At 43.3% G+C, this 57,671-nt stretch carries 51 protein-coding genes (1 of these 51 running past the window's edge); 23 read left to right on the forward strand and 28 right to left on the reverse strand.

Annotated elements, in window-relative coordinates:
- Positions 1 to 305 precede the first annotated feature (305 nt).
- From JMX50_RS11130 to JMX50_RS11140, 3 genes are all read left to right on the forward strand, one after another.
- On the forward strand, positions 306 to 524 hold the full coding sequence (locus JMX50_RS11130; protein WP_105246437.1) for a dodecin family protein: 219 nt from the start codon (positions 306 to 308) through the stop codon (positions 522 to 524).
- Positions 525 to 741: 217 nt separating this feature from the next.
- Positions 742 to 1,794 carry a 5'-nucleotidase gene (locus JMX50_RS11135; RefSeq protein ID WP_201629567.1) on the forward strand — a complete coding sequence of 351 codons (1,053 nt, stop codon included), beginning with the start codon at positions 742 to 744 and terminating at the stop codon, positions 1,792 to 1,794.
- A gap of 63 nt (positions 1,795 to 1,857) precedes the next feature.
- On the forward strand, positions 1,858 to 2,463 hold the full coding sequence (locus JMX50_RS11140; protein ID WP_201629568.1) for a rhomboid family intramembrane serine protease: 606 nt from the start codon (positions 1,858 to 1,860) through the stop codon (positions 2,461 to 2,463).
- An 87-nt stretch (positions 2,464 to 2,550) separates the two neighbouring features.
- Here JMX50_RS11140 and JMX50_RS11145 read toward each other — a convergent pair whose 3' ends face one another.
- From JMX50_RS11145 to JMX50_RS11155, 3 genes are all read right to left on the reverse strand, one after another.
- On the reverse strand, positions 2,551 to 3,096 hold the full coding sequence (locus tag JMX50_RS11145; protein ID WP_201629569.1) for a hypothetical protein: 546 nt from the start codon (positions 3,094 to 3,096) through the stop codon (positions 2,551 to 2,553).
- 235 nt (positions 3,097 to 3,331) lie between these two features.
- On the reverse strand, positions 3,332 to 5,200 hold the full coding sequence (locus tag JMX50_RS11150) for a sodium:solute symporter family protein (RefSeq protein ID WP_201565169.1): 1,869 nt from the start codon (positions 5,198 to 5,200) through the stop codon (positions 3,332 to 3,334).
- A 4-nt stretch (positions 5,201 to 5,204) separates the two neighbouring features.
- Positions 5,205 to 5,465, reverse strand: coding sequence for a DUF4212 domain-containing protein (locus JMX50_RS11155; protein ID WP_201565170.1), 261 nt, complete (start codon positions 5,463 to 5,465; stop codon positions 5,205 to 5,207).
- A gap of 1,122 nt (positions 5,466 to 6,587) precedes the next feature.
- Between JMX50_RS11155 and JMX50_RS11160 the strand changes: the two genes are divergently transcribed.
- Positions 6,588 to 8,084, forward strand: a complete 1,497-nt coding sequence (locus JMX50_RS11160) for an alanine/glycine:cation symporter family protein (RefSeq protein WP_201565171.1) — start codon at positions 6,588 to 6,590, stop codon at positions 8,082 to 8,084.
- A 147-nt stretch (positions 8,085 to 8,231) separates the two neighbouring features.
- On the opposite strand, the gene JMX50_RS11165 is transcribed toward JMX50_RS11160, so the two are convergent.
- Entirely contained in the window at positions 8,232 to 9,869 is a 1,638-nt protein-coding gene (locus tag JMX50_RS11165; RefSeq protein WP_201565185.1) for an electron transfer flavoprotein-ubiquinone oxidoreductase, read from the reverse strand.
- A gap of 658 nt (positions 9,870 to 10,527) precedes the next feature.
- Between JMX50_RS11165 and JMX50_RS11170 the strand changes: the two genes are divergently transcribed.
- From JMX50_RS11170 to JMX50_RS11185, 4 genes are all read left to right on the forward strand, one after another.
- On the forward strand, positions 10,528 to 11,265 hold the full coding sequence (locus tag JMX50_RS11170; RefSeq protein ID WP_201629570.1) for a DUF1285 domain-containing protein: 738 nt from the start codon (positions 10,528 to 10,530) through the stop codon (positions 11,263 to 11,265).
- 166 nt (positions 11,266 to 11,431) lie between these two features.
- A complete protein-coding gene (murI, locus tag JMX50_RS11175; protein ID WP_201629610.1) occupies positions 11,432 to 12,331 on the forward strand; it encodes a glutamate racemase in 900 nt (299 codons plus the stop codon).
- Positions 12,332 to 12,563: 232 nt separating this feature from the next.
- Positions 12,564 to 13,595, forward strand: coding sequence for a DUF4062 domain-containing protein (locus tag JMX50_RS11180; RefSeq protein WP_227671036.1), 1,032 nt, complete (start codon positions 12,564 to 12,566; stop codon positions 13,593 to 13,595).
- A 256-nt stretch (positions 13,596 to 13,851) separates the two neighbouring features.
- Positions 13,852 to 14,151, forward strand: coding sequence for a hypothetical protein (locus JMX50_RS11185; RefSeq protein WP_201620091.1), 300 nt, complete (start codon positions 13,852 to 13,854; stop codon positions 14,149 to 14,151).
- Positions 14,152 to 14,312: 161 nt separating this feature from the next.
- Here JMX50_RS11185 and JMX50_RS11190 read toward each other — a convergent pair whose 3' ends face one another.
- From JMX50_RS11190 to msrA, 4 genes are all read right to left on the reverse strand, one after another.
- Entirely contained in the window at positions 14,313 to 15,791 is a 1,479-nt protein-coding gene (locus tag JMX50_RS11190) for a lytic murein transglycosylase (RefSeq protein WP_201629572.1), read from the reverse strand.
- A 239-nt stretch (positions 15,792 to 16,030) separates the two neighbouring features.
- Complete coding sequence (locus tag JMX50_RS11195) at positions 16,031 to 16,744, reverse strand: DUF1499 domain-containing protein (protein WP_201629573.1); 714 nt, start codon at positions 16,742 to 16,744, stop codon at positions 16,031 to 16,033.
- A 65-nt stretch (positions 16,745 to 16,809) separates the two neighbouring features.
- Positions 16,810 to 17,484: a thiopurine S-methyltransferase gene (gene tmpT, locus JMX50_RS11200; RefSeq protein ID WP_201629574.1), complete on the reverse strand. Its 675-nt coding sequence runs from the start codon at positions 17,482 to 17,484 to the stop codon at positions 16,810 to 16,812.
- A 121-nt stretch (positions 17,485 to 17,605) separates the two neighbouring features.
- Complete coding sequence (gene msrA, locus JMX50_RS11205; RefSeq protein WP_201629575.1) at positions 17,606 to 18,127, reverse strand: peptide-methionine (S)-S-oxide reductase MsrA; 522 nt, start codon at positions 18,125 to 18,127, stop codon at positions 17,606 to 17,608.
- 288 nt (positions 18,128 to 18,415) lie between these two features.
- Here msrA and cmoA point away from each other — a divergent pair, with 288 nt between their 5' ends.
- Positions 18,416 to 19,237 carry a carboxy-S-adenosyl-L-methionine synthase CmoA gene (gene cmoA / locus JMX50_RS11210; protein WP_372829812.1) on the forward strand — a complete coding sequence of 274 codons (822 nt, stop codon included), beginning with the start codon at positions 18,416 to 18,418 and terminating at the stop codon, positions 19,235 to 19,237.
- A gap of 73 nt (positions 19,238 to 19,310) precedes the next feature.
- Positions 19,311 to 20,342, forward strand: a complete 1,032-nt coding sequence (gene cmoB, locus JMX50_RS11215) for a tRNA 5-methoxyuridine(34)/uridine 5-oxyacetic acid(34) synthase CmoB (protein WP_201629576.1) — start codon at positions 19,311 to 19,313, stop codon at positions 20,340 to 20,342.
- 132 nt (positions 20,343 to 20,474) lie between these two features.
- Here the strand turns inward: cmoB and JMX50_RS11220 are convergent, their stop codons facing one another.
- Complete coding sequence (locus JMX50_RS11220; RefSeq protein ID WP_201565181.1) at positions 20,475 to 20,693, reverse strand: DUF2788 domain-containing protein; 219 nt, start codon at positions 20,691 to 20,693, stop codon at positions 20,475 to 20,477.
- Between the two features lie 387 nt (positions 20,694 to 21,080).
- Here JMX50_RS11220 and argS point away from each other — a divergent pair, with 387 nt between their 5' ends.
- The 3 genes from argS (at position 21,081) to JMX50_RS11235 (ending at position 25,064) form a co-directional block, all read left to right on the forward strand.
- Positions 21,081 to 22,910, forward strand: a complete 1,830-nt coding sequence (gene argS / locus JMX50_RS11225) for an arginine--tRNA ligase (RefSeq protein ID WP_201629577.1) — start codon at positions 21,081 to 21,083, stop codon at positions 22,908 to 22,910.
- A gap of 125 nt (positions 22,911 to 23,035) precedes the next feature.
- Entirely contained in the window at positions 23,036 to 23,863 is an 828-nt protein-coding gene (locus JMX50_RS11230; RefSeq protein ID WP_201629578.1) for an SPOR domain-containing protein, read from the forward strand.
- 103 nt (positions 23,864 to 23,966) lie between these two features.
- Positions 23,967 to 25,064: a PTS sugar transporter subunit IIC gene (locus JMX50_RS11235; RefSeq protein ID WP_265088597.1), complete on the forward strand. Its 1,098-nt coding sequence runs from the start codon at positions 23,967 to 23,969 to the stop codon at positions 25,062 to 25,064.
- A gap of 95 nt (positions 25,065 to 25,159) precedes the next feature.
- On the opposite strand, the gene JMX50_RS11240 is transcribed toward JMX50_RS11235, so the two are convergent.
- The 7 genes from JMX50_RS11240 to rdgB all read right to left on the reverse strand — a co-directional run bounded on the left by JMX50_RS11240 (position 25,160) and on the right by rdgB (position 33,307).
- The gene (locus JMX50_RS11240) at positions 25,160 to 26,155 is read right to left on the reverse strand and encodes a c-type cytochrome (protein ID WP_201629579.1); all 996 of its coding nucleotides are present in this window, start codon (positions 26,153 to 26,155) and stop codon (positions 25,160 to 25,162) included.
- A gap of 608 nt (positions 26,156 to 26,763) precedes the next feature.
- The gene (locus tag JMX50_RS11245) at positions 26,764 to 27,801 is read right to left on the reverse strand and encodes an SDR family NAD(P)-dependent oxidoreductase (protein ID WP_201629580.1); all 1,038 of its coding nucleotides are present in this window, start codon (positions 27,799 to 27,801) and stop codon (positions 26,764 to 26,766) included.
- A 222-nt stretch (positions 27,802 to 28,023) separates the two neighbouring features.
- Positions 28,024 to 29,337, reverse strand: a complete 1,314-nt coding sequence (gene clpX, locus JMX50_RS11250) for an ATP-dependent protease ATP-binding subunit ClpX (RefSeq protein ID WP_201629581.1) — start codon at positions 29,335 to 29,337, stop codon at positions 28,024 to 28,026.
- 150 nt (positions 29,338 to 29,487) lie between these two features.
- The gene (gene clpP / locus JMX50_RS11255) at positions 29,488 to 30,183 is read right to left on the reverse strand and encodes an ATP-dependent Clp endopeptidase proteolytic subunit ClpP (protein ID WP_372829816.1); all 696 of its coding nucleotides are present in this window, start codon (positions 30,181 to 30,183) and stop codon (positions 29,488 to 29,490) included.
- Positions 30,184 to 30,739: 556 nt separating this feature from the next.
- Complete coding sequence (gene tig, locus JMX50_RS11260) at positions 30,740 to 32,083, reverse strand: trigger factor (protein WP_201565851.1); 1,344 nt, start codon at positions 32,081 to 32,083, stop codon at positions 30,740 to 30,742.
- A 53-nt stretch (positions 32,084 to 32,136) separates the two neighbouring features.
- Positions 32,137 to 32,262 (reverse strand): hypothetical protein, encoded by a 126-nt coding sequence (locus JMX50_RS13285; RefSeq protein WP_265088598.1) that lies wholly within the window; start codon positions 32,260 to 32,262, stop codon positions 32,137 to 32,139.
- 355 nt (positions 32,263 to 32,617) lie between these two features.
- Positions 32,618 to 33,307 carry an RdgB/HAM1 family non-canonical purine NTP pyrophosphatase gene (gene rdgB, locus JMX50_RS11265; protein WP_227671039.1) on the reverse strand — a complete coding sequence of 230 codons (690 nt, stop codon included), beginning with the start codon at positions 33,305 to 33,307 and terminating at the stop codon, positions 32,618 to 32,620.
- 520 nt (positions 33,308 to 33,827) lie between these two features.
- Between rdgB and JMX50_RS11270 the strand changes: the two genes are divergently transcribed.
- Positions 33,828 to 34,457 carry a superoxide dismutase gene (locus tag JMX50_RS11270; RefSeq protein WP_201546523.1) on the forward strand — a complete coding sequence of 210 codons (630 nt, stop codon included), beginning with the start codon at positions 33,828 to 33,830 and terminating at the stop codon, positions 34,455 to 34,457.
- Positions 34,458 to 34,558: 101 nt separating this feature from the next.
- Here the strand turns inward: JMX50_RS11270 and JMX50_RS11275 are convergent, their stop codons facing one another.
- The 3 genes from JMX50_RS11275 to JMX50_RS11285 all read right to left on the reverse strand — a co-directional run bounded on the left by JMX50_RS11275 (position 34,559) and on the right by JMX50_RS11285 (position 37,473).
- Complete coding sequence (locus JMX50_RS11275; RefSeq protein WP_201629582.1) at positions 34,559 to 35,332, reverse strand: hypothetical protein; 774 nt, start codon at positions 35,330 to 35,332, stop codon at positions 34,559 to 34,561.
- Positions 35,333 to 35,512: 180 nt separating this feature from the next.
- A complete protein-coding gene (locus JMX50_RS11280; protein WP_201629583.1) occupies positions 35,513 to 36,331 on the reverse strand; it encodes a DUF72 domain-containing protein in 819 nt (272 codons plus the stop codon).
- Positions 36,332 to 36,372: 41 nt separating this feature from the next.
- Positions 36,373 to 37,473: a polyprenyl synthetase family protein gene (locus JMX50_RS11285; RefSeq protein ID WP_201629584.1), complete on the reverse strand. Its 1,101-nt coding sequence runs from the start codon at positions 37,471 to 37,473 to the stop codon at positions 36,373 to 36,375.
- 773 nt (positions 37,474 to 38,246) lie between these two features.
- Here JMX50_RS11285 and fadB point away from each other — a divergent pair.
- The 3 genes from fadB (at position 38,247) to JMX50_RS11300 (ending at position 42,657) form a co-directional block, all read left to right on the forward strand.
- Positions 38,247 to 40,406 carry a fatty acid oxidation complex subunit alpha FadB gene (gene fadB / locus JMX50_RS11290; protein WP_201629585.1) on the forward strand — a complete coding sequence of 720 codons (2,160 nt, stop codon included), beginning with the start codon at positions 38,247 to 38,249 and terminating at the stop codon, positions 40,404 to 40,406.
- A gap of 246 nt (positions 40,407 to 40,652) precedes the next feature.
- Complete coding sequence (gene fadA, locus JMX50_RS11295) at positions 40,653 to 41,825, forward strand: acetyl-CoA C-acyltransferase FadA (protein ID WP_201629586.1); 1,173 nt, start codon at positions 40,653 to 40,655, stop codon at positions 41,823 to 41,825.
- 256 nt (positions 41,826 to 42,081) lie between these two features.
- On the forward strand, positions 42,082 to 42,657 hold the full coding sequence (locus JMX50_RS11300; RefSeq protein WP_201620106.1) for an isochorismatase family protein: 576 nt from the start codon (positions 42,082 to 42,084) through the stop codon (positions 42,655 to 42,657).
- 308 nt (positions 42,658 to 42,965) lie between these two features.
- On the opposite strand, the gene JMX50_RS11305 is transcribed toward JMX50_RS11300, so the two are convergent.
- Positions 42,966 to 44,234, reverse strand: coding sequence for a CynX/NimT family MFS transporter (locus tag JMX50_RS11305; protein WP_201629587.1), 1,269 nt, complete (start codon positions 44,232 to 44,234; stop codon positions 42,966 to 42,968).
- Between the two features lie 263 nt (positions 44,235 to 44,497).
- Here JMX50_RS11305 and JMX50_RS11310 point away from each other — a divergent pair, with 263 nt between their 5' ends.
- Positions 44,498 to 45,157 carry an HD domain-containing protein gene (locus tag JMX50_RS11310; RefSeq protein ID WP_201629588.1) on the forward strand — a complete coding sequence of 220 codons (660 nt, stop codon included), beginning with the start codon at positions 44,498 to 44,500 and terminating at the stop codon, positions 45,155 to 45,157.
- Between the two features lie 125 nt (positions 45,158 to 45,282).
- On the opposite strand, the gene asd is transcribed toward JMX50_RS11310, so the two are convergent.
- Positions 45,283 to 46,119 carry an archaetidylserine decarboxylase gene (gene asd, locus JMX50_RS11315; protein WP_201629589.1) on the reverse strand — a complete coding sequence of 279 codons (837 nt, stop codon included), beginning with the start codon at positions 46,117 to 46,119 and terminating at the stop codon, positions 45,283 to 45,285.
- Between the two features lie 129 nt (positions 46,120 to 46,248).
- On the opposite strand from asd, the gene dtd reads away from it, so the two are divergent.
- Positions 46,249 to 46,701, forward strand: coding sequence for a D-aminoacyl-tRNA deacylase (gene dtd, locus JMX50_RS11320; protein WP_201629590.1), 453 nt, complete (start codon positions 46,249 to 46,251; stop codon positions 46,699 to 46,701).
- A 63-nt stretch (positions 46,702 to 46,764) separates the two neighbouring features.
- Here dtd and JMX50_RS11325 read toward each other — a convergent pair whose 3' ends face one another.
- The gene (locus JMX50_RS11325; protein WP_201629591.1) at positions 46,765 to 47,373 is read right to left on the reverse strand and encodes a M23 family metallopeptidase; all 609 of its coding nucleotides are present in this window, start codon (positions 47,371 to 47,373) and stop codon (positions 46,765 to 46,767) included.
- A 243-nt stretch (positions 47,374 to 47,616) separates the two neighbouring features.
- Between JMX50_RS11325 and JMX50_RS11330 the strand changes: the two genes are divergently transcribed.
- The gene (locus JMX50_RS11330) at positions 47,617 to 48,306 is read left to right on the forward strand and encodes a putative quorum-sensing-regulated virulence factor (RefSeq protein WP_201629592.1); all 690 of its coding nucleotides are present in this window, start codon (positions 47,617 to 47,619) and stop codon (positions 48,304 to 48,306) included.
- Between the two features lie 36 nt (positions 48,307 to 48,342).
- On the opposite strand, the gene JMX50_RS11335 is transcribed toward JMX50_RS11330, so the two are convergent.
- A complete protein-coding gene (locus JMX50_RS11335) occupies positions 48,343 to 49,233 on the reverse strand; it encodes an alpha/beta fold hydrolase (protein ID WP_201629593.1) in 891 nt (296 codons plus the stop codon).
- A gap of 448 nt (positions 49,234 to 49,681) precedes the next feature.
- Here JMX50_RS11335 and JMX50_RS11340 point away from each other — a divergent pair, with 448 nt between their 5' ends.
- On the forward strand, positions 49,682 to 50,359 hold the full coding sequence (locus tag JMX50_RS11340; RefSeq protein ID WP_201629594.1) for a TIGR00730 family Rossman fold protein: 678 nt from the start codon (positions 49,682 to 49,684) through the stop codon (positions 50,357 to 50,359).
- A 108-nt stretch (positions 50,360 to 50,467) separates the two neighbouring features.
- Here the strand turns inward: JMX50_RS11340 and JMX50_RS11345 are convergent, their stop codons facing one another.
- Complete coding sequence (locus JMX50_RS11345) at positions 50,468 to 52,027, reverse strand: FAD-dependent oxidoreductase (protein WP_201629595.1); 1,560 nt, start codon at positions 52,025 to 52,027, stop codon at positions 50,468 to 50,470.
- Between the two features lie 657 nt (positions 52,028 to 52,684).
- Between JMX50_RS11345 and JMX50_RS11350 the strand changes: the two genes are divergently transcribed.
- Together JMX50_RS11350 and JMX50_RS11355 are read left to right on the forward strand one after the other, a co-directional pair.
- The gene (locus JMX50_RS11350; protein ID WP_201565752.1) at positions 52,685 to 53,119 is read left to right on the forward strand and encodes a hypothetical protein; all 435 of its coding nucleotides are present in this window, start codon (positions 52,685 to 52,687) and stop codon (positions 53,117 to 53,119) included.
- 366 nt (positions 53,120 to 53,485) lie between these two features.
- Entirely contained in the window at positions 53,486 to 53,767 is a 282-nt protein-coding gene (locus JMX50_RS11355) for a type B 50S ribosomal protein L31 (RefSeq protein WP_149491046.1), read from the forward strand.
- 151 nt (positions 53,768 to 53,918) lie between these two features.
- On the opposite strand, the gene JMX50_RS11360 is transcribed toward JMX50_RS11355, so the two are convergent.
- The 4 genes from JMX50_RS11360 to JMX50_RS11375 all read right to left on the reverse strand — a co-directional run.
- Complete coding sequence (locus tag JMX50_RS11360) at positions 53,919 to 54,794, reverse strand: SGNH/GDSL hydrolase family protein (protein WP_201629596.1); 876 nt, start codon at positions 54,792 to 54,794, stop codon at positions 53,919 to 53,921.
- Positions 54,788 to 56,185: a nicotinate phosphoribosyltransferase gene (locus tag JMX50_RS11365; protein ID WP_201629597.1), complete on the reverse strand. Its 1,398-nt coding sequence runs from the start codon at positions 56,183 to 56,185 to the stop codon at positions 54,788 to 54,790. The genes JMX50_RS11360 and JMX50_RS11365 overlap by 7 nt, the downstream gene beginning before the upstream one ends.
- Positions 56,186 to 56,315: 130 nt before the next feature.
- On the reverse strand, positions 56,316 to 57,362 hold the full coding sequence (locus tag JMX50_RS11370) for a bifunctional nicotinamide-nucleotide adenylyltransferase/Nudix hydroxylase (protein WP_201565746.1): 1,047 nt from the start codon (positions 57,360 to 57,362) through the stop codon (positions 56,316 to 56,318).
- Positions 57,363 to 57,528: 166 nt separating this feature from the next.
- Positions 57,529 to 57,671, reverse strand: partial view of an alpha/beta fold hydrolase gene (locus tag JMX50_RS11375; RefSeq protein ID WP_201629598.1) — the final stretch only. The gene runs 871 nt beyond the window's last position; the window shows 143 of its 1,014 coding nt (coding positions 872-1,014); its start codon lies beyond the right edge, outside the window — the gene reads right to left on this strand; the stop codon is at positions 57,529 to 57,531.

Genomic DNA, 57,671 nt, shown 5'->3' on the forward strand with positions numbered 1-57,671 from the left:
AAACATCATCGCGCCAATGGTAGTGTGGCTCCGGCCATGTGAGAGTAGGTCATCGTCAGCTCTCTATTCCTGAATCGCCCCTCAACTTAATTGTTGAGGGGCTTTTCTTTGTCCAAAGGTTGCGGTTAGAAAACTATTTTACATATCCTTAATACATAACTTAACAGCTATGTATTGTTGAGATGACTTATTAAAGCTATGATTATTACAGTTCATGTTATCGATGCAGGATTGCTAGAGAAACATGGGCTTTTATAAATGAACTTAATATCATAAAAATTAATAATCACAAGGATGAGATGATTATGACTATTGCAAAGAATATTGAAGTAAGCAGCACCTCAGAAACAAGTTTTGAAGACGCTATTCAAAAAGGCGTGGCGCGTATCGCCAAAACCGTTAACAATGTTCAAGGTGCTTGGGTAAAAGAGCAGAAAGTTGGTATTACCGATGGTAAGATTAATAAGTATCATGTCATTATGATTGTGAGCTTTGTCATTAATGAAGATACTGACCTTAGTTAATTATTATTAACAATGCCAAATTACTTATAAACCTGATTTATTAAAAAATAAAAAGCCTGTGTATGCAGGCTTTTTTTTATGTCTTTTAACCAGCCATAAAACAAAGATTTACTCATAGAAATTTCTTAACATTATAGATTGAGGTAGATGTAGTAAACTGGTTGTTCGATATTTTTAACATGATTTTTTAACAAAGTTTTTATAAATAGAGAAAGCTATGGCAGTTGATTTTACCAATACCTTGATCGTTGCGATATCAGCAACCGCTTTATTTGATTTATCAGAGTCTGAAAATCACTTGATAGCATTATTGCAGCAGCGACCTAGCGATGCGATTAAAGAGTTCCGCGACTATATGGCTGAGCGCGAGAATGATTCGCTCAGCATTGGAGCCGGCTATCCGCTTATTAAAGCATTGTTAAATTTGAATAATTATTGCCATGATTGCGAGACGCAGGACGCAGGTATCGAGACGCCATTGGTAGAAGTGGTTATCGTCTCAAAAAGTAGCCCTGATACAGGTATTCAGGTGCTTAATGCAATTCGTGAACATGGTTTAACCATTTCTCGCTCGGCGTTTATATCCGGAAGCCCTATAGCGCCTTATATTAAAGATTTTAATGTGGATTTGTTTTTGACCACCAATCGTGATGACGCTCAGCAAGTTGCCGATGCCAATATTTGTGCCTGTGCGATATTAGATGCCACACCAGTAAATACTTATGAGCTCGATACTAAGCAGCTGCGTATCGCATTTGATGGTGATGCGGTGTTGTTTGATGATTCAGGTGAGCTGCTTTATAAACAAAAAGGGTTGCGGGCTTTTCATGAGCGTGAAGCCGAAATGCGGGATTTACCGATAGAAAAAGGACCTTATGCAGAGCTGTTGATTAAGCTGTCAAAAATGCAAGAGCGATTGCCTGCAAGCTTGCATACTTCTCCCATGAAGATAGCGTTAGTCACTGCCCGTAATGCCCCTGCGGACTTACGGGCGATTAAAACGCTACGTGATTGGGGTGTTGATCTCGATATGGCGTTTTTCTTAGGTGGGCTTGAGAAAACAGCGGTGCTAAAAACCTTTGCGCCGCATATTTTCTTCGATGATTCAGTTAAACATATTGATGCTGCTCGTAGTTTTGTGCCGACCGCTTTGGTACCTTATCATTCGACCTCGTTACTTCATGCCAATAGTATTCTGACGGCTGATAAAGACGCGTCGTTATTGTCATTTAAACCTGTAGAAAACCCACTTTTTTCTGTCAGTCGTTGATAGTGTTTTTATAAAATGTAGCGCTTATATAAAATTAAGAGGCTTAAAAAGGTAATACCTAATATGAATTGGCAGCAATTACTAACCTTGGTGATGGAGCGGATTAAGCAAGTCATCGGCTTATATGCGTTTGTGCTCATACCCATGTGGAGCATGTATGTGCTGAATGAAGCGGTGTTTTTTGGTCTATGGAATATTTTTGGTATTGTGCCACGAGCATTAGACGTTGGCAGTATGATTGGAGTTTTTGCATCATGGACAATGCACGGCAATTTTTCCCATTTACTTGGCAATACGTTAACGCTATTACAAATTCTGTTTTTGTTTGGGCTGTTTGAAAATAATGCTTATCGTACGGTACTCAAATTAATCGTGGCGTCAGGATTGGTGACTTGGGTGCTTGGCTCGCCTTCTTCTATTCATATTGGCGCGTCGGGGCTGTGTTTTGCGATGCTTGGTTATATGATAGGCGGCGCAGTATTTGCAAGGCGCTGGGGCTACTTATTGGCTTGTATCGTGATGGGGACGGGCTATTGGTTGACTATTAAACAAGGTTTGATGCCGCAGCAAGGTATCTCATTTGCGGCGCATTTTGGTGGGTTATGCGCCGGTTTGTTGTTGGGTGCCAATTCTAAGCACGCCTATATCAGAGTAAATAATCGTCGTTAATTTTATTTTAGGCACATATATTAAGACAGCCTATTCAATCAAGTACGGAGATATTTATAAATAAGTTTGTAAAACCCAATAAGTGGGTTATTTCTTATTGATACAAACATTGATATATAGCGGGTCGCTCTTTTCTAAAGCTCGCCACTTGGTGGTTTGCTTTACATGCTCATCGATACTCAGGTTACTGTCTTTTTCTTGCAACACATAGTCTGCACGGGCAGGGGCGGCACAGTCAATCACTTGTGGTACTTGCTGCACACTTCTACGTCTTTCAAACAAATATAAATTCACCAAGTAAATATTTGGCGCATCGGCGTTGGCGCGAGCGTGTCCGCTATCAGCGGCGATAAAGCGTAATGTCTGTGGTTTAACATATGACCAAGGACGAAACCACGTGCCTTCTTCAACTTTTTTGACCACATGGACACCTTCAGGAAGCTGTGCGACCTGCTGACCAAACCAGCTATACTCTTGGCTTATTTGAAAGCCAAAGATACCGATGGCACCAAATAATGGAATAAGCCATCTTGGCGCTTTTTTACCGGCAAGTTTACTCAGGTGAGTGATAACCAATGCTATCCCAGCCAAACCAAACCCAGCGGCTATGGTCGCGATAAACTCAAAAAGCATAAGACTTTTCCTTAACGCCATTAGCGCATTTAATACCAATTATTAAAAACAAACCTACGATTACAAGTATGTTAAGCGCATTTATTATGTCACTTATGATCATGTTTCTCATTATTTTTACTTTTAAGAGCGATGGATAAAAAAATCACTCACAAGCAGCTGCTGCCTGTGAGTGATATATTATCGTAAAAAAGAACTTATCATTTGCACATCATTTTTTAGCTTATATCTAAGCTTAGTGATCGATTGCGCCGCCAGCGCCGCGTGGCGAACGTACGCTTTCAACCAACTCTTGGATATGGGCTGGTGGTGGCGCAGTTGCATAAGAAACGGCAAATGCGACGATGAAGTTAAGTAATGCACCAATCGCACCAAACGATAATGGTGAGATACCAAGTAACCAATACTCTTCCGTATCAGGAAAGTTTGCCGTACCAGTGATAAAGAACCAGCCTTTGAAGACGAAGATATAAACCAAGATACTAATCAAACCTGTGAGCATACCAGCGATGGCGCCCAAGTTATTAATACGCTTCGAGAAAATACCCATCATCAATGCAGGGAACAGTGATGCACCTGCAATACCAAAGGCTAATGCAACGACCTGTGCGGCAAATCCTGGGGGATTAATACCGAGCCATGTCGCAACCACAATCGCGATAGCCATCGTGATACGCGCGACTTTTAGCTCGCCTGCATCAGTGATATTTGGATTCAGGTTACGCTTGATTAAGTCATGACTGATCGCAGATGAGATTGCGAGTAGTAGACCAGCTGCCGTTGAAAGCGCTGCTGCCAAACCACCGGCGGCGATAAGACCGATAACCCAACCTGGTAGCTGTGCGATTTCTGGGTTAGCCAATACCAAGATATCAGCGTTGACGTCAAGCTCGTTACCTGCCCAACCTCTATCAACAAACACACCATCACGCTCTAAAGCATGCTCAGCTTTTGCTTCTTCAACCGTCGTAGTAGCGGCAGCAACATCACCACCGTCAGCGGTAGCCGCAGCCAATGCAAGCTCTGCTGCACCAAGTCCACTATCGCTATATAACTGAATACGACCATCGTTATTTAGATCGTTATATTTAATAAGACCGGTATCTTCCCATGTTTTCATCCAGTCTGGACGTTGATCATACTCGATCGCAGGGGCATCAACACCTTGTGGATAAATGGTATCGATTAGGTTTAAACGTGCCATCGCACCTACTGCCGGAGCAGTAAAATAGAGTAGCGAGATAAATACCAATGTCCAACCAGCTGTCCAACGGGCGTCAGCAACTTTAGGAACCGTGAAGAAGCGAATGATAACGTGCGGTAAACCGGCGGTACCAATCATCAATGATAAAGTAAACAGCACCATATTTAGCTTGTTCGGCACGTCAGCGGTATAAGCGGTAAAGCCTAAGTCGACGACGATTTGGTCAAGCTTGGTCAGAATAGGAATGCCTGCTTCAACATGGTTTGAGAATAAACCAAGACCTGGAATCGGGTTACCCGTCAGTTCAAGTGAGATAAAGACGGCAGGGATGGTATACGCAATCATTAGAACCACATACTGCGCAACCTGCGTGTAGGTAATCCCTTTCATACCACCAAGTACGGCGTAGAAGAAAACCACAACCGCCGCAATAATCAGACCGGTGGTGTTATCAACTTCTAAGAAGCGTGAGAATGCCACACCAGCACCGGTCATCTGACCGATAACATAAGTGGTTGAAGCAATAATCAAACAAACAACGGCAATCATGGCCGCAGTCTTAGAATAAAAACGGTCCCCAATAAAGTCAGGAACCGTGAACTTACCAAATTTACGTAAGTAAGGCGCTAGGAGCATAGCCAGTAGAACATAACCGCCTGTCCAGCCCATTAAATACGTTGATGCCGCATAGCCGCCGGTTGCAATAATACCTGCCATTGAGATAAATGACGCCGCACTCATCCAGTCAGCAGCCGTTGCCATACCATTCATTACTGGATGTACACCGCCGCCAGCAACATAAAACTCACTGGTCGAACCTGCACGTGCCCACCAAGCAATACCGAAGTATAAAGCGAAGGATAGACCTACAAAAATAATATTAATCGTAAATTGACTCATAGGACTATTCCTCGTCTACACCATATTGTTTATCGAGTTTATTCATGCGCCATGCATAGAAGAAGATTAAAGCGATAAATACGATAAGAGCCCCTTGTTGTGCAAACCAGAAGCTTATATCGGTACCGCCTACTCTAATACCTGACAATAATGGACGTAGTAAGATGCCAAAACCATAAGAGACTAAGGCCCAAATGACAAGGCTAACTTTAATGAGACGGAGATTGGCACGCCAATAACCTGATGAATCGTTGTGGTTTTCCATAGGACAACTCCTTTTGTCTAGCTTAAAAACAAGGTCACTGATTTGAGTCTGACAAGTCATTTTGCTTTAGTGTTTGTGCTACTACAAAAAGCAGTGTGACACTCAGTCCATCTTATAACCATAAAAACGGTAGACGAACGGCTAAAGCAGAATGATCAATCAGGATAAGTAACCCAAAATTATCAACATATGAGCAAATTTTTTTCAATGCTAGCGATACATACACTGATGTTAAGTTGCTGGGTACGACGACAGCATAAAATTTGCAGGATAAAATCAATATAAACCGGTTAAAAATTCATTCTTTCTTTATCTATTAACAGAGATGAAGAAGTTTTTATTAAATTAAGCGGATATAAATAGTGATATTTAAATAGGAAGGTCGGTATTGGCTGACAATCCTCTGTCTTATCATTCATATCATCTTCCCGATAATATGGCTTCAATACTTCAAAATTATTCATTCCAGTAAGTATTGCAAGCATTTTTTATAAACTTATTAGGAATATATACAATATTGACTTAATTAACAATAAATAAATTTTATTTACTTTATGTAACTAAATATTTGTTCCATAGAAACTATAGTATAACTTATGTTAGTAAAAGTTAATAAATCTCCTGTCTCTAATAGAATAGCCTACTAACACCTTATTAACGTTAAGGATTTATTCTTATGGCTATATTAATAGCTATAAGTTAAAAATAGCATTTATTTCAAAAATAAGAATCAAGAACTCATAAGCAAACGTTATATTGCCAAATTTTTTTATAATAAATAAGCGTTATATAAAGATAGTCATACTTTCATCACTATGAATCAGTCTTAAAAGTTTTTCATTATTATTTATTTATAACAATAGATTTTTTATTTAAAGTCTTTTACTCGTCAAAAGTTTACAGATATTAAAGGTTCTAAATAAAGGATTGAAATAGTTAAATAATCGCCAGTCAGTTAAAATACGCCAACATGATATGGGTGATTTCATTGCCACTTTATTGCTTAGCTTTCCAGTACTGTTAGAGAGGTCAGGAGAGAACAAAGCGTCATAAGAGGGTAGACAGTCACATTAATTAATAACATATGTTAAAAATATAGAAAGTCAGTCAGGGAAATATAGTATGAATGAAGGCATAGCAGGTTGGTTTAATAGCATCGTTAATTACGGTGTTAGTATTATTTGGGGTAATAATGATTGGTTAATCGCCAGCAATCCATGGTATGGCTTGTTGATGTTTGTCTTGATTGGTGCCGGTCTTTATTTTACCGTTGCTACGCGTTTTATTCAATTTCGTCACTTCGGTCATATGTGGCAATTATTACGGGTGTCAAATCAAGGCCGTAAAGATGGTGGTATCAGCTCGTTTGAGGCGCTGATGACCTCACTGGCGGCGCGCGTTGGTACGGGTAACTTGGCAGGGGTAGCCATTGCTATCTATCTTGGTGGACCAGGTGCCGTATTTTGGATGTGGATGACAGCGATCGTGGGGATGTCGACCAGTTTTATCGAGTCAACTTTAGCGCAAGCCTATAAAGTGCCGCATAATGACAATGTCTATCGCGGTGGACCGGCTTACTATATCGAAAAAGGTTTGGGTAAACGTTGGCTTGCGATATTTTTCTCGCTTTGTTTGTTGGTTGCTTTTGGTTTGGCATTCAACGGCGTGCAGTCAAATACGATTGCACAAGCGACCAATGAAGCCTTTGGTATCCCAACATGGATGACAGGTTTGGTATTGGTGCTACTGGTTGCGCCAGTAGTATTTGGTGGTTTGCGTTCGGTTGCGCGTATCGCGGGTAAAATCGTGCCCGTCATGGCGATTCTTTATATCTTATTGGCGCTTTATATTATTGTTACCAATTTTAGCGAATTCCCAGCGGCGATTGCCTTGATTGTAAAATCGGCCTTTGGCTTTGAGCAGGCAGCGGGCGGTGTGATTGGTTATGGTATTGCGCAGGCAATGATTAATGGTATCAAGCGCGGTCTATTTTCTAACGAAGCCGGTATGGGCTCAGCGCCTAATGCGGCAGCAACGGCAAAAAGCCATCCTGATCATCCAGCGGTGCAAGGTTTTATGCAAATGCTGGGTGTATTTATGGATACGCTGGTTATCTGTACCGCAACCGCTGCCATTATTATCCTCTCTGGCGTCGTCGACCCGAGTGTCGAGCAAGAGGGTATTCAGTTAACCCAGTTAGCATTGTCGCAGTATGTGGGCGATATGGGCGTGATTTTCGTCGCGATTGCTATTTTCTTCTTCTCATTTACCTCTATCATCGCCAATTACAGTTATGGTGAGTCGAATCTTGAATTTATCTCTGGCGAGAAAAATGCCAAGGTAATGATCATGATTTTCCGCTTTATGGTTTTGGGCATGGTGTTTGTCGGCGCAATTGCGAGCTTACCTGCGATTTGGAACTTCGCTGACTTATCGATGGGTCTAATGGCACTCGTTAACTTAATAGCGATTTTAATCTTGTCACCCGTAGCGCTGCGCATATTGCGCGATTACGAAAGACAAATCAAAGAAGGTAAAACGGGCGATCAAATCAAGTTTAATCCCGATGACTTTGTGAAATTAAAAGATGAAGCCAATCGTGATGCGTGGACTGATTAGCCTTTATCAGTCAATCAAGAAATTGAGCCATTAAAGTTATAAACAATAAAAAACCGCCCTTATCATTAAGAGCGGTTTTTTTTATTAAGCTATGTTTATCTCAAACATGGTTTACATGGTTTACATGGTTTACATGGTTTACATGGTTTACATGTTTGGATAGTTAGGACCGCCGCCGCCTTCTGGCGTCACCCAAGTAATGTTCTGTGACGGATCTTTAATGTCACAGGTCTTACAATGGACGCAGTTTTGCGCATTAATCACAAATTTAGCGCCTTCGGCATCTTTTACCACTTCATAAACGCCCGCTGGACAATACAGACGCGCAGGCTCAGCATATAGTGGTAAGTTAATAGAGATAGGCACTGTTGAATCAGTCAATTTTAAATGCGTTGGTTGGTCTTCAGCGTGGTTGGTATTAGAGACAAATACTGACGATAATTTATCAAATATCAATTTACCATCTGGCTTAGGATAGGTTGGCTGGTAGGCATGAGCCGCACGTTCTAGCTGATCGTAGTCAGGAAGATTGTCGTGTAGGGTAAATGGCATTTTACCTTTCAACAAGTTGTGCTCGATAAAAGTAAACGCGCCGCCCATAAACAGACCCATGCGATGTATCGCAGGCGAGAAGTTACGCGACTCGTAGTTGTCTTGGTACAGCCATGACTCTTTATACATAGTGGTATAAGCCACTACTTCGTCATGCTCACGACCAGCTTGTAATGCTTCAAAAATTGCTTCTGCAGCTAGCATGCCTGACTTCATAGAAGTATGCGTGCCTTTAATCTTCGCAGGGTTTAAGAATCCAGCATCATCACCGACCAACACGCCACCTGGGAAGGTGAATTTTGGTAATGAGTTTAAGCCGCCTTTGGTCAACGCACGTGCGCCGTAAGAGATGCGCTTACCGCCTTCTAGTACGTTTTTGATGACAGGGTGGGTTTTTAAGCGCTGCATCTCATCGAATGGCGACATATATGGGTTGTGGTAAGACAAATCAGCGACAAGACCAAAGCTGACTTGGTTATTCTCATCAAAGTATAACCACCAACCACCAGTAGAACCTGTCTCGGTCAATGGCCAACCAAGACCATGCATGACCACACCTTGCTCGTGTTTCTCAGGTGCAACTTCCCACAGCTCTTTTAGACCAATACCGTAATGCTGAGGGTCAGAGTCTTTATCAAGACCGAAACGACTGATTAAGCGTTTGCCCAAATGACCGCGGCTACCTTCAGCGAAGATAGTGTACTTGGCAAGCAGCTCGTAACCAGGCTCAAAGCTAGCCTTGGCTTCGCCACTGGCAGCCACACCCATATCGCCAGTCAAGATACCACGTACAGAACCGTCATCGTTGTATAGAATGTCAGCAGCAGGGAAACCTGGAAACATCATGACTTCAAGCTCTTCAGCCTGTACGGCTAACCAACGAACCACATTGCCTAATGAAACAATATAGTTGCCATTGTTGTGCATTGGGGCTGGAATAAGAGGGTCAGGAACCTTGGTTGAACGAGTGGCTGAATTCAAATAGTAGAAGCGATCTTCAGTGGCTGGCACGTTTAATGGTGCGCCTTTCTCTTTCCAGTCTGGTATCAGCTCGTTTAAAGCACGTGGCTCGATGACAGCGCCAGATAAGGTATGCGCACCGAACTCAGAGCCTTTTTCGACCACACAAACCATAAACTCATCGTTACCAGCTTCGATAGCGAGCTGACGTAGACGAATGGCGGCAGACAAACCGGCAGGACCACCACCGACGACAATGACGTCAAATTCCATCGACTCACGTTCGATTTCAGGCTCTGCGGCGACCGGTTCTACGACAGGCTCAGGTGTTTCTTTTAACACAGGAGCGTCTACCACAGAAGCAGCAGCTTCTGTCGCTTCAACTTCAGCGGCTTCTTCAGTCGTGGCGACTTCTTTAGCTTCTACAGTTACCGTTTCTGCTACTGGTGTATCAGTATTTACGGTATCGCTATTTACGATGTCACTATCAACGACTGGCGTTTGATTGTCTTGCTCTTGCATACCTACTCCTAAACTTGTAGTGGCTTATCTCAGGGCATCATTAGCTTAACAATTGAATAATAAGGCTTGCGGCGCTAACGTTACTCAGACATATGGCTGCCCGATAAAAACTGTCTTTGCGGCATCAATTGACGACGTTAAGATTAAAAATATCCGATATAAAAAATATCAACCTACAACGTAAAATGTGTCATTAATACAACACCCACTGAACCATTTGAAATAAAAAATCGTTACTCATTATAAAAGAAAAGTCCTACAAACACGATACGCATTTCTGGGTATCAATGTTAAGGTAAGAATGGCTGAGTAGGGGTACAATGACGATAGGCTTTCATCATACCCGAAACTAAAATTTATAGTAATAACAGATTTGCCAAACTTTGATTACTAAATAAAGGATTGTATGATGAATGATAACAATAAAAGTGTCGATACCGCTGCTGAAAATAACGCTCAAGCCCCACATGATATAGCGTTCGAGCTTAAAAATATGGATGCGCTTAGCCAGTATTTTAAGTCGGCAGCCGGCATACGTGAAGGACGCGCCATACCGCCTCTTGAGAAATGGCATCCTGAGCAAGTAGAGGATATGGATTTGACTATCAAAGCCAATGGCGAGTGGTGGCACGAAGGCGTGCACATGACCCGGCAGTCATTAGTTAATTTATTTGCCACTATCTTATGGAAAGAGGAAAATGCTGGCAAGGTTGAGTATTTTTTAAAGACACCGGTACAAAAGCTGCGTATTCAAGTAGAAGATGCACCATTATTGATTAACGATGTCGGTATCGTTGATGAAGACGATAAGCGCTGGCTGGAATTTACCACCACCACGGGCGATGTGGTGCGTTTAGATGATGAGCATACTATTAGTCTGCGTGCTTATATACCTGAAGACGATACCAGTAATATTAATGCTAGCAGCATTTATGATAATGATAAAAACAAAGAAAATAAACCCTTAGAAAGCGATACCCAAGTTCGTCCTTATATGATGGTACGAAATAACTTGCGCGCGCTGATTGGGCGTAACGCCTTTTATCATTTAACGGAAATTGGGGAATTGACAGAGCGTGATGGTGAGACGATACTAACGCTGCAAAGTGGCGGTAAGTCTTATGCATTATCGATGCCATTCAGCTAAGAATAAAACATATTTAGCATCCGATAATATTTAACATCTATATAAAAACGGCGGTAAGATAGCAATGAAAATTGCCGTAAAAGCAGCTCCAAACAATACAAGCTATGAGAGCCTTGATACAGCCTCAATGATATTTACCAATCATAATACGAATATTAAAAAGGTTATGTCGAATAATAGCGTGATAAATAATGCGGTTAAAAATGATCGCAGCGCGCCAATAGGCGTGTTTGATTCGGGCGTTGGAGGGTTGTCGGTTTATCTACACTTGGCTCAGCAATTACCGCATGAACGTTATGTTTATTATGCTGATACCTTGCATGTACCGTATGGCAATCGTGATAGTGAGGATATTAAAGCCTTGACGCTGATAGCGGTAGAATGGCTATACCAACAAGGCTGCAAGCTTATCGTTATCGCCTGTAATAGCGCCTCAGCTTATGCATTAGAGACCGCCAGACGCTGTTATCCGCAGCTGCCCATTGTCGGTTTGGTACCTGCTTTAAAACCTGCGGTCTTAGCCAGTAAAACCGGTCATGTCGCGGTATTGGCAACGAAAGCGACTTTAAATGGGACGTTACTTAACGATGTCATCACTAACGTTGCCAGCCCCCATGCCACCAAAGTAACCAAGTATTTTGACCCAAAATTGGTCCCTTGGGTTGAGTCGGGTATGCCAAAAGACAGTAAAACCGCGCAGGATTTACGCCAGCAATTACGCCTATTCACCCAAGAGGGTATCGACCAGTTGGTATTAGGCTGTACCCATTATCCCTTTTTTAAAGCGTTTTTACGCCAAGAGATTGCAGAGCAGCAATTAGCGATACAAATTGTCGACTCAGGGCAAGCAATCGCTGAGCGCGTCAAGCAACTGTTGTTAACAAACCAGTTATTGGCGTTGCCCGCCGAGGTTGCAGCTGATGAGGCGTTAAAAGATAAGGCAACAAGGGTGAATCTATCGCCGCCATTGACCTTTTATGCGACCAAATATGATGAGCAGTTAGGTGTGGTGATACAGCATTTGTTAGGCCAGCAGACTGATATACACTATTACCTTTCGCCTTAAGCGGCTTTGTTTTATCCTAAGAAGCGTTTTTTATCTGCTCAATAATCAGCTAGCTGTTATAATCCCGCAATATATTAATGGAATTAGTAATAAACTAAACGCATCTCAGTAATATTGTGCTAGGCTAGTATTTGCTAAACAGAATATTTGAGATGCTCCTGATTTCGTTAGCAATTTATTTAGCAATTGATATGACTATTATTTATATCACTACCTAAGCTTAGAGGTGATTGTGCCAAACCGTCGCTATCATATTCACGTCATATGCGCTGACAACGACCAGCTGTTGGTTTTAGACAGTGTGGCGATGTTTTTTCAAGCCCGCGCATTTTTAACTTATGACGTTTCTAGCAAATTACCGAAAGCGTCGTTATATGGGCGCCAGTGTATCGATGCCTGTGATTATGCGCTGATGATTATTGGTGATAGCTATGGTACGGCGCAAAATACCGGTGTTAGTCAAATGCATTTGAGCTACCTCAATGCCAAAGCCAAGCTCAAACCCTTGCTAATATTGGTTAAGAGCCACCATAATGAGGTCAATATCAGTCGGCAGCTGCAAGAATTCACCAATATGGTGACCAAAAAAGCCGATAAGATTTATTATTATGAGAACGAAAACGATATCGAGCAGTTGCTTATTCAAGCCTACTATAAAATGGTCGCCAATCATGGGGTAGAGGATGGCTGGGTAAGAGTCAGTGACGAGCTGATGAAAGCGAATAAATCGGCACTTACTGAAGAGATGTCTGCTAGCTTTTCGACCAATAGAGGGTCTAAACAAGCTCAAGAACATCCAGTTATTATTAATCATCTTACCGCTGATAGTGTAAGTAAACCCATCATACTGACCGAAACTTTTGAGGTTCAATATAAAGCGCAAGCTTATGAGGGTGGTAATTTAACCGATGTGACCAGACCCATGATTTTGTCGTGGCAAGAGGTATTAGTCACCTTGATGAAAATACCTGCGACCTTTTCAAGCTATGGTTTGCAGAGCGCTATCAATCGCTTAATCGCTACGAGAGCTGAGGCAGATATTAAAAAAGACATGCCAAACGTTCATGCTGTGGCGCGCTGTCAGATTTCTCAGGATGATTTAAATCAATTGCAGCGTCAGTTAGTAGCGGCGAACTGGATACAATTAACCACTTATGGCACGCGGGTCACCCAAGAGCTATGGAAACTCACCTACCATGCAAAAAGTCTATTGGCCGATAAAAAGCCAAAAATAGACAGTCAGCCGTCGCTGCCTCTGAATTAACGCCACGTATCACTCTTATTATTAATAAATATCTTATTCAATTTATAATCAGCTAGGTTTATCTATAAAAGCCTGATTGATGGCTGCCTCTAACGATTTAACTGTTACATTTTGCGCTCTAAATAAATTTTAAGACGCCCATGGCTACGTTTTGTAATACAAAGCATACGTCTCAATGGTTGTGAAGCTAGGCAATACCCGTAATAATGAAGCTGATAAGTACATAACAATATTGAACAACTAGGGAGAATAAATAATGAGCAACTCTAAAAAAGATACATTAAACACTGAATTAACCAGCTTGGAAGAGAAAATGCACGAAGCAAACCAGTTTCATACCTTGGAAGAGCAAGTAGCCGATATGAAGCGTCGCGGTATTGATCCGACTCAAGCCTATAAAGATTTGGATAGAAAAGAAGAAGATGCCGATTGGGGCGATGCTACGTGGAAAGAAAATGGTAAATGGGAGCCAAAAACGCCTGCTGATTTAGATGAGAAAGCGCGTGAAAACTGGGATGGCGACAACGGTAAACCAACCCCGCCACCGATTGTTTAGTAGCAGTTGTTTATAGAGATTATTTAATAACGACCATTTATTCTTAAAGCCTTAAATGTATTTTATAAAAAAAAGCCACGCTAATTTGCGTGGCTTTTTTGTTAGCTGGCTAACGCTAGTAATTAAATATCATAGCTTTAACCGTTCATTTTAATATCTAACTACGAACCTTCATCCACACGCACGAGTTTCACTGTGCCATCAGGACTGGTCACACGGCGATAGCGCGTATTGCTTGATGGTGATGGTGATGGTTGTACGGAGTAAGTGTTAGAAGTGGATTTAGGGCTAGTTTGCTGCTGAATCAATTGTCCCATACGGTCGGCAGGGGCAGGATTTAAAGGACGACTGTTTGCTGGCTGCCCATATTGGTTGCCATACTGAGAGCTGCCAGTAGCAGCGGTATTACCAATGATTGCACGATAAAACTTCTGTCCTGCGCGTCCATCGGCTGGGAAGATACCATGGCTTGATTGATATTGTTGAATCGCAGTACGCGTATTATCACCGATGATACCGTCGACTTCTCCAATATCGTAGCCGGCATTTAATAATGCTTGCTGAATTGCTCTGGATTCTTGGCGACCAATACCAGGGTCGTCAGTTGGCCAAGCGGTAATAAAGTCGGTTTTACTGCTATCTTCGCGTGTAATTAAATCCGATAAATGGGCAATCGCCAGTGCATAGCTTTCTGAGGCATTATACGAATAGAAGGTATCGAAGTTTTTACCGACTAAGAAAGCGGGACCGTCAGGACCTGCAGGTAATAATAGACCGGCACTATTCAAATCAGACGGCAGCGGGCTACCGTTCGCCAATGTCAGTCCTTGATTGCGCCAATGACTGATAGATTTTTTGTCTTTACGGTTCGATGCACCCCAAAATCCGCTCGGCAGTTTGACTTCATAACCCCATGGCTCACCTGAGCGGTAGCCACGTTTATCGAGGAAATTGGCAGTAGAGGCAAGCGCGTCAGGGACACTATTAACCAAGTCGCGACGACCATCACCATCGAAATCGACGGCCAATTCTAAAAAGGTACTTGGCATAAATTGTGTTTGCCCAAATGCACCAGCCCAAGAACCGGTCATATCGCTGGGTGCGATATCGCCATTTTGTACAATTTTTAGCGCATTGGCGTATTCGCCTTGGAAATAGCTCTGACGACGATCAAAACAAGACAGCGTCGCTAAAGATTCAAACAAAGGCTTTTTCCCCAATGTCTGACCAAAGTTAGACTCTACGCCCCAAACCCCTAATACGTGCTCGGCTTTGACACCATAGCGCGATTCGATGCGGCGCAGTGTGTCTGCCCATTGACGCTTGGCGCGGATACCATCTTCTACTCGTTCCGTATCGACAAGTGACGACAGATAATCCCAGACGTCCTTTTGAAATTCGGGTTGATAGTTTAACGACTGAATGACGCTAGGGTCAGACTGGCTTGGACGATAGTTATTAAAGGTAAAGCTATCGACGCCGCGGAATTTGCTAGAGTTCTTTAGACCATCTAAGCACTGTTGGAACTCGCTATTAGATAAGTCTGGCGCTGGTGGTCTGGCGGCTTGAGCAGTACTGGCAAGGCTAAGGCCAACCGCGATGCTAAGCAGCGATAAAGTGGAGAATGGAGTCAAACGCATGAGAATATCCTATAAACGTCAAAATTATCATTTAGAAATGGAGCAAGGCTAATAAAGCTAGTATTGACTTAGAGTAACCAATCTCAATAGTAAAGAAAAGGTATCGAAGCACTCAGTTACTATAAATTGACGTGAGCGTGAGGTTAGAAGAGGGATTGGGGCAAATATGGCACTGCACAACTTTAGAGAAGTCTCTGATTTTAATGCGGGTAAGCGGTTTTGACAGCCATTTAATAAATCTACTTTGTCAAAATACTATCCAACTCCTCAATAAAATCATGAATACGCTCGGCATTTTTACCCAAATCGCTACCCCCAACCCGTGATTTACTGCGGATATCGACCAGGCGCTCGCTACCGTTATCAGTGATACGTACGATGACATCATCTTTAAAACCAAACCACATCGTCCTATCTGTCGCTTCGACAATTCCTTGGTCAGCATCAATATTTACCAGCTGCCAACCTAAATTATCGATGGCTTGTTTGGTTGCCTCGACCAGCTCGGATTTTGATTGGAGATAATTCAATGTTTGTAGTTCAGGGTAGGCGGCGCGCTGTTGGGTTGCTGCTTCTACACCTGCATACTCAACTGGGTTTGGTGCATCAGCACGTAGTGGGGCAATGGCTACAAATTCAGGCGGGTTTACCAAATCGGTCGAAATATCATGAATGGGCGGCACACTTTTGCCCTTATTCAGCATGCTAAGCGGTATTGCAATAGCAATAGTAGACAGTAGCAGCGCCATTATCGTACTGCCAAGCGTCACTGTTTTGCGTTTAAATAGGATTTGCAACACCAGCAAGATAAGAGCAGCGATACCCGCAAACACCCCAAACTTAAAACCCATAAATGCGGTACCTAAGTCGACGACACCATACTTATAAAGCGGACCGGGTAAAGCGACCAGTAAAAAAGCGCTTAAACTGACAAGGCTCACTAAGACTTTCATCGGCTCTCTCCATTATTATTTAGTCGCTGCTTACTTTATTACTTTATCCTTACTTGCTGTGCTAATTAATCTTGGTTTTTACTTAATAGCCAAACATGCTCAGTTACCGATAGTTCGGCTGCAGAATTAAGGGTTGATGACTGGCTTTCAAGCTCAATAATTTCATAATTAGCGTCATAATACTGCTTTAATTGTTCCCGACTGATTGAAAAAGGCGGGCCGTCTTTTTTACTTTGATCATAGTTCAGGGTAATTAATAGCTGTGGCGCGTTATTACTAAGCTTATATATTTGCTTACTATAATCAGGGCGCACGTCTGCTGGCAAGGCTATCAATGCCGCTCTATCATAAACGGCATCAATGTCGCCAATAGCTGTAGGACTCAGGGCAAAAATATCTGCTACCCATAAGGTAATGGTTTGACCAGCAAGCTGACCTTGATAGCGCTTTAAAGTTGAGCCATCAGCAGCGCTAGTAAACTCAGTAATGGTAGGGGTTATATTTTGCTCAATAAAGAACGCTTGTACGGCTGATTCGACCAGCTCAATGCCAACGACATCATAGCCTGCGTGAGCCAGCCATACCATATCAACTGATTTACCGCACAAAGGCACCAATACTTGGCTACCTGCGGGCAACGCCGGATTAGAAAAATGTTTGATGAGCTCAGGGTTGACGTCAGACTTATGAAAGCCAATACGTCCTTCCTGCCAGCGTTGTTGCCAAAATTTAGAATTCATACCATTATTCCTAGCCTATCAATGCTTTAAAGGTTTAACATTATCATACCGCCAAACGCAATAAAAAAGCCAAGCGTATCAACCCTTGGCTTTTATAGCGTCTAAAAATTACGGTAATCGTTTAGCTCACCATATACTGACTAAATTCTTTGCGCAGCTTAGCAAGTTTTGGCGGTATGGCAAAGTTGCAGTAAGCCTGCCCCGGATTGCGATTAAAAAAGTCTTGATGGGTTTCTTCGGCTTTATAAAACTCAACAGCAGGATGTACTTCTGTGACCACATTGAGCCCCATATCACGCAGTTTATTAATCGTACGGTCGACGGTTGGTTTTTGCGCTTCATCGGTATAGAAAACCACGCTGCGATATTGGCTGCCGACATCGTTACCTTGGCGGTCCATGGTGGTGGGATCGTGAGTAGCAAAGAACACATCGAGTACCACTTCTAAGGGTACGATAGATTCATCAAATGCAACTTTAATCACTTCAACGTGGCCTGTATCACCGCCGCAGACTGCTTCGTAATTGGCAGAAACGGCATCACCGCCCATATAACCTGAAACGACAGATTGCACGCCTTTTACCGATAAAAATACCGATTCGGTGCACCAAAAGCAGCCACCGCCTAATATAATGGTTTGCATAATTGTTCCTATTATTCTAACGATAAAATATGCGCTAAATAGTGTGTTTAACAAATAGCCCTTATCTTAAAGGTATTTGATTAAAAAATTCTCTATTCAGCAATATACATTTAGCTTAGCAGGGCAGTTGCCCGCGATAAGTAACAAACAGTAATGTTATAATGGGCTTTTGCTATCTAAAAATGTCTTAAAAACCATTAATGCCATACTCTTTCATTATAGTTCTGTTATCAAAAATCAAAGTTACATTATCAAAAAACGAACCACCATCAAAAAACGAGCCACCCCATGAGCCATACCAAGCCAACTACTGTTGTTAATAACACCGTTAAAAACGATACCGTTAAAAACGACATCATTAAACATGACACCTTATTTACCACGCCACTCGATAAAGCGGCGCGTTTTTCTTTTGATGAACAAGTGGTGGCATGTTTTCCCGATATGATTCGCCGTAGTGTACCCGGTTATGGTCAGGTGCTAGCGATGTTGCCGATATTTGCCCGTCGCCATTGTAAGTACCGCCAACAGGACAATAATGGGCAACGCGTCAGCCGTGTGTATGATTTGGGCTGCTCATTGGGTGCGGCAAGTATGGCGTTGGCAGGCGAGTTTGAGCCGCAAGATTTACAGATTAAAGCGATTGATATCTCACCAGCGATGACCACAGAAGCGAGTGCTTTATTAACGGAAAATTATCCAGCGCATAATATTGAAGTGATCACCGCTGATATTCGTGATGTTGAGTTTGAGCCATGCGATATGGTCATTCTTAATTTGACGCTGCAGTTTTTGCCCGCTGCCGATAGAGTGGCGGTATTAGAGAAAATTTATGCAGCATTAAGTGAAGGTGGAATTTTAGTATTAACCGAAAAAACCCATGCTTTTGACGAGCAGTATGATGCGTGGTTGGTTGAGCGTTATTACGACTTTAAACGTGCCAATGGCTATACCGAGATGGAAATCAGCGGCAAACGTAATGCGTTAGAAAACGTTTTGATTACTGATACCTTGGATGAGCATCATGCGCGTCTAGCGCAAGTTGGCTTTGAGCGTCATCTGACGTGGTTTCAGTTTTTAAACTTTGTCTCTATTGTGGCGTTTAAATAACACTTAATCAGCGCAAATTTTTCGCCAAATCGAAGTTTTTATCAGTGCTTTATCAATACGGTAGCCGCCCTTTATGCTTAACGACACCATCACCCACGCTGAACGTGAATTATATTTGACCTTGCTAGCACTGGCACAGCAGCAGCCGAGCGCTTATGAGTGGCTAACGCGGTTACCGACATGGCTCAATGACATAAAAGATAAAGCCAATTACGCTCACGCACCCGCTTATCAAGCATCGGTAGCACGATTGCCAGAAATAACAGTCAATGATGTCGACTTAGACAACGATGTCTTGACGGTTGCCGCTAATCTCAGCGACTCTGAGCGTAAACAAACAATGGCACTGTTAAAGCAGCTAATGCCGTGGCGGAAAGGGCCTTTTCAGATTGGTGGTCGGATTGGTAGTGACGAGTCCGCTATAAAAATCGATACCGAATGGCATAGCGATTGGAAATGGCAGCGAGTGTTGCCGCATTTAGGCAATTTAAAAGGTCGGCGCGTATTGGATGTGGGCGGTGGCTCAGGTTATCACGGTTGGCGGATGGCAGGCGCAGGAGCGGAGACAGTTATTATCATTGACCCATCATGCCTGTTTTATCATCAGTTTATGGCAATTCGCCATTTTGTTGGTAATGCTGACAATCACCGTACCCATTATATTCCGGTACCGCTTGAAGCTTTGCCGGAGCACAGTCAGCTATTCGATACGGTATTTAGTATGGGCGTGCTCTATCATCGTCAATCGCCGTTTGAGCATTTGCAACAGCTAAAAGGTCAGTTGGTTAAAGGTGGCGAGCTGGTGCTTGAAACCTTGGTTATCGATGGCGATGCCAATACCGTACTCGTGCCGCACGACCGTTATGCCCAGATGAATAATGTCTATTTTCTGCCATCGGTCGATGCACTCATTGGTTGGTTAGAAAAAGCAGGATTTACCGAAGTACGCTGCGTCGATGTTGCCGTTACTTCTACCGCTGAGCAGCGCAAAACCGAATGGATGACTTATCATTCGTTGGCGGATTTTTTAGACCCTAATGATGCCAGCAAAACCATCGAAGGCTATCCAGCACCGAAACGTGCGACCCTCATTGCAAAAAAATAACTATTGCAAAGAAGGGGTTAGACTGCAAACAGAGGATTAGAGCTACGAATTTCGCACAAGGCTGTCATTACTTTTAAATGCGATGTTTCTAAAATGAGCAGTGTTTTGAGAAATAGCTATGGCAAATACCGATTAAATAAACCAGCGTTTAAATGCCATTTCTATTAAAACCTTGAGGATAAAACCAATAAAGCCTGCACCAAGAGCTAAAAACATCCAAAAAGTACCCGCACGACCCGCTTCAGATTGTTTTGATAGGTCCCAAATGATAAAGAATAAAAAGGCAATAAAAATGGGCAATAAAATATACATACCCCAACTGGTGACGGTACTGGCTGCAATAGCAAACATGGTTTTATCCTATAGATGAAAGTGTAAAGTGGCGCACGCTCTGAGGCTTTTTTTATGATTTTTTATAAATGAGACGATAATGTATAGAAAAAGCAGGCGATAACTGTTTTTCATTATAACGCGGAATAGAGCCGCTATAAATATTTCGCTAACGTCAGGCAACAGTAACGCTACAATCAGCCTAAACAACCCTGTATTTGCAGCCTATAATAGCCATCATCTCCTAAGCTATGCCTATCCAGTATAAAAGTGGTAATTTTAACGCTATTTTTGGTTCAAATAGTGCAATAGCGCCTAAAGGTTGTTATATTTATAGGTTACTTATTTTTTTTGTATTATCTTATATTTCACCAATTTTTTTGTTCATTTATCTGAGTTTATAGTCCTATGTCACAAGCCCAAATTGATACGCTCGCCTCACTATTTGATAGTGCCATCCAAGCCCTAAAAAATGACGGCGAACTACCGGCTGATTGGCAAAACAACAGCCAAATTACACGGACAAAAGACACCAGTCATGGTGATTTTGCGAGCAATATCGCGCTAACGGCCGCCAAAGCTGCGAAAGCCAATCCGCGCCAGCTCGCTGAAAAAATCGTCAACGCCTTGCCTGAAAACCAAAATATTCGCCAAGTAGAAATCGCAGGTCCTGGCTTTATCAACGTATTTTTAAATACTGAAGCCAAATTTGCCGTGTTAGACGATATCTTTAAGCTGCAAGAACGCTTTGGTTTAAGCAAGCAGTTTAAAGGTCAAAAAATCCAAGTTGAATTTGTCTCGGCCAATCCAACGTCTAGTTTGCACGTCGGTCATGGTCGCGGTGCCGCCTTTGGTATGAGCGTGGCAAACTTGCTTGAAGCCATTGGTTATGACGTCACGCGTGAGTATTATGTTAATGACGCCGGTCGCCAAATGGATATCTTAGCGACCAGTACTTATTTGCGTTATCTAGAAGCCAACGCTGAACCAGTCACATTCCCAGTCAATGGCTATCAAGGCGATTATGTCAGTGATATTGCTCAAACACTAAAAACCCAGCACGCTGATAGTTATGTGCATAGTTTTGCAGAAATTGCCAAAGACGTACCAGCAGATGCACAGTTTGAGATAAATGCAGACGGCGAAAAAGTGCTGCTGTCGGGCGATAAAGAAGCCCATATCGACGGACTGATTGCCAATAGTAAAGCCTTGCTTGGTGATGGCTACGAGCTGTTTTTAAATGCAGCGCTTAGCAGCATTTTGGCTGATATCAAAGACGACTTAAATGACTTTGGCGTCCGCTATGAATGTTGGTTTAGCGAAAGATCAATCGATAGCGAGATTGAACCTGTCTTACAAATCCTAGATGAAAAAGGCTATTTGTACGAAAAAGATGGCAATATTTGGTTTAAATCGACCGATTTTGGTGATGAAAAAGACCGTGTCGTTCGCCGTGCCAATGGTCAAAGCACCTATTTTGCCTCTGATATCGCGTATCATAAAAACAAATTTGATCGCGGTTTTGATAAAGTTATCAACGTTTGGGGCGCTGACCATCATGGCTATGTCCCACGGGTGAAAGCGGCGTTAACGGCGCTTGGTATCGATGCCGACCGTCTTGATGTGGTATTGGTACAGTTTGTCGCCTTATGGCGCGGTAGTGAAAAAGTGCAAATGTCGTCGCGCTCGGGCAAATTTGTCACCTTACGTGAGCTGCGTCATGAAGTCGGTAACGATGCCGCGCGCTTCTATTACGTCGCCCGTAAGCCTGAAGTCCACGTTGACTTTGACTTAGAGCTTGCCAAATCGCAAAGTAAAGACAACTTGGTTTTCTATATTCAGTATGCACATGCACGGGTTTGCCGCGTGTTAGAAAAACTAGAAACCAGTGGTCTGCAAGTAGACGATATTACTGGCGCTGAAAAGCAAGAGTTATTGACTGCACCGAGCGAAGAAGAATTGATTAAATTACTTGGCGCTTATCCGGCAACCTTGCTACGTGCAGCGACAGGTTATGAGCCGCATATCTTAACCAACTATCTAAAAGAGTTGGCCGCGTTATTTCATGGTTGGTACGATAGCAATCGTATCTTGCCCGTCAGCCTAACCTCGGGTGAGACGCCAAGCCAAGATGAGATGGATATGATGCAAGCTCGCCTACGCTTATCTAAGGCGGTCAGGCAGGTATTGAGTAATGGGCTTAGCTTATTAGGCTTGTCTGCGCCGTCTAGTATGTAGTATAAAGAGAGACGGCTGCTAGCCATCATCCGCCGACGACTATTTGGCAATAACAATTCGACAATGACAGTTCAACATTGATAATTCGACAACGATAGATATATTCAGTAGGGAGAACGAGATCCATGTTAGCCAAAAAACCAAAAGGTGCCACTGAAAAACGCAAAACAAGTAGTGTGTCAGGCTTATTATGGATGTTTGTTGGGGCGGTATTGACGCTCATGATTGGGGTGTTTTTATACCTCTCACCATTGTTTAATTTTAGTCCTGCGGGCAGCGATGACGGTACCGACCCTGATAGACAAGTTCAGCAACGAGTCGATACCGACACCGATAATGGTGATTATGAGTTTTATGATATTTTGCCCAATCAAGAGATGGCAACCATCCCTGATGAAGACTTTGGGGAAGGCGGTGATAGCCAAGCAGGTCAAATCACTGACTTCGAGCCAGATGTAGTCGTTAATCAGCCTCAAAGTACGACGCCCGCTACTGATGCGGGTAACTTTGGCATCTCTGAAAATACCACTATTGAGCCGAATCGTGGCAACAATGCTAATAATGCAGCCACCAGCAGTAATGATGACGATATTGTCATCGTTGAAGAAGATGCGACTTACGATGGTACACCAGCTGCCAACAATACAGGCGCGAATGCAGGCGCGGCTGCGAACAAACCCAGCGCTGGTACTGCAAGCATTCAAGCGGCCAAACCTGCTACTTATATTCTGCAAATCAACAGCTTTGGCGATGCGGATGAAGCAGATCGTCGCCGTGCCCAAGTCTTGATGGCGGGTGTGGACGCTCGAGTGGTAAAAAATACTACAGGTAATGGTTTGCCTATCTATCAGGTTATCTCACGCCCGATGAATAACCGTCAAGCGGTTGCCACCGCCCAGCAACGCCTACAAAATAATGGTATAGATTCTATCATTGTCGAACAGCGTCGTTAGACTTACAGCATTGATTAAAAAAAGCGTCACGGTGGCGCTTTTTTTATCCCTTTTTTTTGATATATTTTTTGGCATCTTTTATCAAACTTAACATAAGAGCATCATGATGACTGTGACACCTTCAGAAACTGCATCCGTCGGTATGATTCGAGCTTTTTTTCAAAAATATTTTATCGATGCTTTCACTGGCATGGCGTTAGGATTGTTTGTTACCCTGATTGCCGGTCTTATCATCTCGCAAATCGGTGGCTGGTTAAACTTGCCCGCCTTGGTTGCGGTTGGAAAACTGGCCTCAGTATTAATGGGTGCGGGTATCGGTGTCGGTATCGCTTACTATCTTAAAGCGCCAACGTTAGTGATGCTAAGCTGCTTGGTTGCAGGGATGCTTGGTGCGCATTCTGAAGCTTTGATGGCAGGCAACTTATTTATCGCGCAAGAAGCCGGTCCAGCAACCTTTGCTGCTGTGCCCGGTAATCCGATTGGTGCTTATTTGACCTCAGTATTTGCTTATCGTGCAGGTACTTGGGTCGCGGGCAAAACCAAGCTCGATATTTTGCTGATACCATTGTTAGTATGTACGGTGGCCCTAATCGTCTGTGCGCTGCTTAATCCTCCGGTCGTTGCTGCGGTCAATGCGATTGGTCAAGGCATTCAAGCCGCAACTGAATTGCAGCCATTATTAATGGGTATCGTGATAGCAGTCGTCGTTGGGATTTTATTAACACTACCGACCTCAAGCGCCGCTATCTGTATCGCTATTGGGCTTGGCGGCTTAGCGGGTGGGGCGGCGGTCGTTGGCTGTGCGGCGCATATGATTGGTTTTGCGGTAGCCAGTTTTAAAGATAACGGCGTCAGTGGCGTCATATCTCAAGGACTTGGCACCAGTATGCTACAAATCCCTAATGTGCTTAGAAAACCGATTGTTTTACTGCCAGCCGTTATCGCCAGTGCTATTGTTGGTCCTATCGCAACCGTTGGCTTTGGGCTGGCTTGTACGGCGACTGGTGCTGGTATGGGTACGGCAGGATTGGTCGGGGTATTTGGCGTCATTGAAGCATCACAAGGAATTATGAGTAGCGCTCAATTATGGACGGCGATTATTTTATTGATGTTTATTTTACCTGCGCTCATCGCTGGGGTGGTCGCTTATGTGATGCGCCGCCTTGGTTGGTTGGTCGATGGCGATATGAAACTGCCTTAAATTAATCAAATTATCCTAAGCATCAATAATTATAAAAAAGCCCAGCTATTCAAGTAGCTGGGCTTTTATATTATATAACTTATGAGCTTTTTTAATTAACGACGGACATCTTTTGGTGCATCGCCGTTTGGCCAATCTTTGTCTTTGTTGGCTTTTACAGGGCGTGGCAAGTGGGTAAAGTAGGCGGCAATATCGACCGCTTCTTGGTCACTTAGCGTATTACCTTGTCCAAATGGCATTTTACCTTTGATAAAGGCGGCGGCAGTATAAGTACGTGCCATCCCTGCGCCATCATTAAAGGATTTATCGCCAGCTACCGCAGGATAGATATAAGTACCATCGTCATTATATTGACCTTCGCCATTATCACCGTGACAAACGCTACATTTTTCTGCAAATAGCTTTTCGCCCGTTTCAGGGTTTGGCTCTAACTCTTTATTTACTTTGACAAATCCACGACCTTCAGGAGATACGCCGACGGGCATATCTTGCGACAGCCAAGTCATATAAGAGATAATGGCGTTCATATCATCTGAGCCCAAATCAAGCGCTGTACCGTTCATTGAGCGTTCAAAACAACCATTGACACGCTCTTGCAAGGAGTTGATACGACCTCCGCGCGAACGATAAATAGGGAAGATGCCCGGCAGACCATTCCATGGCGCCGCAAACGCTTCTGAGCCGTTGCCTAAATGACAGCTGGTACAGTTGAGCTGGTTACCAACGTTATTTGGCATCTCTTTATAAGTATGATTGACAATCTGTAAACCTCGACGAATGGCGGCACCGCGCTCGTCATCTGGGATGGTAGATTCGTCTGGCATATTAATCGCTGGTTTGCCGCCTGCTGCGCCTGCCGCATCACCGCCGCCTGCGCTAGCGCTCATATCACTGGCAGCTGGCATATTGCCTTTTAGCGTTTCGGCACGGGCTTCGAGGGCTTTAACGCGAGCCAAGGCTTCTGCTTCTTCCAAACGGTCAACGGCTTTGGTCTCATTGCTATTACTACAGCCGGCCATACTGACAGCGCTGATGGCAAAGATAGTGGCTACTAACAGGGATGAGGGCTTGGCACGTGGAAAGTTTATCATTGGAATATCCTTATGTTAGAAAATAATATGTAAATCTATATTTATATGATAGTTTGGTCGTCATGATGGCAAAACTTATTTTAAGATTTTAGCTAAATAAATGGCTCGGATTTCAGTATTGATCAATGCCAACATAGTTGGCGTCATATCATTCAACTTATCGCTACTGCCTAATATTAGCTATTAATCCGCTTGATTCTGCCTATCAAAACTCGACCAGTAATTAATCTGTAATTTGCTAGTAACATAATTGTATCAAATACAAATACAAATACGTAAAGTGTTTTTAAATTGAAAAAGAACACTAAAGCGACAAATGATGCCAACAGATGGTGAACGTTCTAAATAGCAAAGCATACTACTTTTACTAAAAAGCGCGTAAATATGAAAATATTTACGCGCTTTTTTTGATGAAGACATTTTAATATAGTAAGTGCAAAATAAAATCGATACGTTAGTATTCTTGTGCTAATGGGATAGATTTTTCTTGCTTGCTGTTCGCAGGCGTGACAGAGGCTGCAAAAAACTCACCCCGTTAGCACTTTGTATCGGTTTTAGATCGGATAAACGACAGCTGTTTAACTTATTATCGTTTATCTGCCGCTATATTAATTAACAATCGCCGCTTTACGGTTAGCCGTTTTTGCGCGTTTTTTGCCTTTTAATTGACGCGATAGCTTATTGACGTCATTCAATACCTTGCTATAGCGTGCTGGGAATACGCGCTGGACAGCATCTATCATTTTGGCATCACTGCCAATCAAGCAGCGTGGCTGATTGGTCGCGGCAGCCTGTAAAATAATCCAAGCGGCTGCGCTGGCATCAAATTTTAGAAATTTATTAAAACTACTGATGGCTTTGCGGCCGCTACGCATGCCAAGGTCGCTGATACTGTCGTTACCACGGGCGCTATTGGCGATATTGGTTTTGATGCCACCGGGATGAATACAGGTCGCTGAAACGCCGCAGCGCTGAATGTCTAGCTCTTGACGCAGACTTTCAGTAAAGCCACGTACGGCAAATTTGCTAGCGTTATAAGCAGACTGTGACGGCTGCGCGGTCAAACCAAACAAGCTTGAGATGTTAATGATATGACCATGTTCGTTAAAATTACGTGCTTTACTGTCTTTTTTACCACCATCAATTTCGCTTTCTTTCACGCTATTTTTAATCAATGGCAAAAATGCCTTGGTGCCGTAAACCACACCCCAAAAGTTGATATCCATGACCCATTCAAGCTCGCTAATGCTGCTACCTTCTACGCTTGAATAAAGCGCTACGCCCGCATTATTAAAGATAAAGTTTACTTTACCATGCTCCGCCATCACGCTATCCGCCCACGCTTCGACGGCTTTATTATCTGAGACATCGAGTACCGTGGTGGTGACTTTGACATCATAGCCGACCAGTAAATCCTTGGTTTGTGCCAATTGCTCAGCATTGATATCTGATAGCGCCACGTGGCAGCCCATTTTTGCTAAATGAATGGCAAGCTCGCGCCCCATGCCAGAGCCAGCACCAGTGATAGCAGCGACATGGTTGCGGTAATAGGGGGTAATGTCAAGGTCTTGCTGCGAGGAAAAAGGCAGATGTTGGCGTAGTGAGGTTGCGATTGCAGAGACATTTCCAGAAACAGTGTTAAGCATGATAAACAGTCCTTTGTATCATTAATAGTATTGGTATTTCTACTTTAGCATGATTGATGATAAGCGCTGATAGCAATTGATAAACGCGGCTGTCATTTTTACCCACTACATTAGCTGCAAAAAATAAAATGAGAAGTAAGCGGACATAAAAAAAGTGTCTAGCATAATTTACACTAGACACTTTTACTTTAATTACCGCTTCAATAAAGCAGATAAGACCTTTTAAGCGTTTATCGCTATCTGTTCTGAATCACCGTTAGAGAAGGTGATCTCAGGGATTTTACCGTCGTTGATTACTGCTTCATCAACGAGTACGGTCTTAGCATTTTCCATTGAAGGCAGCTCATACATGGTTTCAAGTAGGGCATTTTCTACGATAGAGCGCAGACCACGGGCACCTGTTTTGCGTGCCATTGCTTTTTTAGCAATCGCATCAAGCGCTTCTTTGGTAAAGGTAATGTCAGCGCCTTCCATATCAAACAGATATTTATACTGCTTAACCAACGCATTCTTAGGCTCTGTGAGAATTTGCACCAAAGCTTCTTCATCAAGCTCTGTGAGCGCAGCGAGCACAGGAAGACGACCGATCAGCTCAGGGATAAGACCAAACTTGATCAAATCTTCCGGCTCTACTTGTTGCAGTAGCTCTGAGCTACGTTTACTATCGTCTTTTGAGCTGACATCAGCATTAAAGCCAATACCTGTTTTTTCTGTACGCTGCTGAATCACTTTATCAAGACCGGCAAACGCACCACCAACGATGATAAGAATATTACTGGTATCAACTTGGATAAGCTCTTGCTGTGGATGCTTGCGACCACCGTGCGGCGGAATAGCGGCAACCGTGCCTTCGATAAGCTTAAGCAAGGCTTGCTGCACACCTTCACCTGATACGTCACGGGTGATAGATGGGTTGTCGCCTTTTTTGCTGATTTTATCAATCTCATCGATATAAATGATACCTTGCTCAGCTTTACTCACATCATAATCTGAGGCTTGTAATAGCTTTTGCACGATGTTTTCGACATCTTCACCGACATAACCAGCTTCAGTTAAAGTCGTGGCATCTGCCATCGCAAAGGGCACATCAAGCAAGCGCGCTAGAGTTTGCGCCAGTAAAGTCTTACCAGAACCGGTTGGACCAATCAGCAAGATATTACTTTTTGCCAATTCAACCATGGCATCATCAGCGCCAATCTTTGCTTTTTTGCTGTCATTGGCTAAGGTTTGGCTGACTTTTAGGCGTTTATAATGGTTATAAACCGCAACTGCCAAGGCTTTTTTCGCCGCATCTTGCCCGATGACATATTCATCAAGCTTGGCACGTAGCTCTTTTGGTGTTGGCAGCTTTTTATTGACCCAAGAGGTATCAATATCGCTGTCGTCGTCACCATCTTCGGCGCTATCGGCAATCAGGTCTGTACATAGCTCAATACATTCATTACAAATATTGGCGTCGTCAGCGGCAATCAGCTGCTTTACTTCACTTTTTTCTTTGCCGCAAAACGAACACTGCGGGGTGTTATCTTCTGCCATATACAGGCACTCCTAAAATTTTATACTGATCAATATTCTGATTATGGACATCGATGCAAAAGCGCCGGGCACTTAATATATTTTCTCTTACCCTATCGCGCTTAGGCATCTGATGTTTTAAAGTCTCGTAGACGGCTGCTATTAAAGCGCTTATAGAGAAGTCGGGCGACGCTCTAATACTTCGTCAACCAAACCGTATTCTTTAGCTTCTTTGGCATCTAACCAATAGTCACGCTCAACGTCTTTTTCGATTTTCTCGACGGGTTGACCGGTACGCTCAGCCAAAATCTCGTTCAAGCGAGCACGCGTTTTCAGAATTTCACGCGCATTAATTTCGATATCGGTTGCTTGACCTTGCGCGCCGCCTGAAGGCTGGTGAATCATCACGCGAGAGTTGGCTAGGGCATAACGTTTGCCTTTTTCGCCAGCTGCCAGTAAGAATGAACCCATGCTATAAGCGCCGCCCATACAAATGGTCGAAACTTCAGGTTTGATAAAGTTCATGGTATCAAAAATAGCCAAACCAGCACTGACTGAGCCGCCTGGCGAGTTGATATATAAATGGATGTCTTTATCAGGGTTTTCTGCTTCTAAGAATAATAACTGCGCCACAATAAGATTGGCCATATGGTCTTCAACTTGACCGGTCAAAAAGATAACGCGCTCACGTAATAGGCGTGAGAAAATATCAAACGAGCGTTCACCGCGCGCTGACTGCTCAACCACCATTGGAACCAATGCGGCTTGGGGCGCGCTTTGGTTATATTGTGCGCTTTGGGCGGTATTGTGCGCACTCATCAACATATCAAAATGCGGGTTAGCAGTGATGCGATCATAATCTGTCATAAAGATGTCCTGTTTATAAGTACATAAAGTAAAGAGATATAGGCTAGCTGTTGGCTAAATTTTTATGGTGGTTATCATTGTAAACATTGCCGCCTATGAATAAAAGCTGCCTGTTAATAAAAGCTATCTGCTAATAAAACCTATTCGGTTCAATTAAATGCTTTAAATATCGCTAACAAGTAGCCAATCATATTCATGATTTAAGACGGCGCTTAAAAGTTATTCCATCTACTTGCTAGAAATAGCAGCTGTCAAAAATAGTAGCTGCTAAAAATAATTGAGCTAATGGTAACTTTTTTATTGCGGCAATAGTAACTTTTTAATGTGACAAATGATAAATGACTCCCTATTAATAAGGCGTCTGTGCCCATTTATCAAGGGCAGTGGCAATAAACACCAGATAAAAGTAGCTAATAAGCCAGTAATTTATCAGCCAGCAATAAAAATGCCCTAACAAGATGTTAGGGCATTGTATTAGGGTATTGTGTTTAGCGTTTTTGCAGTAAGAGTAGCAATTTGCCATTAATAGCAAGTTGCCAAGTTATCTCTTACTAAATTACATACCTTGCTGCTGTTGTTGCTGAGCAGCTAGCAAGTCTTGGTAGCTGACTTCTTTGTCAGTTACTTTACCTTGCTCGATTAGATAGTCAACCACTTGGTCTTCTAGAACCACAGACTCAATGTTAGCGCGTTGCTGCTTGTCATTGGTGTAGTACTCGATGACTTCTGCTGGATCTTCGTAGTTTTCAGCGGCTTCTTTGATAAAGCTTTCAACACGCTCTTGGTCGACTTCTAAGCCTTTGGTGTCGATAACGCGAGCAACGATGATGCCAAGACGGGCAGCACGTAGCGCTTGCTCTTCGAACAGCTCATTTGGCAGCATGTCTTTATCGAAGCTATCAGCATTGGCACCGAACTGTTGAGAAAAACGTTGCATCATCATGTTGCGTTGACGCTCGATTTCTTGCTCTAGCATGGCGTTTGGTACGTCAAACTCGTTCTTTTCTAGCAGCGCATCAAACGTTGCTTGTTTTACTTGGCTACGCGCCGCATTTTTGATTTCGCGTTCCATGTTTTTACGCACGTCTTCTTTTAATTTCTCAACGCCGCCTTCTTTAACACCGAATAGCTCTAGGAACTCTTCGTTGATTTCAGGTAGTTTTGATTTTTCAACCAATTTTACGTTGATTTTGAACTGGGCTTCTTTACCAGCCAAGTTTTCAGCTTGGTAATCTTCTGGGAAAGTCACGTCAATGACTTTTTCTTCGCCAGCTTTCATGCCTTTGATACCATCTTCAAAGCCTGGAATCATCTGGTTGCTACCGATAACCAATTTGAAGTCTTCAGCAGAACCGCCTTCGAATTTTTCGCCGTCGATTGAGCCTTCAAAGTCAAATGTTACTTGGTTGTCTTTGGCCGCTTTACCTTTTTTCTCAACGAATTCTTCACGTTGTTTTTGTAGGTTTTCAATCATGGTGTCAACGTCTTCGTCGCTAACCGTCGCTGTGTGACGCTCAACTTCGATCTCATCAATACCTTGTACGTCGATTTCTGGGAAGATTTCAACAGTGGCTTGATAAACCAAGAAATCATCTTCAAGTTTTACATCATCGATGTTAGGCATGCCAACGGCGCGGATGTCTTCCGATTTGATCGCTTCAAAAACAGTATCACGGATCACATCGTTGATAACTTCTTGTTGAATGCCAGCACCGTACTGTGAACGGATATGTGACATAGGGACGTTACCTTTACGGAAACCGTCAATCTTGGCAGTTTTCGCAACTTGGCGAATACGGCCTTCAACTTTGTTTTGAATTTTTTCAACGGGTACTTTAACCGTTAGCTGAGTTTCTTTGTTAGATAGCTTGTTGGTTGTAACTTGTAAATCTGTAGCCATGTTCATTACACCTTTAGGATTTAATAGTACGTTTGATTAAATAGTACTTAGGGTTAAATAGTAATAGACAACCGTGCCTCAAAATACGGGCGGGTGTGACCGATTGCCGTTGGAATAAATAGGGGATATTGATAGCGCGCAATTTCGCAGTCCGTGCCCGTAGCAATCGCTGCTGACACAAAAATGTGAAACGCTTTATCTGAATAGACGCTATCTGATATCAATATTAACCATGAATAGGTCGCATAATAACGCTTTTTGCGCAATTATACAGACAAATAACGGCTTTCAACAAAATTTTAAAAGTAGAACAGTATAATCCATCTGTTTATCAAAGTAAAAATTATCTGTTTGCGGTCTAAATAGGGCAGCGCTGCTATCGTCCGTTAAAATAACATTGCTGGGTTAATATTGTCGTATTATCGGTATTAACTATTATCGGTATTAATAACATAGCAAAGCAGTAAACGCTATGGATCGACGATAAGTTAGGACTGCTTTTATTCGGATTGCTTTTACAAGGCAGAATTGCTTTTATAAAGACAATAAAGGCAACTGCGCCAATAATTGCTCAATCGCCTGACCGCGATGACTGATGCTGTTTTTATCAGCAGCGCTGAGGCTTGCCGCTGTCGCTTGCAACTCTGGCAACCAAAACAGCGGGTCATAACCAAAACCGCCATCACCATGCGGCGCCGCCAAAATCTCACCCTGCCATAAACCTTGGGCGATAATTGGTAACGGGTCATCGGCATGACGTACCATCGCCAATACGCAAACGAACATGCCTTTAATAGGCTCATCAGGCTGTGCTGCACGGATAGGCTGCAAGTCGGCAACAAGCTTAGCATTGTTTTTACTGTCATTGCCGTGCTCGCCTGCATAGCGGGCAGAGTAGATACCGGGTGCATTGCCCAATGCTGGTACGCATAACCCTGAATCATCAGCAATCGCCGGCAATCCGCTTACTCGGCTGGCATGACGGGCTTTGATAAGGGCGTTTTCAACGAAGCTTAATCCATCCTCGATTGCATCGTCGATATCAAGCTGACCTTGCGGGACAATCGTCACATCCAAATCTGCCTCAGCAAATAGGCGGGTAAACTCAGCAAGTTTGCCTTTATTGTTACTGGCGAGCACCCATTGGTTTTGTGGTGTGTCTGGATTTGAATCATTTAAGGTGGATGCTTGTTGATGAGTCTCTGTGGCACTGGCTTGATTCATATTCTTTGTCCGTAATTGAGTCGCTTATACGCGCATATTCTAGGCTAGCATCGGCTAAATTACCAATTAGCATAACGAATCGCTGATTCATAACATTTGGTAACTGATATTTGTCGTCACTATTGCTATAATAGGCAACAAGCTACAGTGAATTATATCTTATAGCTTGTGAACTTAAAGTTAATAATAGCTTTAATCGTTAGTAAATAGTTTTAAACGCTAACAATGGTTTTTAAGTCCATGTTTTGGCATTTGACAGTTTTGATGTTTAATGACTTGGTATTTAAAAATTCTGAGTGTTTAAAATTTCTCGTATTTAACGATATAATAACTATTGAGTGCTGCTCGCTTAAGATAACTTTCAAATTTAGCGCTTTTTTAGGTTTACCGCATTATGTGTTAGCCTAGTGAGTGTTAAATTTCTCTAACAATAAACTAAGCCAATTTAGTCTCATAATTTATAGCGTTCGTTTTAAGCTATACCTAATACTAATGGCTAAACCAGCAAGGATAAAATAATATGTCAAAGATTACATTACCAGAACTACCGTATGCAAAAGACGCGCTAGAGCCACATATCAGTGCTGAAACGCTAGAATACCATCATGACAAGCATCACAACGCATATGTGACTAAGTTAAACGAATTGCTACCAGGTTCTGGTCTAGAAGACAAAACTTTGTCAGAAATCATCGTAGCAACCGCTAAAGATGACAGCAAACAAGGTATGTTTAACCAAGCAGCCCAAGTATGGAACCACACGTTCTACTGGAACTGCATGACGCCAACAAACGGCGGCGGCGAACCTACTGGTGACTTGAAAGCGAAAATCGAAGAAGATTTCGGTAGCTATGACAAGTTCCGTGAAGAGTTCAAAAACGCAGCATTGACTCAGTTCGGTTCAGGTTGGGCATGGCTAGTGGCTGATAAAGTCGGTGGCAAATTGTCTATCGCCAAAACAGCTAACGCTGATACCCCATTAGCACATGACCAAGTTGCTGTATTGACTTGTGATGTATGGGAACATGCGTACTACATCGATTATCGTAACCGTCGTCCTGACTATGTTGACACGTTCCTAGACAAGCTAGTGAACTGGGACTACGCAAACGCAAAATATAAAGGTCAAGATGCTGGTGTTGAAGAGTAATCTTTAACCACTAAGGTTTTGATTAATAAAAAAGGACGCTGAGAGGCGTCCTTTTTTTGGTTTGGATTTATATAAAAAATGGCTCTTTTGGGATTGTCTAATTAGTTAGGTTCTTTCTCATCTAATAGTTGTATTTTAGTGGAACTTAAATCAATGAAGTTTGCGATTTCTCTTACAGAAATTAATGATAGCTTTTTAGTATTTAATTCATAATAGCGTTGGTTATTTTGCCAGCTAAAATTGTATAAAAGCTCTTGTCTATCAGAATATAGGCTTTCTAGTCTTGCAGGCTTATCATTGACTTTATCGTTCAAGAAATCCTCAATCACTGTTAGCCTGACGGAACCGTTTTTAGGTATATAATGTTCTGTGAGCTCAATAACAGATTGACCATTATTGATATCGTAGACCTGATAAAATATATTGTATTTGTTATTAGCTAATATGCCAGAGCTATTCAAACCTACCAACTTACTATTATAAAAATTATCTAAGAGAACTGGCTCGAATGTTAATTTATATTTAGCTTTATTGATATCTTCATCTAGGGCTTGGAAGTTATTCTTAGCCTCACCAATCATTGTCTCATCAAACTCTGTTGTCTGTATGCCACCACTAAGGCTGCCAGTAGTTTTCAAATTTTTTAATGCAGTTAAGGCTTCGTTTCTTTCAGATTCTATTAGGTTAGATAATTTGATGTAGTGTATGCCCATATCCTCTTCTTCTAAACCAAAAGCTTTGTAGGCTTTTTGCTGATTATTTTCACTATCTACGTCGATAATATTCGCTACATTAGGGTTTATCAGAAATAAACATATAATAAGAATAAAAGAAATTGTACCTAATCCTAAAAATACTATAAGGTTTTTTCTCATAAGAACGACTCTTTACTATAGTGATAAATGGCAGCTTTTTACAGCAGTAAAAGGGTGGATTTAAGTTCCCAAGCTAACTTTTCTGCTATGTTTCTAAGAAGCTTCAATAACCTAAAAATATAGATTTTCATCTAAACTAGAGTTAGTCAAACCCTCTGATATACAGCGTGGGGAGTAGTGCTACAACACCTCAAACCCAAACTTACCCAACGCCTCTCTGAGCATCGCAATATTATAATAAGCATGCGCATTGACGGTATTTTGAAAGAAAATATAGAGCGTATCAAAATGCTGATGCTGATTGGCAATTGCTTGCGCCCAATCCTGCATTTCCGCCTCGCTGTAGCGATAATCATGACGGTCAGCGGCACTCATGGCATCCCACCAGTTTAGATTATTACCATGCATGCGCAGATAGCCCGTGCGCTCGGTAAATATCAATCGTGACGGTGGTAGACCGCTGACTTTGGGGTAATCGATGCTACACCAAATCAGCCCTTGTTTGACAAAACTATCGACCACTTGCGGGGTATGCCAGCCATTATGGCGAAACTCAACGGCTAGTGGATAATCTTGAAACCAACTGACAAGGTTTGCCAGATATAGACGATGCTCGCGGGTACGATCAAAGCCGTGTGGGAATTGCAGCAGTAGTGGCGCGAGAGCGTTGGCTTCGATAAGTGGCGTGAGAGCAGTAATAAATGCTTGCGCGTGTTCGGCTGTGCCCTTGCGCGCATGAGTAAAGTCTTGATGCAGTTTGACCGCGAACTTCAACTCACTGTCTGCTTGCACGTAGGCTTTATCGACCATGCCAGCAAAGGCTTTTTGCCCGATGGGCGCGTAGAAAGTGCTATTAATTTCCACCGCGCCGTATTGTTTGGCGTATTCGCGTAAGAAATCCGTCTTTTTGGTACCAGTGGGATATAGCGTACCGAGTAAGTCGGTATCGCTATAACCGCCGGTGCCAAGGTAAATACGCGGAGTAGGGGTACTGTCCATGTTGACCACCCTTTGCTATTTTTAATTTATCATTAATAAGCTTATTTTTTACGTGACCATAGCCATTCGATGAGTGCCAATAGTGCGTTGTTGTCTGCACTGTCTTTTTTGCCACTCAGCTCACGGCTGCTCAACTCGCGAATAATGGCTGCACGTCCGTCATTAAATAGCGATTGCGCATAACTGGTTGCCTGCTCAACGCCCATCAATTTTACATAGGTAGATTTGTCTAACTTTTCATCGCTGCCAGCAGGTTTGCCAAGCGTATCGGTGCTGGTGGTGACGTCTAAAATATCGTCTTGTACCTGAAAGGCTAGACCAATATGCTGCGCACACTCTTGTAGAGCCATACGCTGTGGAGCGGTCGCGCCAGCACAAATAGCACCCATCAGCATAGCCGCTTCAATCAATGCGCCCGTTTTATCACGGTGGATGGCTTCCAAGTCGCTTTGTGAAATGCCTGTAGTAGCTTCGGCATTGAGATCAAGCATTTGACCAGAAACCATACGTCTGGCACGCGGCGCAAATATCGCGATGAGCTGGCTTGCAATAGATGAGTCAAACGGCGCAAAGGTTGGCAGCTCTGCGGTCAATACTTCAAAAGCTAAGGTCTGTAGCACGTCACCGGCCAGCAGGGCAGTTGATTCTGCAAAGACGATATGCGCGGTCGGCTGACCACGGCGCAGGTCGTCATCGTCCATACATGGCAAGTCATCATGTACCAATGAATAGGTATGCAACAGCTCTACTGCCAATGCCGCACGGCGACACATATCATAATCGGAATCGTTTTCTAACAGAGCTTCCAAACCGTCAGCGTTAGCCATACTGTTTTTATCATCAGTGCTTTTATCTGTATTTTCATTGGCATTAGCATTGCTTTGATTGACACTATCAAAGGCGCTGGCGACCAATAACGGACGTACCAATTTACCTTGACCGGTCATCACATAACGGCAGGCATCAATCAGCGGGCTTGGCAGCTCAGCATAAGCAAATAGCACCTCGATATCTTGCGACAATTGCTCGCGCACGGCGTTATGAAATTGCTCGGTGTTGTTATCAAAGCCAGCAAAAGATACGAGTCTTGCAGGCATCAGGCTTGGCGTATTGGTAGAAGAAGTAGAAACAGAAACAGTCATAACCCAACCATCTATCAGGTGAATAATAAAAATAGTGCTAGTGTAGCATGATAGATTATATTCCTTAGCGAGCGGGTATCATCAATGACGCATTTTTGGCGCTTTAATGTTAAAAAACCTGCTTAAAAAAGCTGGCAAGAATACAACAAGCCTTCGTTACGTATGGGCGATGTATCTTGGCCGTTGGATATGTTTTGATAAGGAATAGCGCTTATCGATAAATAAGCGCTATTTATAAGCGTTAAAAGCATGATTGTCAGTATATAATCTCAGTATACAAGCAGTCACTTAAAGCACCTTGGCAGCAAGGTAAAGGGCTAGTATCGACTTAAGAGTGACTTGCGAGTATGGTATTAGCTTGTGACAGTCGGGGGCATAATCCCCTACACTAATTGGCGTGAAAATGGTCTGGTGCTTAGCAGGTGGGTTTTTAGCCCTTATCTATGTGACATATCAGCTCAATATTCAGTCAGTATTTATACGACGGGTATTCGCACCATTAGGATTTATCACAGCATACCGGCAACAATCGTATATAAATAAAGCGCCGTATTCAGTTGTGCTAACGCGGTAACATTCGGCATAGAATATGAATATATAAGCATGAGCGCTGGATAATAAAGACATCTGCACTGCTTACTTTATACTGACTTTATAAGGCAGTAGGTTGGCAGTGTTATTACTCGTTTTACTAACAATAACTGGCTATGTGCTTTAATTTTAAAACTTTTAATTTTAAAACGTAGCTTTCGTTATATAGCAAGGAGTTTCAAATGGTATACCAAGGAAATCGCATCACGGTGACAATGCTAGAGGATGGCATCGCCAACATGCAGTACAACGCCGAAAATGAGAGCGTGAACAAGTTTGATGCTGAAACCAATAAGCAATTTGGCGAAGCGGTTACTGCTTTAGAAAAAGCGGATAACGTAAAGGGTCTTATTGTGACATCAAGCAAAGGCGTGTTTATCGCTGGTGCTGATATCACAGAATTCGTCGGCTCTTTTAAAAAGCCAGAAAGCGAAATCAAAGATTGGGTTGTTAACATCAACGACGCCTTTAACCGTTTTGAAGATTTGCCGTTTCCAAAAGTAGCCGCTATCAATGGCGCAGCGCTTGGCGGTGGTTGTGAGATGACCTTAGTTTGTGAATACCGCGTCATGAGCGACAAAGCCATCATCGGTCTTCCAGAAACCCAATTGGGTATTTTCCCAGGTTTTGGTGGTACGGTTCGTAGTACGCGTATCATTGGTATCGACAATGCGCTTGAGCTTATCGCTACTGGTACACCAAAGAAAGCACTTGATGCGTTAAAACTTGGCTTAGTGGATGCGACTGTTCCTGCCGATGATTTACAAGATGCAGCGATTGATCTGGTCAAAAAATGTATCTCAGGTGAGCTTGATTGGCAAGCAAAGCGTGAAGAGAAGCTTGCGCCTGTTAAGCTAAACCAGCTTGAGCAAGCGATGGCATTTAACAGCGCAAAAGGTATGATTTTTGCCAAAGCCAATCCTAAGCAGTATCCAGCGCCAGCAATCGCTATTGAAGCAATTGAAAAGCATGTAAATCTGCCACGTGATAAAGCAATTGAAGTCGAAGCGACTTACTTCGCAAAAGCGGCGAAAACCCCACAAGCAGAAAGCTTGGTTGGTCTGTTCTTAAACGATCAGTTGGTCAAAAAATTAGCTAAGCAGCACAGCAAAAAAGCACATGAAATCAATGAAGCGGCCGTACTTGGCGCGGGTATCATGGGCGGCGGTATCGCTTATCAGGCAGCCAGCAAAGGCTTGCCAATCATTATGAAAGACATCAAGTCTGAGCAATTAGACCTTGGTATGGGCGAAGCCAGCAAGCTACTTGGCAAAATGGTTGAACGTGGCAAGATGACCCCAGCAAAAATGGGCGAAACGTTAAGCCGTATCCGTCCGACTTTGAACTATGGTGACTTTGCTGAGACTGATATCGTTATCGAAGCGGTGGTAGAAAATCCAAACGTTAAGCGTGCGGTACTAAAAGAAGTCGAAGGCTTGGTAAAAGACGATTGTATCCTAGCGTCAAACACCTCAACGATTTCTATTACTTTCTTAGCGGAAGCACTTGAGCGCCCAGAAAACTTCGTTGGTATGCATTTTTTCAACCCAGTAAACCGTATGCCGTTAGTAGAAGTTATTCGCGGTGAAAAATCTTCTGAAGAAGCTATTTCAACGACCGTTGCTTTGGCCACAAAAATGGGTAAAGTGCCTGTCGTCGTGAATGACTGCCCAGGTTTCTTGGTAAACCGTGTGTTGTTCCCATACTTTGGTGCCTTTGACTTGCTCCTTAAGCAAGGTGCGGATTTTGCTCATGTCGATAAAGTTATGGAAAAATTCGGCTGGCCGATGGGTCCTGCTTACCTAATCGACGTCGTTGGTTTAGATACTGGCGTACACGGCGCAGAAGTCATGGCAGAAGGTTTCCCTGACCGCATGAAGCCTGATTATAAAGGTGCTATCGAGCATTTATATGAAAACAAACGCCTAGGTCAGAAAAACGGTATTGGTTTCTATAAATATGAGATGGACAAGCGCGGCAAGCCTAAAAAAGTTGCTGATGAAGCGACTTATGAGCTACTTAAAGCCACTACTGATAGCGACAAGCAAACCTTTGATGATCAAGCGATTATCGACCGCACCATGCTGGCTTTCTGTAATGAGACTGTACGTTGCCTAGAAGATAATATCGTTAGCACGCCATCTGAAGCCGATATGGCGATGATTATGGGCGTTGGTTTCCCACCATTCCGCGGTGGTCCTTGCCGTTATATCGACCAAATGGGTCTAGATAACTACTTGGTGCTGTGTGAAAAATACGCATACCTTGGCAAAGCCTATGAAGCCCCGCAAAAGATTCGCGATATGGCAGCAGCAGGCGAGACCTTTTACGCCACGGCGTAATGGGCAGTCATTACTAGGATGAAGTGCCGTACGTTTGTTATTAAGGCTGAGAGAAAATTAGTTATTTATGCTCTTTAATGCCAATATTTTTTTAATAGCAGACGTACGATTATAGTTGGTTGAATTTAAGCTAGTACAAGAAAATCGAGCGCAGAGGTACCTATTGTACTTTAAGCGAGATTGACGCAGTCATAGCATTAAAATCAACTGACTACACTGACAATAAAAATTGAAAAGGAAGATAGTATGACAATTTTAAGTCCAAAAGACGTGGTCATCGTAGATGGCGTACGCTCAGCAATGGGTAAATCTAAAAACGGTATGTTCCGCCACGTTCGCGCTGATAGCTTATCAGCTGAGCTGGTACGTGCCTTGGTTGAGCGTAACGATTTTGACCCACGTGACGTCGAAGACATCATCTGGGGCTGTGTAAACCAGACTTTAGAGCAAGGTTTGAACATCGGTCGTAACATCGGTCTGCTGGCTGGTATTCCAAAGACTGCTGGCGGCCAAACCGTTAACCGTCTATGTGGTTCATCTATGCAGGCGCTACATACTGCTGCCGCGCAAATCATGACCAACCAAGGTGAAGTTTTCATCATCGGTGGTGTTGAGCACATGGGTCACGTTGGCATGATGCATGGCGTTGATCTCAACCCTGAAGCGTCAAAGCACTATGCAAAAGCCTCAAATATGATGGGCTTGACCGCTGAAATGCTAGGTCGTATGAACAATATCACTCGTGAAGAGCAAGATGCTTTCGGTCTTGAGTCACATCGCCGCGCATGGGCTGCAACGACTGAAGGTCGTTTTGACAATGAAATCATCGGTATCGAAGGTCATGATGCTGCTGGTCGCTTGCAGCTTTGTACCGTTGATGAAGTGATTCGTCCTGATGCAACGATGGAGCAAATGCAAAAGCTACGTCCAGCCTTTGATCCTAAGGGCGGTACGGTCACTGCTGCGACCTCATCTGCATTATCTGACGGTGCGTCAGCAATGCTAGTCATGAGCGCACAAAAAGCCAAAGATTTAGGTCTTAAGCCTCGTGCTCGTATCCGTAGCATGGCTGTTGCTGGTTGTGATGCCGCTATCATGGGTTACGGTCCTGTACCTGCTACGCAAAAAGCACTTAAGCGCGCTGGCATGAGCATCGACGATATGCAAACCATCGAGCTAAACGAAGCGTTTGCAGCGCAAGGCTTGTCAGTACTTAAAGCCTTGAACTTGTCGGACAAGCAAGACATCGTCAATATCAATGGTGGCGCGATTGCACTAGGTCATCCACTAGGTTGTTCAGGTGCTCGTATCACGGTTACCTTGTTAAACGCCATGGAGCAGTCTGATACTGAAATTGGTCTTGCGACCATGTGTATCGGTCTAGGTCAAGGTATCGCGACCATTATTGAGCGTGTGTAATTCTTAGACTGTATTAGCTTTGCAATATTTTAGCATTTTAAAAGAAGCCTCCAATCAAGCGATTGGGGGCTTTTTTATTTATAAACAATAACGAGGTATCTATGACGCAACGTTCATAAGTTGTTAATAAAAATTATCTCCATTGACGCCCTCAGCAAACTATGACTAAATAAGAGCTAGGTTTAATAATAATGATATAGAGGCCAAAAATAGCGTCGCCTTTACTTATCAATGTCAGTCGTACAAGGAGTGTACTATGTCTACCATGATTACCGATCGCACTTATCGTATCGCCCGTGAAAATACCCAAGCGATGATTATCGATGTTCAAGAACGCTTAACGCCGCATATCTATGACCATGAAAATATTGTCAAAAAGACCGTCACGCTAATCAAAGGGCTGCAAGCGCTTGATATTCCGATTATGCTCAATGAGCAATATAAAAAGGGACTTGGCGATACCCTGCCTGAAATACGTGAGGTACTAGAAGGCGACAATGCCAAAAGCTTTGAAAAAGTCACTTTTAGCGCTTGTGATAATGACGATTCGTGGCATTATTTAGCCCAACAAAATCGTAGCATTGTTCTATTATTTGGGGTGGAGGCGCATGTCTGCGTCATGCAAACGGCGCTTGATTTGCTCGATAATGGCATGCAGCCAGTGATTATTGGTGATGCCGTTGGCTCGCGTTTTCCTTATGATAAGAAGCAAGCGATTCGCCGTATCCGCCGCGCTGGTGGCGTGATTAGTACGGTAGAATCCATTCTTTTTGAGCTTTGTCGCAGTAGTAAAGACCCTGCGTTTAAAACCATTAGTAATTTGATTAAGTGACTTAATTAAGCGGATTGATTGGTTATAAAACAGTTTTTTGATGGTTAATAAAAAAAGATAGCGCTGAAGATTTAGGTGCTATCTTTTTTCAATACTCGGGCGTGTCCTCAATTCAATCGATGGACATCTAAATGGTCTAAAAATGGCTAAATTTCGCCAAACTTCGTCAAATAGCTTGGCAATATCCCGATATTAACTGCACTATTTTCCTTGTTTGGCTACAATTTATCTCATTTTTATCACCATTTTTAAAATGAGGACACGCCCTAACTTTTTTCGCCTTTAAGTAACGATTTAAAATAACGCTTTTAAACAACGTTTGAACTTGGTTTAACAGTAGATTTAATTGCTGGCTTATCCTTTATTTTTAAGACTAAAAAAGTAGCTGAAGCAACGGCAATAATCAGTACCCAACCAGTCGGCGTCCAACTGCCTGTCAGTCCTTTCACGCCCTGCATCAGCAACACCATCATAACACCACCTAGATTGCCCATCATCATTAGCATAGCAACTGCTTTAGCCGCTTGTGAGGCGTGTACGGTATCTTCAGCGGCGGCAATCAGTAATGGATAACCTGCCAACAAGAAAAATCCTAATATAAAGCTGAGCAATAATGTTGTGGTTCCTGTGGTTAAATACAGTAAAGGATAGGTGGCGCTCGCACCAATTAGCGTTGCCAATATTAAAAAAATGCGCCGTTTTTGTAGATAGTCAGATAATAGCGGAATCAGTAGCGCGCCTAAAATACCGCCGACGATCAGCATGGCAGTAATAATACCCGCCGTCGCTTCATCAATACCGCGCGGCGCAAGAATAGGAGCAATCCAGTTACTTAATCCATTAAAATAACCCATCGCAATAAACACCGCTAATGAGATAAACCATAGGCGCTTATTTTTTAATAGCGATTCGATTTCGTGCAGTGAGATAGCGCTATCTTGTTGTTTGGGTTTTTCAGCGACCACTAATAAAAATCCTACTACTGCCACTGCCGTAATAATGACATTGATAAGTAGCATACCAGAGAAGCCAAATGCCTCGATTAATGGGGCAGGGGCAAAAGCGCCAAGGGCAGTTGCCAAAAACATCCCACCCATAATCACGCCCGTTACGGTGGCGATTTGCGATTTATCAAACCAGTCGGATGTCACTTGATTGATAGCATTGGTGATATACGGCTGAGCGATGGCAATTAGTAATTGCCCTGCAAATACTAGCCAATAATGATCAGCGCCCAACCAACGTATTATTGAGCCTATCAGCATAAGCAACGCCGCTAAGCTGACGATTTTTTTATAGCCGATGTTATCGAGTACCTTGCCTGAATGGATGGCGAGCAGCACAAAAACGATAGGGAACATCAAGGTTAAAAGATTGGCAAAAAATTCATTAACGCCGAAATGTGCCTCGGTGCTAATTACGATGGTCGCAAAGGTCAGCCATAAAAACTGATTGACCCCCAGTAAAAGAGAGAAGCCTGCGATGATAAGCCATTTATTGGGTGGTTTTTGCTTGGAACTTATTGCAGTCGCGGTTGATGAATTAGCACGCGTTGTGGCGTCAGTGGTGGGTGGCATCGACATATCCTTGTCTGGTGCAGGTCATTATCCATTATTTTGTGCATAGCCTTGTCCATAGCCTTATGCATCGCCTTTCGCTTTATTATGAGCATTAGTTTAGTTTTAAACAATAAAAAATTAAGACACTTGCCATTATCTCCCGCTGAAAAAATTTAGATTGCTAGTAGTAGGCGTAAAATATCTACTATAATAAGCACCTTTGCATAAAGATTAGAGTTAGATAAAGCGCTAACCATTCACCGATTAAAGCAGAGCAAGCCATGCCGTTAGAAACCATTTCAGCAAACGCCAAATTAGCAACCAAGCAAACACCATTACCCAATCCAAAGCTCGCCTTAAATATCGATATCGATGACGTGACGCACTTTTTATTAGAGCTTGATGCCCTTAAACGTGTCAATCGGCGCAGCTATGTGACGGGCACGACTCGCTTAGAAAATTCCGCCGAACATTCTTGGCATTTGGCGATGGCATGTTGGTCAATCGCTGAGTTGTTTGAGCTTGATGTTAATCATGAGAAATTGCTCAAAATGGCATTGATACATGATTTGGGTGAGATTGATGCCGGCGATACTTTTCTATACGCCGATAGCCGTGGTGATGCGCACGTTGATGAGCGTGCCGGTATTGCTCGATTGCAGAGCGAGCATGGCAATGGGATTGCTGATTTAAGTGAGGTTTGGGAAGAGCAGGAAACGGGTCATAGTAAAGAAACCCAGCTGCTGAGGGTGGTTGATCGCTTGTTACCGTTTTTGCTTAATTTAAATACCAATGGAAAAACCTGGATTGATGCTAACGTTACACGCTCGCAAGTGGCTGGTGCGCATGAATTTATTAAAGACAGCTTTCCGAGTATCCATGAGTGGCTAGCAAAACAGATTGATTATGCGACTAAACAAGGATGGTTGATTGATGCTTAGATAAATAGAACTATAATTTACCATTTATAGTTAGGGCAATGAGCTGTAATACCCATTAAAAAGCCCAATTAAGCATAATGATCCATACTTAATTGGGCTTATATTTTCATCGTTAAACAGATGGCTTATTTAGCGTTAGCAACACCCAATAACTGTCCCATTTGTACCACGCTATTGGCTTGCATGTTCTCTTGCCAATCGGCTTTTGCGCCCTTTGGTAATATCACAATCGCAGTTGAGCCTAAATAAAAGCGTCCAAGCTCATCGCCTTTTGCAAAGCTCATATTGTGCTCGGCTTCTTGGATATCATCAGTGCGGCTGATTTTGCCGGTTGCTACCGTTTCGATACCAGCGACAATCATTGCTCCAACCATCACCACCGCTGCTTTGCCGTATTTTGTGTCAAACAAACAGACCAACCGCTCGTTACGGGCAAATAAATCAGGGACATTTGCTGCCGTGGTATTATTAACAGAAAATAGCGTACCCGGTACATAACGGGTTTTGGTCAAGGTACCAGCAAATGGCATATGCACGCGGTGATAGTTGCTCGGCGCTAGATATACGGTCGCAAAGCTGCCATCAGCAAAATAGCTGCCCTCTTCGCTATTGGCCAGTAATTGTCCGATGTCATAGTCACGACCTTTGGCTTGCAGCAATTTATGGTCGCGGATTTGCCCGAGCTGGGAGATGACGCCATCAGCAGGACTGACAATGCCGTTTGCACTGCTATCAATGATACGTGCATCATCTTTTAGCTCACGGGTAAAAAAGTCATTAAAGCTTTCATAAGCGTTAAAGCTTTGGCGCTCGTATTCATCTAAGCTCACATTGTAAGCTTTGGCAAAACTGCGGATAAAGGTGCGCTTAACATAAGGATGGCGGCTGGCGGCCAAACGTCCAGCTACTTTACTCAACTGCTGCTGCGGCACAAATTGTTGAAGGGTGGCAAATAAATTCATAATGAGGCTACCAAAATAGGGTTTGATGTAATAATTAATTAGGCAAGTTAATGGCGGTATTTTATCATGGTCAGGGTATGGTTGTATGGCCATAAACTGTAAGCTATTTATAAATAAGGAAGGCCGTAAATGAGAGCACTGATACAAAGGGTGCACCGTGCGAGTGTCACTGTCGATGCGCACTGCGTTGGTGAGATTGAGCATGGCCTATTGGCCTATATTGGCTTGGGTCATGATGATAATCTGCAAAGTGCGCAGCGTATGATTGATAAAATTCTCACTTATCGCATTTTTGATAATGATGATGACCCTGCTAAGTTTGGTAAATTGGATAAAAATGTTCAGCAAGTAGGCGGTGGCTTATTACTGGTCTCACAATTTACCTTAATGGCAAAAACCGATAAGGGGCGTCGTCCTGACTTTGGCGGAGCAATGGCACCCGATGCCGCGCAAGCCTTATTTGAACAACTGGTAAATTACGCCAAAACCCAACATCCTAATGTGGCGACCGGTCAATTTGGCGCTGATATGCAAGTGGTAAGTATCAACGATGGACCATTAAATTTTTTATTGGAAGTTTAGAGGTTTAACGTTTTAGAAGCTTGATTTTTACAAGCTTAATTTTTTGCACTAAAGTTTTAAAGGCTAGCTTTCAGGCTTTTGTAGCAAAGTATAAGGATTGACCGCGCTGCCATTGATATAAATCCCGTAATGGACGTGCGGCGGCGTACCTTTGGCATTACCACTGTCGCCGACGTAACCGATGATATCGCCGCTATTTACCCAGTCGTTTGGGCTAATATCGGCATAATCCTCTAGATGCGCATAATAATGTCCTGCGCCGCCCGGTCCAATGATGAACACCACGCGACCGCCTAACGTATTTTCACCGACTTTACTGACGATGCCTTGTGTCGTGGCCTGTATCGGCGTACCTCGCTTGGCAAATATATCGATGCCTTCGTGAGAGCGACCTTGGCTACGCGCGCCGCCCCATGTATCGGTTAGGTGCTGTGCTGGTAATGGCGAGGGCAGACTGTTTTCTGTGGGCAGTGGTTGTTGTAATAAACTGAGCTGTTGCCATTTTGCCATCACAAACGACTGGGTTTGTTGACTGATACTCGGTAAGAGCTTGTCAAATACAAATAACAGCATCAATAATACAGCTGCCTTGATGAATACACTTATTACACGGCGTAAAAAGGTTGGTTTTGAATTTGGATTTGGCGGAAGCTTATTACCATCTGCTAGCATCGATATCTCTTTATTTTTTTTGAGTTAACCCTAATGGGTAGTATAAGAGTTAATATCTCTACTCTTTGTATACCATTGTTATTTCTGGTTTTTATCCCCATAAACATAACGTAGTTTTTAAAATTCACGCGGCTTTTAAATTTACCTAGCTTTTACAATTGCACTTAAAACACCAATGTTGCTACCTATAGCGAAATAACTATCTATCAATAACTATGTTTAAATAACGATGGCTAAACATCTATGACTGATACTGCGCTGATTATCGATACCGAAACCGACCAAGGCCGTGATCCGCGTCCGATTCAAGTGGCGACTATTAATGTGGCGACGGGATTTGAGTGGATGAAATACTTTAATAGTGGGCGCTCGATATCACCCGTGGTCATTAGAATTCATGGTATTACCGATGATGATGTCGCCGGTCTTGAGCGCTTTGAGCTGGATGCGTTTGAGCTGCCGCAGTATTTGATTGGGCATAATGTGCGCTTTGATTGGCGGGTGATTGGCAGTCCGTCTGCTAAGCTGATATGCACCGTGCGGCTGGCGCGCATCGCTTTTCCAGAGTGGAGCGCCTATGGTCAGTCGAAATGCATCGAGCAGTTGTTAGGTAAAGGGGAAGCAAGTAGGATGACGATTGCCGCTCATGATGCGCTGGGCGATGCGCGCATGTGTTATCTACTTTATCAGGCCTGCTGCGAGCGTTTAGAGATTGCACCGACAGATTTTGTGGCGGCCCATGCTATCGCCAATAAAGCCAATCCGCTGAGCAAAATGCCCTTTGGTAAACATAAGGGCATGCCGATTAAAGACGTACCTATCAGCTACGTAAAATGGATGCTAGGTAACATCCATAATATGCAGCCGTCGCTTTATTCTGCTTTGACCAAGCGTGTTAAAGCAGAACAAGCAGTAAAAAACACGCAAGATTAAATAGACTTGCGCTTAAATGGATTAACTCAACAGAACTTATTGCTGCTTAGCTAGCCAATCGACTGTCATTTGCCAAAGCTGCGGGGCTTTGGCATTGGTTCTGCTACTAAAATAGCGCATATGACCGATACTATTTAAGCCGAACTCTTTTGGCTCAAAAAAGCGTTTTTCGACTGGCATTTTGCTAAAGACGCGAATCATATCATCCATGTTTTTGCTATTGGCAATCTCATCATCGCTAAAGCCAAGCCACAATGCTGGCATATCAAGCTCATCATAGAAGTGAGTATGAATGCTTTTGCCAAAAGCGGTCTTGATATAGCCTGCGCCATTGCACCACTCGCGCCATTGACGAGCGACGCCGCGTGGTAGTGGCTCGCCCATACCGATTTTATCCGCTGGGGTATAACCGAAGGTTAAGTTGGTGAGTGGGATAAAGGCATCCATAAAACCCATCGCTTTGAGCTTATAAGGCATGTCCATATTTTTGATGCGCCCTGATGAGCAAGCGACATTGAATACTGAAGCGATAGCTTGGTAGTTTGGCATTAAACCAATTAGCTGACCACCGGCGCTATGACCAATTAAATGATAAGTCGCATCGGCAAATTCGTCTTGTAAGGCATCAAGCACGGCTGGCATATCATGGCGACCCCAACTGATTAAAGAGGCATCACATTTAGCCAAATCAGACGATAGCGATTCACCGATACCTTCATTATCAAAGGTTAGGACACCAAAGCCACTGGCTGCTAAATAAGTGGCAAAATTATGATAAAACTGGCGTTTGATACCGGTAGCTGGCGCTATCATGACCGCTGCTTTCACCTCATCTTTAGGGCGATAGACAGTCGCTGCCAATGCCCGATTGCGATCAGTCATGATGCTTAGTGCATAAATATCCGTTTGATTCTGCGTATTTTCCATGGTTTAACCTTAATATGTTTTTGTCATTTTTATGAGTAGGTGCTTTTTTATCAGTAAGTGATTTGGGTAAATAAAAACGCTTAAGATGCGCTGAGCGTTTAATAATCAGTGTTAATCATATCGTCATTGAGCTGCGACTAATTATTTAATCTATGGCATAACTCTGCGATAACCGCATGATGACCGAGTTACAATACTGCTTATGGTAAAATAAATCTTAGGTAGGAAGGTAGGCGAAAATGACTTCTAAGTTCTATAAGCAGGTTCTATGTGCGAATTCTATACGGTTTGTTTTGCACAATATTAACCAAAAAAATTAATCAGTATTTATTTTGACCAATCAACACACATCAACAAACCACCAGGTATGAATAAACGTGTTTTAATAGCTAAGAATTTAATAGCTATATATTTAATAAAAAGTCGATATAAAAATTAAGGAAGTTTTATGCAAATGAAAATTAATAATGACACTTATGAAGTCATTACCAGTCAAGATATTACCAATATTGAAAAAGCAGTGGATAAATCAGCGTTGACGATGCCGTTAGTTGCGGTTTATTGTGGTTCGCGTTTGGGCAATAATGAAGTCTACGAGCAGGCAGCGCGCGAGCTTGGCCGTGAGCTTGCCGATAATGGCATGGGTCTGGTTTATGGCGGCGCGAGCATCGGGCTGATGGGCGCAGTGGCAGATGAAGTCATCCAAGGCGGCGCGCAAGCGGTTGGTGTGATTCCAACCTTTATGCTGAAGCACGAGATTGCTCATGAGCAGCTGACCCGTCTGCATTTGACCGATACCATGCACACCCGTAAAACGGTGATGGCAGAATATGCCGATGCCTTTATTACCTTACCGGGCGGGCTTGGGACGCTAGAAGAAATTATGGAAATCGCCACGTGGCGTCAGTTATATCAGCACGAAAAACCGATGATTATTCTGAATATCAATGGCTTCTACGACCGTATGATTGAGCATTTAAAATATACCGCTGACCAAGGCTTTATGAAACAAGAAGACCTTGAGCGTTTGGTCGTTTGTAATAGCATTAGTGAAGCGATTGACATGCTAAAAACAGTGGTAACCATAGAAGGTTCGGTCGATACCGAAAAAATGGCCGGTAACTAAGCGAACTAAGCGCTAATATATACTGCCTTTACATAAAAAAGGAGAGAAGGGCTTATCGTTAGCCTTTCTCTCCTTTTTTGTTTTAACTTTATTAGCATTTAAATCATTTTAACTCGTTTCACAAATACCATGATTCACGCCTGCCATTGCTAATGGAAAGCCACGTTCTTGCGCCAAATGACGCGCGACTTTATCAATCGCTACGCTATCATTTTGCGTTAAATACGCCCATTCATGGGCATAACGCTGACTATTTTCTGGCATATCACTATCAATTAAACCAAGCTCCGTTAATTCATCAACGATTTGATCAGCCGCAATCAGCGTCGATGAGGCTTTGACGTTTTCCGCGCGCGCATAGCGAATATTAGAGTATAAGCTCACATCAGCAACCCGCAGCGTATCGTCTTGACCGGGTATTTGCTGGCCACCGTATAGCGCATTGCCGACCGTACGCGCGCTATGAAAGGTTGGCACAAACTCAGCGACGTAATCAATCGCTTGTTGGCTACGCGCTTGCAGCGGCGCTTTATCCCAGCCATCTTCGATATAGTGTAAGTATTGCGACGGCAATTCAGGCTGGGCGCTGTCTTTATTGGAGGCGACCAAACCATCATCAAATAAGGTGATAAATTTACTCATGCCATGTATTTGAAAATAGCCACCGGGGTAAGGTGTTAGCTGTGCCATGCCTTCTGGCGTACCGCGATCGCCATAGACGATAATCTCTGGTATCTGCCCGCCGGTGTCATCCCAGTGGGTGATATAAGAGGATTTAAACTCGACCATACGCGTAACTTTGACGCCGACCATATCATCGATGACGCCGGTACGAAAACCGCAAGCGTTGATTAAGTAATCGACTTCGATAGATTCAGTTGCACGTTCGGTTGCAAGCTTAGTTTCAAGTTCGTTTTCAAGGCTAGCTGCTTGTTGATAATCGATACGCCACTTCGTCACATGATGGTCAGCGTTTGAGCAGTTTTCACAATCAACAGGCATCACTTGCTTAACTTGTGTATCGGTAAAGACATGCGCGTGCTCATAGCCTTCTAAAGCCAATTGCGCAGACGCTGCCAAGCGGAAGATATTCCAGCCGTATTCTTGTACGACAATTAGCGGAAATTTGACTTTATTTAAGTCCAAATACTTAGCTACCGGTATCATCCATTCGTCAACCGACCGCGGCACCGTTACTTGCTTACGCTCAGACAATGCAATCAGTTGCTCATGGCTATAGAGCTGATAGTAGTTTTCAGGTTCGCCGAGTACTTTATTATTGGCATCTTCAGCGATAAGCTCACGATAAGCGTCAGTCAAGATATCAAGGCGCGGTAGCAAGTCTTCAGGCAAGCCTTCATCGCGGGTAGGCACAGCAAATACCGTCGGACGCACATCGATGGTATAAGGATAAAGGCGTAAAATATCGATACATTGTTTGAGCAGAGCGACGCAATCTTCATCAGGAATTTCGCGGTATAGATTGCCGCCAGCATGCAAATGACACATCGGTGGACCATCGATAAGCGAGGTGTTTTTTTCAAATAAATAGGTCTCAAGCCCTAAGGCTGCGAGACGAATCGCAATGGTTGCCCCAGCTGTACCGCCGCCGAGAATACCAACCCGTTTGGTAGCAGGCACTTGATTGTTCGTAAAAGAATGAGTCATTGTCGTTGTTATATCCTTAATCGCATTCCTGTCATCAGGAGCTGCTCGGCGTATTCGTGAAATGATTTGTTTTTAGATAAAGTGTTTTTGGATACCAAGTTACTTTTAAATACAAGGTGCTTTTAAATAACAAGGTGCTTTTAAATAATCGAGGTCTAACTATTTTTATTTGAAACCGCTTATGTTTTATAGAGGGTGTCGCTATCGATATGCATACAGACGATATGCGTGCATGGGCAGCCAAGTTCAATACGTATCTTAAGCCGCGATGGTCATATTTGCCATTGTGCAGTCATTCCTAATTTCTATAGCGTTATTCTACGAAAAACGGCTACTTATATAAGGATAAATAGGTAAGTACGTGCATCAGTTTTGTCAATGAATAGCACTGGGGCTGTAGGTTAAAGCCTGAGCGCTGCTAAGCGTATTTATAGAGTTAAGTATTTAATTTTGCGTTATTTGTAAACTTTAGGCGCTTTTGTAAATTTATATGCTGAGAGAAACGTGCGCTTTGATGCCTATGCTATATTAAAAACACTTGAAGTCAGCGCTAAACCATTTCACGTACCTCAATCATTCTACCTACTATGGTTAAAAGCAGACGATGACAAGAAGAAATCCAATAAAAAATTTTTCACTATTAACAAGGAAGTTATTATGAAACACATACTGGTATTATCTGCTCTTAGTGGCATGCTAGCGCTTAGTGGTTGTTCAACCCTAAATAATATGGTCGGCAATGACGATTCGGGTATGCACGATGTGCAAGCGACCAATAAAAACACGGCTCCTGTCGCTAGTAAAAACGGCATGCTTGTCGATGCTAGCAATCATATGACCTTGTATACTTTTGATAAAGATTCTATGAATAAGTCAGAATGTGGCAGCGCCTGTCTGCTCGTTTGGCCTGCATTTATGGCACCGAGTAATGCCAAAGCGTCAGGGCAATTTGCCGCCTTTAAACGCGAAGATGGCAAATATCAATGGGCAATGAATGGTAAACCTTTATACTTTTATGCCAATGACACAAAGGTTGGCGATAAAGACGGCGATAATAAACTTGGCGTTTGGCACATTGTAAAAACTAAATAACTTTTAAGTTTTCCAAAAATAAGCTTTCCAAAAATAAGTTTTCCATAAAAAGGCAGCTAGCGTGGCTGCTTTTTTTTGGTTATTTATGCGGTTCTTTAACATAGCAGGATGGCTTTAAGACGAGCTCTTATCGTAGAAGCTGCTTGCATCGAGCGGCAAAAACCGTTAAAATCGCGGTTTGATTTTCCCGCTGGGGAAAGGCTAAGTGAGCAGCGGTGTGGTGTTGGGTGCTGGAATAAGCCAGTGACGCAGTTGCCAGACCAGAAGATGTCCTTAGTGCCTCAGTTACGTATGTTAGTGTGATTAATAGTCAAAAACGTCGTTAATCAAAAGCGCTGTACATACATCGGACATAGAGAGTTTATTATGCGTAAAGATATCCATCCAAATTACCAAGAAGTTTTGTTCCATGACACTAACGCTGACGTGTTTTTCTTAACTCGTTCAACCGTTAAAACCAAAGCCACTCGTGAATACGAAGGCACAGAATATCCATACTACCCACTTGATATCTCAAGTGCGTCGCATCCATTCTATACTGGCGAACAACGTAAAACTTCTACTGAAGGCCGTGTTGCAAGCTTCAACAAACGCTTTGGTGCGTTTGGTGGCCGTAAGAAAGCTGCTGATACTGACGCTGCAGAATAATTTATACTTATGGTATAAATGTATTTCGCTAAGCAGTCTTTTGCTAAGCCATAAAAAACCGCTGATGATTCAGCGGTTTTTTTTCGTTTAAATTTTGACGTTAAATTTTAAGCTGCCAGTGTTTAGAAAGTCAGTTTTTAGCTGTTATTATTTAGAAGGTAGTGCTGTTTAATTTAGCAGCTGGTGAATCAAGCAAATCGACAATCAATTCTGCCAACTGCTGCGCCCAATAACCGTACATAAGGCTGCTAGGATGAAAGCCATCACTGGCAAACATCACCCTGATATCGATTGGGGTGCCATTAGAATGCTCGTCTATCATGCGGGCAAAGTCCGTTGCCATGTAGGTGACACTATCGTGAGCGGCACAAATTTGCTGTAAGGTGTTATCAAGGATAGAGGCTTTGGCACCGACGAAGTTACTCAACGGTGCAGGTATCGCCGGCATCTGTGCCATTGGTGGCAAGCTTAAAAAAATCAGCTCTCGCACACCAAATTTGCGCTGGGCAATAGCAATGATATTTTCGATTTGCTGTTGCCATTGATGAACAGAGACGTTGGAGGTGGTGTCATTAACGCCGACACTTAATACCATTACATCGATAGGCTGGCTTGGTGCAGGCAACACATAAAGCCTGCGCAAGATATCAAAGCTGGTATGACCAGTCGTCGCTTGCAGAGACCAGTTTAATGTATGAAATGCGCTCTGAATAACAGGCTGCTGGGTCAAGATGGGAATCAAATTGCCGACAAGCGCCTCTTGCTGGGTCTGACTACCGACGCCAGCCGCTGCCGAATCGCCAACGACCATCAAGTTTAGCGTTTGCTGTGTATTATCTTTTGAGGTATTGGCAGCGCTGCTATTTGCATTGTTTAATTGAACTTGACCATGCCTCTCACCATTTGGTTCAGGCAAGCGCACGGTATCGCGCTTGATTTTGTGCCCTTGATACAGGTACACAGGGGCGAACAGCACGTCTCTTGCAACCGAAGCTATTTTATTCTGCATTTTCTTAGTAGCTACCATCCTGCTCGCTCCCGAATAGTGGTGAGGTTGTCTTCAATAAGTAATTTACCATCGATATATACATCACGTAATAGGTTATCTTCTGCTGTCGATAAATTATCAGCTTTAATAGTTTCTAACGTTCCGTTGCTTTTTTTTATCAGCGACAAACGGCCTTTTTTCGAGCGTTTTGAGCGGCTAGTGACGGGGTCTTTATAAATGTCGGTCCACACGCCGTCGATAGAGATGGCGCTGGCTTTCATCGCCCAACTCATGGTATCGCGATTGACTTGCTGTAGTAGCCCGCCGCCCATCCCAAAGGTGATATTGTCGGCGCTAAAACCAGCGTTCAATATCACATCGATGATTTTGCCCAAGCTTTGCGGGCTGATACCATCGCCTTGGATGACCCGTACATAATCAGGCAGCACTTTATAACCTTTACTGTTAATGGTCGTACCAAATTTTACCGCCAAGCGCTCCAAGGCTTCGCGAACCACTTTAGCAGGATCGCCACTGTCAGGTCGAATAACCAAAGTCCCGCCCATATTTTTGACGTCTTCTTTTAGGCTGCCGCCCCAAATATTATCAATGGCGTTCCATAAGTCATAGCTGTCAGATACCACGGAAAAACTCTTACCAGCACCGCCAAACTGCTCAATCATATTGGCAAAGGCAGTGGTTTCTCCATCACGGCCCCAAGCAGTCATGGTACTGTGCTCAGCGGCAGGTATAGAGAAAGCTGGCATCTCTTTATCCATGTGATACCAGCGGCTGGCGGCAACCAAGGCTGTCATCGAATCGGTACCAGCAAAGTTCACCAAATGCGCAAGGCTACCAAGTGCCACAGATTCTTGGCTCGAAGCACCGCGTGAACCAAAATCATGTAAACGGAAAATCAGAGACTCGGTATTATCTGCAGATTTTTCTAGTGCCTGACGTATGATGCTTTTGCAATAGTGCGAGACGCTCGCAACCGTTGAAGGATACCAAATTGCACGCAGTAGCGCCGTTTCGATATAGCTTGGTAGCCAATAGAACTCAGGGTCAGTATTGATGATTTGACAGACCACATTGGATGCTGGAACGACGCTGCCTTCAGGAATGGCTTCGATGCGTAGTGGTAGATAGCCGCCATGCTTATCGACTATCAGCTCCCAACCAGCACGGTTAAAGGTTAAGCCATGCGCCTGAATAACCATTTCGGCTTCATCGATATCTTGATGGGTAATAGGTGTGCTGAGGTATTCTTTAATAAAGGCTTGCAAGCCAAAAAACACCACATCGTAATCGCCTTTACGCGCCTCGATATAGCTTGATAGATACTCACTACCGCTTGGATATTGCACCCAATGGGAGGTTTTATAGCTGTCGCTATTTAAGATTAAATTGTTTAAATTGCTGGTATACATCACAGAACTCCTCTGCTTTGAGATGCCGTAGCTGTTTTTTAAATAACAGTTGCGGCGCTAAGCCATTGCCGTCTATCGGCGCTGGCGTGAAAATTTGTCAATAAAAACTGGATAGCCGTCTGATAAAATTCTATAAACCAACCATTTTGGTAATAATTGCATAATGGTCTTCAAACATCATGGTGGCATCAAGCTCAGCAAGCGGTAGCCAAAAAGCCTTGGCAGCGTCATCACCGCCTTTTACTTTTGGTAAGCCTTTTGGGTCGTTTTTCAACTGAAAGTAAAAGGCTTGAGTAATCGTGCGCCCACGTGCCGAGCGGTAAGGGTCGTCAAAGGTATGCTGACTATGACAAGAGCCGCGTAGTACCGGTTCAGGGACTTTTAGACGGGTTTCTTCGCGTAGCTCGCGGATACAGGCATCAAATAAAGTTTCTTTTGGATTCAAAAAGCCACCCGGTAATGCCCACAGCCCGCGCCCTGGCATACTGCGGCGCTCAACCAACAAAATATGCCCTGATTGCACGACCAAGGCATCAGCAGTCATAAAGGTTGGTGGGTAGGGCGCAGATTCCCATTGTCTTTTATATTTATCGACAAAATCCGCTTCTTCATGCAGGTTTTGATAAATATCAGTCTTTTTAAAGTCGTTGAGGACGTTGCGGGTCGACTCAGGGGTGCGCTCAGGCGTTGGCGTGGCACCCATCAGGTAGCTGTCACGAATAGGGGTGGCGGATAAATTGTGATAATTGGGCACAGAAACCGACGCCCAACTTGGGAATAATGACAAATAATACGATGAGCTGTCTTTTGAATGGCCAATCAGCCCAATGTCAGTTTGCAAGTCGCTAGTGACCGATTTGACGCCTGCTTGCACATATTGCAGCCAGCGCGTGTCATTGTAGAGTGCATCGTCGAGTGCAACGCAGTGGATACGTGCTGCTTCTGCTGGCGAGTAGGCGTTTTTTATCATCGTCGCGCGCTCATCGACGCTAAATGGATTACGCAGACTACGTGGTAAGTTAGCAGAACCGATCAGCATAATGACGTTATCGGCACGTTTTAAGGCTTCATCGACCACCGCTTTGTGACCGCAATGAAACGGCTGAAAGCGCCCAATAAATACCAAATAACGATAGTGTTTGTTTTTATCTGCATGCTGCTCTGCTGAATCGCTCATATACGCCACTTTCCTACTACTGATATTTCATTGATTAAAAAAAGTAATGCCGCCAATACTGACACAGCATGGGAGTTGCTGACAAGTGCAAAGATGTTTAGAGGGGTATCACCATTGGCTATTACCTGTATTCAAGTTTATTCAGACAAATAAATATAAGACTCTTTTAATTGGCATGCTCATCAATCCACGCAGTAACCGTTGGCCAAATCTCTTTGGCGGCAGGGCGGCTGTTTAAGATGCGGCTATGGGTGTAATCGTCTAAATCGCCATTAATAATTGAGTATTCGCGAAAAACGTTATCAGGAT

This window comes from Psychrobacter maritimus (genome assembly GCF_904846345.1).
In the GTDB taxonomy this organism is placed as follows: Bacteria; Pseudomonadota; Gammaproteobacteria; order Pseudomonadales; family Moraxellaceae; genus Psychrobacter; species Psychrobacter maritimus.

Coding starts and splice junctions, on each gene's coding strand:
- JMX50_RS11355 (WP_149491046.1), top strand. CDS start 53,486: ATGCGTAAAGATATCCATCCAAATTACCAAGAAGTTTTGTTCCATGAC.
- cmoA (WP_372829812.1), top strand. CDS start 18,416: ATGAGCCATACCAAGCCAACTACTGTTGTTAATAACACCGTTAAAAAC.
- JMX50_RS11135 (WP_201629567.1), top strand. CDS start 742: ATGGCAGTTGATTTTACCAATACCTTGATCGTTGCGATATCAGCAACC.
- msrA (WP_201629575.1), bottom strand. CDS start 18,127: ATGCAAACCATTATATTAGGCGGTGGCTGCTTTTGGTGCACCGAATCG.
- JMX50_RS11155 (WP_201565170.1), bottom strand. CDS start 5,465: ATGGAAAACCACAACGATTCATCAGGTTATTGGCGTGCCAATCTCCGT.
- clpX (WP_201629581.1), bottom strand. CDS start 29,337: ATGGCAGAAGATAACACCCCGCAGTGTTCGTTTTGCGGCAAAGAAAAA.
- tmpT (WP_201629574.1), bottom strand. CDS start 17,484: ATGAATTCTAAATTTTGGCAACAACGCTGGCAGGAAGGACGTATTGGC.
- JMX50_RS11280 (WP_201629583.1), bottom strand. CDS start 36,331: ATGGACAGTACCCCTACTCCGCGTATTTACCTTGGCACCGGCGGTTAT.
- JMX50_RS11335 (WP_201629593.1), bottom strand. CDS start 49,233: ATGGAAAATACGCAGAATCAAACGGATATTTATGCACTAAGCATCATG.
- JMX50_RS11190 (WP_201629572.1), bottom strand. CDS start 15,791: ATGCGTTTGACTCCATTCTCCACTTTATCGCTGCTTAGCATCGCGGTT.
- JMX50_RS11140 (WP_201629568.1), top strand. CDS start 1,858: ATGAATTGGCAGCAATTACTAACCTTGGTGATGGAGCGGATTAAGCAA.
- JMX50_RS11310 (WP_201629588.1), top strand. CDS start 44,498: ATGCCGTTAGAAACCATTTCAGCAAACGCCAAATTAGCAACCAAGCAA.
- JMX50_RS11360 (WP_201629596.1), bottom strand. CDS start 54,794: ATGGTAGCTACTAAGAAAATGCAGAATAAAATAGCTTCGGTTGCAAGA.
- JMX50_RS11170 (WP_201629570.1), top strand. CDS start 10,528: ATGAATGATAACAATAAAAGTGTCGATACCGCTGCTGAAAATAACGCT.
- JMX50_RS11325 (WP_201629591.1), bottom strand. CDS start 47,373: ATGCTAGCAGATGGTAATAAGCTTCCGCCAAATCCAAATTCAAAACCA.
- JMX50_RS11130 (WP_105246437.1), top strand. CDS start 306: ATGACTATTGCAAAGAATATTGAAGTAAGCAGCACCTCAGAAACAAGT.
- clpP (WP_372829816.1), bottom strand. CDS start 30,183: ATGACAGATTATGATCGCATCACTGCTAACCCGCATTTTGATATGTTG.
- fadB (WP_201629585.1), top strand. CDS start 38,247: ATGGTATACCAAGGAAATCGCATCACGGTGACAATGCTAGAGGATGGC.
- JMX50_RS11185 (WP_201620091.1), top strand. CDS start 13,852: ATGAGCAACTCTAAAAAAGATACATTAAACACTGAATTAACCAGCTTG.
- JMX50_RS11330 (WP_201629592.1), top strand. CDS start 47,617: ATGACTGATACTGCGCTGATTATCGATACCGAAACCGACCAAGGCCGT.
- JMX50_RS11230 (WP_201629578.1), top strand. CDS start 23,036: ATGTTAGCCAAAAAACCAAAAGGTGCCACTGAAAAACGCAAAACAAGT.
- tig (WP_201565851.1), bottom strand. CDS start 32,083: ATGGCTACAGATTTACAAGTTACAACCAACAAGCTATCTAACAAAGAA.
- argS (WP_201629577.1), top strand. CDS start 21,081: ATGTCACAAGCCCAAATTGATACGCTCGCCTCACTATTTGATAGTGCC.
- JMX50_RS11300 (WP_201620106.1), top strand. CDS start 42,082: ATGTCTACCATGATTACCGATCGCACTTATCGTATCGCCCGTGAAAAT.
- murI (WP_201629610.1), top strand. CDS start 11,432: ATGTCGAATAATAGCGTGATAAATAATGCGGTTAAAAATGATCGCAGC.
- JMX50_RS11285 (WP_201629584.1), bottom strand. CDS start 37,473: ATGACTGTTTCTGTTTCTACTTCTTCTACCAATACGCCAAGCCTGATG.
- fadA (WP_201629586.1), top strand. CDS start 40,653: ATGACAATTTTAAGTCCAAAAGACGTGGTCATCGTAGATGGCGTACGC.
- JMX50_RS11370 (WP_201565746.1), bottom strand. CDS start 57,362: ATGAGCGATTCAGCAGAGCAGCATGCAGATAAAAACAAACACTATCGT.
- JMX50_RS11275 (WP_201629582.1), bottom strand. CDS start 35,332: ATGAGAAAAAACCTTATAGTATTTTTAGGATTAGGTACAATTTCTTTT.
- JMX50_RS11160 (WP_201565171.1), top strand. CDS start 6,588: ATGAATGAAGGCATAGCAGGTTGGTTTAATAGCATCGTTAATTACGGT.
- cmoB (WP_201629576.1), top strand. CDS start 19,311: ATGCTTAACGACACCATCACCCACGCTGAACGTGAATTATATTTGACC.
- JMX50_RS11350 (WP_201565752.1), top strand. CDS start 52,685: ATGAAACACATACTGGTATTATCTGCTCTTAGTGGCATGCTAGCGCTT.
- dtd (WP_201629590.1), top strand. CDS start 46,249: ATGAGAGCACTGATACAAAGGGTGCACCGTGCGAGTGTCACTGTCGAT.
- JMX50_RS11340 (WP_201629594.1), top strand. CDS start 49,682: ATGCAAATGAAAATTAATAATGACACTTATGAAGTCATTACCAGTCAA.
- JMX50_RS11145 (WP_201629569.1), bottom strand. CDS start 3,096: ATGCTTTTTGAGTTTATCGCGACCATAGCCGCTGGGTTTGGTTTGGCT.
- JMX50_RS11365 (WP_201629597.1), bottom strand. CDS start 56,185: ATGTATACCAGCAATTTAAACAATTTAATCTTAAATAGCGACAGCTAT.
- JMX50_RS11270 (WP_201546523.1), top strand. CDS start 33,828: ATGTCAAAGATTACATTACCAGAACTACCGTATGCAAAAGACGCGCTA.
- JMX50_RS11345 (WP_201629595.1), bottom strand. CDS start 52,027: ATGACTCATTCTTTTACGAACAATCAAGTGCCTGCTACCAAACGGGTT.
- JMX50_RS11235 (WP_265088597.1), top strand. CDS start 23,967: ATGATGACTGTGACACCTTCAGAAACTGCATCCGTCGGTATGATTCGA.
- JMX50_RS11220 (WP_201565181.1), bottom strand. CDS start 20,693: ATGTTTGCTATTGCAGCCAGTACCGTCACCAGTTGGGGTATGTATATT.
- JMX50_RS11165 (WP_201565185.1), bottom strand. CDS start 9,869: ATGGAATTTGACGTCATTGTCGTCGGTGGTGGTCCTGCCGGTTTGTCT.
- JMX50_RS11150 (WP_201565169.1), bottom strand. CDS start 5,200: ATGAGTCAATTTACGATTAATATTATTTTTGTAGGTCTATCCTTCGCT.
- JMX50_RS11305 (WP_201629587.1), bottom strand. CDS start 44,234: ATGCCACCCACCACTGACGCCACAACGCGTGCTAATTCATCAACCGCG.
- asd (WP_201629589.1), bottom strand. CDS start 46,119: ATGAATTTATTTGCCACCCTTCAACAATTTGTGCCGCAGCAGCAGTTG.
- JMX50_RS11245 (WP_201629580.1), bottom strand. CDS start 27,801: ATGCTTAACACTGTTTCTGGAAATGTCTCTGCAATCGCAACCTCACTA.
- JMX50_RS11240 (WP_201629579.1), bottom strand. CDS start 26,155: ATGATAAACTTTCCACGTGCCAAGCCCTCATCCCTGTTAGTAGCCACT.
- JMX50_RS11195 (WP_201629573.1), bottom strand. CDS start 16,744: ATGAAAGTCTTAGTGAGCCTTGTCAGTTTAAGCGCTTTTTTACTGGTC.
- rdgB (WP_227671039.1), bottom strand. CDS start 33,307: ATGAATCAAGCCAGTGCCACAGAGACTCATCAACAAGCATCCACCTTA.